The 43,515-nt window shown below is 47.0% G+C and carries 38 protein-coding genes (1 of these 38 only partly in view); 22 read left to right on the top strand and 16 right to left on the bottom strand.

The genetic code is table 11. The annotated features are described in order from the left end of the window. From K0504_RS04700 to K0504_RS04720, 5 genes are all read right to left on the bottom strand, one after another. Positions 1-927 carry the 5' portion of a Lon-insertion domain-containing protein gene (locus K0504_RS04700; RefSeq protein WP_220103000.1) on the bottom strand. 765 nt of this gene lie to the left of the window's left edge, so 927 of the gene's 1,692 nt are visible here — the first part of the coding sequence; its start codon is at positions 925-927; the stop codon falls past the left edge of the window. Next, the gene (locus tag K0504_RS04705) at positions 924-1,217 is read right to left on the bottom strand and encodes a hypothetical protein (protein WP_220103001.1); all 294 of its coding nucleotides are present in this window, start codon (positions 1,215-1,217) and stop codon (positions 924-926) included. The genes K0504_RS04700 and K0504_RS04705 overlap by 4 nt, the downstream gene beginning before the upstream one ends. A gap of 164 nt (positions 1,218-1,381) precedes the next feature. Further along, positions 1,382-2,824 (bottom strand): CsiV family protein, encoded by a 1,443-nt coding sequence (locus K0504_RS04710; protein WP_220103002.1) that lies wholly within the window; start codon positions 2,822-2,824, stop codon positions 1,382-1,384. A 14-nt stretch (positions 2,825-2,838) separates the two neighbouring features. After that, the gene (gene mfd / locus K0504_RS04715) at positions 2,839-6,306 is read right to left on the bottom strand and encodes a transcription-repair coupling factor (protein WP_220103003.1); all 3,468 of its coding nucleotides are present in this window, start codon (positions 6,304-6,306) and stop codon (positions 2,839-2,841) included. A gap of 124 nt (positions 6,307-6,430) precedes the next feature. After that, entirely contained in the window at positions 6,431-6,988 is a 558-nt protein-coding gene (locus K0504_RS04720) for a PilZ domain-containing protein (protein WP_220103004.1), read from the bottom strand. A gap of 102 nt (positions 6,989-7,090) precedes the next feature. Here K0504_RS04720 and K0504_RS04725 point away from each other — a divergent pair, with 102 nt between their 5' ends. Genes K0504_RS04725 through K0504_RS04735 form a run of 3 tightly spaced genes read left to right on the top strand, consistent with a single transcriptional unit; the run spans position 7,091 to position 10,252 of the window. Further along, entirely contained in the window at positions 7,091-8,335 is a 1,245-nt protein-coding gene (locus tag K0504_RS04725) for a lipoprotein-releasing ABC transporter permease subunit (RefSeq protein WP_220103005.1), read from the top strand. Beyond that, a complete protein-coding gene (gene lolD / locus K0504_RS04730; RefSeq protein WP_220103006.1) occupies positions 8,328-9,023 on the top strand; it encodes a lipoprotein-releasing ABC transporter ATP-binding protein LolD in 696 nt (231 codons plus the stop codon). The genes K0504_RS04725 and lolD overlap by 8 nt, the downstream gene beginning before the upstream one ends. Further along, positions 9,020-10,252, top strand: a complete 1,233-nt coding sequence (locus K0504_RS04735) for a lipoprotein-releasing ABC transporter permease subunit (RefSeq protein WP_220103007.1) — start codon at positions 9,020-9,022, stop codon at positions 10,250-10,252. Before lolD ends, K0504_RS04735 begins: the two co-directional genes overlap by 4 nt. Here K0504_RS04735 and K0504_RS04740 read toward each other — a convergent pair. Then, positions 10,249-10,785, bottom strand: a complete 537-nt coding sequence (locus K0504_RS04740) for a DUF2062 domain-containing protein (protein WP_220103008.1) — start codon at positions 10,783-10,785, stop codon at positions 10,249-10,251. The genes K0504_RS04735 and K0504_RS04740 overlap by 4 nt on opposite strands. Before the next feature lie 37 nt (positions 10,786-10,822). On the opposite strand from K0504_RS04740, the gene K0504_RS04745 reads away from it, so the two are divergent. From K0504_RS04745 to K0504_RS04770, 6 genes are all read left to right on the top strand, one after another. Next, entirely contained in the window at positions 10,823-13,180 is a 2,358-nt protein-coding gene (locus K0504_RS04745) for a DNA internalization-related competence protein ComEC/Rec2 (protein ID WP_225917976.1), read from the top strand. 70 nt (positions 13,181-13,250) lie between these two features. After that, the gene (gene msbA, locus K0504_RS04750) at positions 13,251-14,996 is read left to right on the top strand and encodes a lipid A export permease/ATP-binding protein MsbA (protein ID WP_220103010.1); all 1,746 of its coding nucleotides are present in this window, start codon (positions 13,251-13,253) and stop codon (positions 14,994-14,996) included. After that, a complete protein-coding gene (lpxK, locus tag K0504_RS04755) occupies positions 14,993-15,994 on the top strand; it encodes a tetraacyldisaccharide 4'-kinase (protein ID WP_220103011.1) in 1,002 nt (333 codons plus the stop codon). Before msbA ends, lpxK begins: the two co-directional genes overlap by 4 nt. Further along, on the top strand, positions 15,984-16,181 hold the full coding sequence (locus K0504_RS04760; RefSeq protein WP_220103012.1) for a Trm112 family protein: 198 nt from the start codon (positions 15,984-15,986) through the stop codon (positions 16,179-16,181). Before lpxK ends, K0504_RS04760 begins: the two co-directional genes overlap by 11 nt. Beyond that, entirely contained in the window at positions 16,178-16,939 is a 762-nt protein-coding gene (kdsB, locus tag K0504_RS04765) for a 3-deoxy-manno-octulosonate cytidylyltransferase (protein WP_220103013.1), read from the top strand. The genes K0504_RS04760 and kdsB overlap by 4 nt, the downstream gene beginning before the upstream one ends. 585 nt (positions 16,940-17,524) lie before the next feature. Then, positions 17,525-18,280, top strand: coding sequence for an SDR family NAD(P)-dependent oxidoreductase (locus K0504_RS04770; RefSeq protein ID WP_220103014.1), 756 nt, complete (start codon positions 17,525-17,527; stop codon positions 18,278-18,280). Between the two features lie 441 nt (positions 18,281-18,721). Here K0504_RS04770 and gltA read toward each other — a convergent pair whose 3' ends face one another. Further along, complete coding sequence (gene gltA, locus K0504_RS04775) at positions 18,722-19,987, bottom strand: citrate synthase (RefSeq protein WP_220103015.1); 1,266 nt, start codon at positions 19,985-19,987, stop codon at positions 18,722-18,724. A gap of 409 nt (positions 19,988-20,396) precedes the next feature. Here gltA and sdhC point away from each other — a divergent pair, with 409 nt between their 5' ends. The 8 genes from sdhC to sucD all read left to right on the top strand — a co-directional run bounded on the left by sdhC (position 20,397) and on the right by sucD (position 29,872). Continuing rightward, positions 20,397-20,771, top strand: coding sequence for a succinate dehydrogenase cytochrome b556 subunit (gene sdhC / locus K0504_RS04780; RefSeq protein WP_220103016.1), 375 nt, complete (start codon positions 20,397-20,399; stop codon positions 20,769-20,771). Beyond that, positions 20,765-21,112: a succinate dehydrogenase, hydrophobic membrane anchor protein gene (sdhD, locus tag K0504_RS04785; protein WP_220103017.1), complete on the top strand. Its 348-nt coding sequence runs from the start codon at positions 20,765-20,767 to the stop codon at positions 21,110-21,112. Before sdhC ends, sdhD begins: the two co-directional genes overlap by 7 nt. Beyond that, positions 21,113-22,876, top strand: coding sequence for a succinate dehydrogenase flavoprotein subunit (gene sdhA, locus K0504_RS04790; protein ID WP_220103018.1), 1,764 nt, complete (start codon positions 21,113-21,115; stop codon positions 22,874-22,876). 11 nt (positions 22,877-22,887) lie between these two features. Next, entirely contained in the window at positions 22,888-23,604 is a 717-nt protein-coding gene (locus tag K0504_RS04795; RefSeq protein WP_220103019.1) for a succinate dehydrogenase iron-sulfur subunit, read from the top strand. A gap of 113 nt (positions 23,605-23,717) precedes the next feature. Then, the gene (sucA, locus tag K0504_RS04800) at positions 23,718-26,537 is read left to right on the top strand and encodes a 2-oxoglutarate dehydrogenase E1 component (RefSeq protein ID WP_220103020.1); all 2,820 of its coding nucleotides are present in this window, start codon (positions 23,718-23,720) and stop codon (positions 26,535-26,537) included. Positions 26,538-26,556: 19 nt separating this feature from the next. Further along, positions 26,557-27,729: a 2-oxoglutarate dehydrogenase complex dihydrolipoyllysine-residue succinyltransferase gene (gene odhB / locus K0504_RS04805; RefSeq protein WP_220103021.1), complete on the top strand. Its 1,173-nt coding sequence runs from the start codon at positions 26,557-26,559 to the stop codon at positions 27,727-27,729. Between the two features lie 104 nt (positions 27,730-27,833). Then, positions 27,834-29,003, top strand: a complete 1,170-nt coding sequence (gene sucC / locus K0504_RS04810; RefSeq protein ID WP_220103022.1) for an ADP-forming succinate--CoA ligase subunit beta — start codon at positions 27,834-27,836, stop codon at positions 29,001-29,003. Continuing rightward, positions 29,000-29,872, top strand: coding sequence for a succinate--CoA ligase subunit alpha (gene sucD, locus K0504_RS04815; protein ID WP_220103023.1), 873 nt, complete (start codon positions 29,000-29,002; stop codon positions 29,870-29,872). The genes sucC and sucD overlap by 4 nt, the downstream gene beginning before the upstream one ends. A gap of 45 nt (positions 29,873-29,917) precedes the next feature. On the opposite strand, the gene K0504_RS04820 is transcribed toward sucD, so the two are convergent. The 5 genes from K0504_RS04820 to K0504_RS04840 form a co-directional block, all read right to left on the bottom strand. Beyond that, positions 29,918-31,171: a fumarylacetoacetate hydrolase family protein gene (locus K0504_RS04820; RefSeq protein WP_220103024.1), complete on the bottom strand. Its 1,254-nt coding sequence runs from the start codon at positions 31,169-31,171 to the stop codon at positions 29,918-29,920. A 700-nt stretch (positions 31,172-31,871) separates the two neighbouring features. Next, positions 31,872-32,198: a heavy metal-binding domain-containing protein gene (locus K0504_RS04825; protein ID WP_220103025.1), complete on the bottom strand. Its 327-nt coding sequence runs from the start codon at positions 32,196-32,198 to the stop codon at positions 31,872-31,874. A 59-nt stretch (positions 32,199-32,257) separates the two neighbouring features. After that, on the bottom strand, positions 32,258-32,461 hold the full coding sequence (locus K0504_RS04830) for a hypothetical protein (protein ID WP_220103026.1): 204 nt from the start codon (positions 32,459-32,461) through the stop codon (positions 32,258-32,260). 151 nt (positions 32,462-32,612) lie between these two features. Then, on the bottom strand, positions 32,613-32,813 hold the full coding sequence (locus tag K0504_RS04835) for a hypothetical protein (RefSeq protein WP_220103027.1): 201 nt from the start codon (positions 32,811-32,813) through the stop codon (positions 32,613-32,615). 99 nt (positions 32,814-32,912) lie between these two features. Further along, positions 32,913-33,104 carry a hypothetical protein gene (locus tag K0504_RS04840; protein ID WP_220103028.1) on the bottom strand — a complete coding sequence of 64 codons (192 nt, stop codon included), beginning with the start codon at positions 33,102-33,104 and terminating at the stop codon, positions 32,913-32,915. A 354-nt stretch (positions 33,105-33,458) separates the two neighbouring features. Between K0504_RS04840 and K0504_RS04845 the strand changes: the two genes are divergently transcribed. Beyond that, a complete protein-coding gene (locus K0504_RS04845) occupies positions 33,459-34,133 on the top strand; it encodes a DUF3313 family protein (RefSeq protein WP_220103029.1) in 675 nt (224 codons plus the stop codon). Between the two features lie 65 nt (positions 34,134-34,198). Here the strand turns inward: K0504_RS04845 and K0504_RS04850 are convergent, their stop codons facing one another. After that, positions 34,199-37,414, bottom strand: coding sequence for a S41 family peptidase (locus tag K0504_RS04850; protein WP_220103030.1), 3,216 nt, complete (start codon positions 37,412-37,414; stop codon positions 34,199-34,201). Between the two features lie 322 nt (positions 37,415-37,736). Between K0504_RS04850 and K0504_RS04855 the strand changes: the two genes are divergently transcribed. Both K0504_RS04855 and K0504_RS04860 read left to right on the top strand, forming a co-directional pair. Then, positions 37,737-38,186 (top strand): hypothetical protein, encoded by a 450-nt coding sequence (locus K0504_RS04855; protein ID WP_220103031.1) that lies wholly within the window; start codon positions 37,737-37,739, stop codon positions 38,184-38,186. Between the two features lie 47 nt (positions 38,187-38,233). Further along, positions 38,234-38,764 (top strand): phosphoribosyltransferase, encoded by a 531-nt coding sequence (locus K0504_RS04860; RefSeq protein WP_220103032.1) that lies wholly within the window; start codon positions 38,234-38,236, stop codon positions 38,762-38,764. A 4-nt stretch (positions 38,765-38,768) separates the two neighbouring features. On the opposite strand, the gene dbpA is transcribed toward K0504_RS04860, so the two are convergent. The 3 genes from dbpA to K0504_RS04875 form a co-directional block, all read right to left on the bottom strand. Then, positions 38,769-40,154, bottom strand: a complete 1,386-nt coding sequence (gene dbpA / locus K0504_RS04865) for an ATP-dependent RNA helicase DbpA (protein ID WP_220103033.1) — start codon at positions 40,152-40,154, stop codon at positions 38,769-38,771. 83 nt (positions 40,155-40,237) lie between these two features. Then, positions 40,238-40,744, bottom strand: a complete 507-nt coding sequence (locus K0504_RS04870; RefSeq protein ID WP_220103034.1) for a hypothetical protein — start codon at positions 40,742-40,744, stop codon at positions 40,238-40,240. Between the two features lies 1 nt (position 40,745). Then, entirely contained in the window at positions 40,746-41,279 is a 534-nt protein-coding gene (locus tag K0504_RS04875; RefSeq protein ID WP_220103035.1) for a glycoside hydrolase family 108 protein, read from the bottom strand. A 369-nt stretch (positions 41,280-41,648) separates the two neighbouring features. Here K0504_RS04875 and K0504_RS04880 point away from each other — a divergent pair, with 369 nt between their 5' ends. Next, positions 41,649-41,930, top strand: a complete 282-nt coding sequence (locus K0504_RS04880) for a hypothetical protein (protein WP_220103036.1) — start codon at positions 41,649-41,651, stop codon at positions 41,928-41,930. A 167-nt stretch (positions 41,931-42,097) separates the two neighbouring features. Beyond that, the gene (locus tag K0504_RS04885) at positions 42,098-43,426 is read left to right on the top strand and encodes an MFS transporter (RefSeq protein WP_220103037.1); all 1,329 of its coding nucleotides are present in this window, start codon (positions 42,098-42,100) and stop codon (positions 43,424-43,426) included. Positions 43,427-43,515 lie beyond the last annotated feature (89 nt).

Below are 43,515 nucleotides of genomic sequence, written 5' to 3' on the forward strand. Positions count from 1 at the left end.
ACTGCCATCAACAAAGTCTTGATAGCTCGACTGTGCTAAATCACTGACTCTGTTTCGGCGATTGGCTAAGGTGGCCTCAACGGTGGTTGCGGTTATGACAGACTGGCCCGCGTTGTGTTTTGCTTCACGAATCAAACCACGTAAATGGCCACTGTTAAGGGAAACGTATTCGTTATGCTCAGCCCAGCGAGAAGCTGTTTTTGCCAACCGCTGGAGCCCATCCATATCAAATTGCGCGTGTTCCAATTCAGCTAATGATTTGAGGTAGCCTAGGTATTCTGGGCCTAGTTTTCGATGGATTCGATCCGCAAGCTCGACGTGCAATGGCGCGACCGTCGCTAATCGTGGATAGCATTCGCCAAGCGCGAACATATCTTGCGCATTACCTTGAATGACGATGGTACTGCGCAGCGGCGCATTCGGTAGTGATGGCAGTGGATGCTTTTGAGTTGGCACAAAAGGCATTGCAATGACGCCGCTGGCCATGGTCGTGATCAGCGCATCATTAAGTGTTTGGTTAGCCAACAACTGAGCGGCATCAATAACAATAAGCTGGCGTTCAGAGCGCCACAGCAAACCTGCTGAGAAATGCCACTGCTCGTCGCTGTAGCTTAGGTGCCCAAACAACGCCGCTGACGACAACGAATCACAGTAATGATCAATTTCGGCTTCCGGAGCTGCTTGCTCTGTCAACGTACCTTGGTTGCCATCAAAAGCAATACTTAGGGCGGTCGGCTGTGGGTTAGCAGAAATCTCAAGGTGATTGACTAGGCACGTTAAATCGACGCCAACCGGGACGACTGCCCGTAGATGCATGGCGGATTCAAAGGCGGTTGTCGCACTGGCAACAAATTGATCTTGACCGTAAGTAAGTGGCTGGGCAACTGCGTCATCAAATGGAGAAGGGCCGTAACAAAGATCGGTCATTCAGGGGTTCCTACAGGCGTCACTGCATGTTCTTCAAGCCACTGCAATACAGAGGCTTTGTGGAGCCCGTAGTGGGGCTTTGTGATGGTGGTAATCAACAAGGTGTCGCGCTCGTTTACATAAGGTTTAAATTTCAAAAATACCTGCGTCGGGCTCTCGTCCGTTGCAATCGCAACAGCACCTTCACCAATCATGCAGAACGGATACAACTTAATGACCTTAATCACTGCTACATAGTCTGGATCGCTGGTTGTTTTATCCAAGCGAAATGTCACAAGTAAGGCTGCCATATGTTTGTTCCAATTAAAGCGAGTGACCTAACGGCCAATTTCAAAATGGCAATAATGCCTAATTATGAAAGAGATAAAAAGAGAGGCTGTCACGAAGTAGATGTTTGTTGCTGTTAGCGTGTAACAACGCGCTAACAGCAACCGTTGGGCATACCAATTCTAAATCAATTTATTGCAGGGGCTGATGTGTCTATATCCGTTTCTGGTTCGGGATCAGGACGTACTTCATATGGCCGAATTTGCACCAGCATGCCCATCATCGGGTGATCGAAGTAATGAAGCTCTTGGCTACGTACCCGCCGAAACTGAGCCATTTGATATGAAAACAAAAACGGCACCGTGGCAGCATCTGAAATTAAAGTGCTCGTTGGTTCCATCGCCAATGCTAATTGCTCTGGTGGTTGAGCAACATCCTGCGGTGATTTTCGACCCGAGCGGCGCAGCACCATGTCTGTTTCAACATGAAGCCAGTTCGCAAGCCAAATGTGTAAGTTAGCCTCTAGCTCCCATACCGCTGGTTTGAGCACAACCGGAGTCGGCGTGAGGTCAACTTCTTGCCACGGCTGCGTTAACGTCGAGGTCGATTGAATAGCGGTAACGGGTTGGCTTGTTGGTAATGATGGATCGCCTGTTGTTTCCGTATTTTCAATACCGGCAGACAGTTGCGTGTCATTGGTTGAATGTTGCGATAACTCATCTGAAGAATCTAGCGACAATACCTCAGTATCATCGAGCAGCATTGGCTCCTCAATGGGGTGCTCCCAACCATCGGAGGAATAACGAGCGCCGAAATTTTGCCCAGCGATTAGTTTCAGTGCCGGCATGCGTCGTTTGCTGTCAATGTTGATACGCCAGCCAGCATGTAGCATAGGTTTGTAAGCTCCGCCGTTGGCGAGTTTGCGGCGGGCATCGGTTAACTGTAATAGCTCAGGCGTTAACAAGTAAGCCTGACTATCCGTTTCTGGAATTTGATGTGGCGTCATCGCGACCGGCAACTGAGTTAGTTCGTCGTAGCTGCGTGGTTTCTGGCAGTCGTTAAGCCATTGCTCAAACGCTAATTGCTCTTCTGGTGTGCGAGCTGGCTCAAGTTCTTCAGGCATCAGCAGATCTTGCGCTTCTTCGGCGGTGGCTGAGTCAGCTTCTGGTTCAAGCTCAGGCTCTGCAATAGGGAAACCAAATTCATCATATTGCACACCTTGTTCAATCGCATCTTCGCTTGGCTCTAGCACATCAGTGGTAGAACCCAGTGTTGTACCAAGGATCCCAATTTCTTGCTCAGTGAGCGGCAGGGCAACTTGTGACAGGCCTTCATCGGCTAATGCGGCTAACGGCACCGGCTCTGGTTGAGGGCAATCGTCTGGAGCGAGTAAAAAGGCGGCAAACAAATCGAGTTGTTTTGCGGCGACTTTACTTTGGCGCGAGGCTTCAAAATCTTCATCGAGCTGAGTTGGATCCTCGGTGCGAGAAAATAGAATCACTTCTACTTCAAACCAGCGGGCAAGGGCAGACGGTGTTGCTAACGCACTGCCTAACAAGGCAGCGGTTAATAATGCTGGTTTTAGAACGGCGGGTTTAAAAGGGGCCGCACGGTATGTCAATTTGTTCACCGAACTAATTCTCCTTATGCTGCAGATGCCAGTGTTTTCAATAGATCTTGGATGATTTGCAGGCGTTTGGCTGATTCGGGTTCACCGGCCATTAACCGCAGCTTATTAGGTCCTTCCATGCGATAGTATGCCGGTTGGCTCTGAATAAGGCCAATGATCTGCGCAGGTGAAACTTTGGTGTCCTGTTTAAACACTAACTGGCCACTTTGATGGCCTAATTCAACTTTGCTGATGCCAAGTTTTGCGGCCAATAACTTGAGTTCAGCAATGTGGAACAAGTTTTTACTGGCATCGGGTAACAAACCAAAACGATCAATCAACTCAACCTGCAATTCATTTAATGCATCAGCGGTTTCTGCTGAGGCTATGCGCTTGTACAAAGACAACCGTTGATTCACATCATGAATGTAATCATCTGGCAATAATGCGGGCAGGCGAAGTTCAATTTCGGTTTGCTCGCCAAGCAGGCTGTCCAAACTCGGTTGCTTACCATGTTTCAGTGCTTCAACGGCTTGCTCTAACATTTCCATGTATAAACCAAAACCGATACTTTCAATTTGTCCGCTTTGATCATCACCCAATAATTCGCCCGCGCCACGGATCTCCAAATCATGGGTTGCCAATGCGAAACCTGCGCCTAAGTCTTCAAGTTGCTCTATCGCTTCGAGACGTTTCTGAGCATCTTTACTCAACGCTTTTTGATGCGGGGTAAATAAATAAGCATAAGCTTGGTGGTGGCTTCGGCCTACGCGACCGCGAAGTTGGTGCAACTGGGCGAGGCCATATTTGTCGGCCCGATTAATGATAATGGTGTTCGCACTTGGAACATCAATGCCGGTTTCGATAATCGTCGTGCACACCAGGACATTAAATCGTTGGTGGTAAAAGTCAGACATGACTTCTTCAAGCTCGCGTTCGCGCATTTGGCCGTGGGCAATAGCAACCCGCGCTTCTGGCACTAATTCGGCTAACTTATCGGCGATGTGATCAATGGTTTCGACTTCATTGTGAAGGTAATAAACCTGACCACCACGAAGCACTTCGCGCACGATTGCTTCGCGAACTTGGGTGTCATCGAACTCGCGCACAAAGGTTTTTACGGCTAAACGTTTGGCCGGCGGGGTTGCGATAATCGATAAGTCGCGCATACCACTCATGGCCATGTTTAGGGTCCGCGGAATCGGCGTAGCGGTTAGCGTTAAAATGTCGACATCGGCACGCAAGGCCTTAATTTTATCTTTCTGTCGAACGCCAAAGCGGTGCTCTTCGTCGACAACCAGCAGGCCCAAATCGGAAAACTTAACATCAGGTGAGAGCAGTTTATGGGTGCCAACCACGATATCAACTTTGCCGGCTTGTAAATCGCTCAAAATAGCCGTGGTTTGTTTGGTTGAATTAAAGCGTGACAAGACCTCTACTCGAATTGGCCAATTTGCAAAGCGATCGCGAAGGTTCTCGTAGTGTTGCTGCGCTAGCAAGGTAGTTGGAACTAGCAATGCCACTTGCTTGCCGTCGTTGACGGCAACAAAAGCGGCTCGCATTGCTACTTCGGTTTTGCCAAAGCCAACATCGCCACAAACTAATCTATCCATGGCGCTCGGTTTGCTCATGTCTAACAAAACTTGCTGAATGGCATTTTGCTGATCAAAGGTTTCTTCAAATGGGAAGCCAGCACAAAATTGCTGATAAGCGCTTTGTTCAATGTTAAAGCCATAACCCGATTTAGCGGCTCGCTGGGCGTATATATCTAATAGCTCGGCGGCTACGTCATGAACTTTTTCAGCCGCTTTTCGTTTGGCTTTTTCCCAGTGCTCAGTGCCTAATTTGTTCAGTGGCGCGCTATCGGCATCGCCGCCAGTGTAGCGAGCAATCAAGTGCAGCGAGGACACCGGCACGTAAAGTTTGTCGCCACCCGCATATTCTAGCGTGACGAACTCATTGGTCATGCCGCCAGCATCAAGGGTTTGCAAACCTGTGTAGCGACCAACACCATGATCTAAATGCACCACAGGTTGACCCAACTGCAACTCGGCCAGATTTCGAATGACACCTTCGGTACTGAGATTTTTCTGTTTATCACGGCGGCGCTTTTGCATGACGCGCTTGCCGAGCAATTCTGATTCTGTGACCACCAACAAATCGGCTAGCGGATAATGAAATGAGTGCTCCGCTGGTGACACAATCAAGCCAAAGCGTTCGCTTGAATCGATAAATTGATACAAATTGTCGAAGGCTTTAATGGTCAGTTTAAGCGGCTTCAATAATTCTAATAAGGCTTCTCGTCGACCTTCAGATTCAACGCTAAATAACAGCCGGTGTTTGCTCCGTGCAACACACTGCTGTAGCGCCGCTAATGGCTCGGCACTTTGACCATCAACACGCAGCTCAGGAATGGCTTTAGTATCCAGCTTGATGTTGCCTGCGCGGCGCGTTGGTTTGTCACAAAGTTGGATTCGGTGCTGGCCTTTAAGCACTGTCATTAATTCAATGACGCTCAGAAATACATCTTGTGGCGGTAAGATTGGGCGCGTTACGTCATGGCGGCGGTCTTCATAACGTTTGGTTACGTCGTCTACAAATTGTTCTGCCGCTTGCTCTATGCCTTCCCATAACGCGAATATGCTGTTGCTTGGCAAGTAATCAAACAAACTGCCGCATTGTTCAAAAAACAGTGGTAAGTAATATTCAATACCTGCCGCGGCTATCCCGCGACTGACTTGTTGATAGAGCGAGTCTTTGTCATTGCTAATGGTGAAGCGTTCACGAAACTGACGACGAAATCGCTCAATACCTTGTTCATCGAGTGGGAACTCATGGGCAGGTAAGAGGTTTAAACCGTCAAGCTTGTCGCTACTGCGTTGGGTTTCTGGATCGAACAAACGCAAGCTATCGACTTCATCATCAAAGAAATCAATTCGTACTGGCGCATCCATACCCATTGGAAACAAATCCAACAAACTCCCGCGGGCAGCAAATTCGCCATGCTCCAACACTTGTTGGACCGGGTTGTACCCCGATTTTTCCAATCGCTGCCGTAATTCGTGCATGTCGAGCTTGTCGCCAGCGTTGAGGATCATTGCCGATTGGTCAATGTAGCTAGAAGGCGCGATTCGGAGCATCAAGGTATTAATTGGAACGATGATAATGCCCTGAGTCATTTGCCGCATTTGGTACAAGGTGGCGATACGCTGGCTGACAATATCCTGATGTGGTGAGAACTGATCGTATGGCAGCGTTTCCCAATCGGGGAACACTTGCACATCAACGTCGAGCTGCTTGGCAAAATAGCTCAGTTCAGTTTCCAAGCGCAGCGCGGTGCTGGTATCCGGTGCAACTAAAACGACCGGTGCGCTGGCATGAGCAGCTGTTTCGGCAAGCGCTAGCGAAAGCGCGCTACCTTGGTAACTATGCCAGAAACGTTGGTTCTGCGGGGCATCAGGTAAGTCGTGTACTACATGGTTAAATAAACTAGGCAATGTCATTGAGCTTTTTTGTTGAATCCTGTTACTCGTGCTGCGGCATGTTTGTTAATCCATTCATGCGGCTGCACCCTTGGTGGCGTTGAGCCTAGCTTATTTAAGCGAGGCTGCCGATATTTGGTGATCGTTATTGGTTTTGCCGACGTTGCTGCAATTGTTTGGTTTGAATGTGCAATGTTGCTCTGATCAAATGCTCCTGGTCGTCATCCCTGAGCTTGCAGTATTCAAGTGTCACCAAACGACGATCGTCAGCAGTTTCGATCTTCACAACTTTGGCGTAGGCATAAATGGCCACAGCTTGTTCGGGCAGGAATACTTTTACGCGGGCTACTTGCTCAAGCTCAATTGCATCATCGGTCATAAAGGTTAAACCGCCTGCGCTAATACTTTCACTCAGGTGACGTTCGTCAGGATTATCCTGTAATTGCAGGACGTAACTTAAAATAACGTCGATTTTTCGCGATTGGTTCGCTAGGTAATCGGCTAATTCGTCGCTGGCGTCAGCAATCTTTCTCAAGCTACGTAGCGAGGCCGAATCAATGTGGCTTACCTCTGCGCTAATCAAAAAGGGCTGTGGGATCTCGTGCTGAAACTCAATGTCGTCCGGCGCTGCTTGGCCGATGGGTAATAACTTGACGTTGATACTTGCTTGATAATTAACGCTGAAATAATCAGTGTGATCCATGAATTAGGAGCCTTTTCGTTGTGCTTCTGTTTGTTTTCGGCGTTATTATCCAGTAACTTGCTGTCTCGGTAAAATTTTTACGACAAGACTGATAAAGTTTTTATGTTTCGACCTGCTGCCGTATTCATCGGACTCCGCTATGCACGCGCACAAAAAGGCAGCGGATTCGTTTCTTTCATCAACTTTTTCTCCACGGCAGGTATTCTTCTAGGCGTTATGGCGCTGGTTGTCGTGGTGTCCGTCATGAATGGCTTTGAGCGTGAACTCAAACAACGGATTTTGGGGTTGGTGCCGCAAGTTGTTCTAACCCAAGATCGTTTTGTAGCCCCAGATGACCAACCTAAATTAATCGAATCGCTTGCTGCTCAAGCACATATTAAAGGCGCAGTGCCTTATGTGCAGTCGCAAGCCATTATTCAATCGCGCCAACAAATGACCGGTGTCCAATTACTCGGTATTTCGCCTGCGTTTGAACAAAATCTAACGCCGTTGGCTTCCGCCATGATTCAAGGCAATCTTAATGCGCTAACCAGCCATAAATATGGTGTGGTGATCAGCCGGGCGATGGCTCGAAAATTAGGTGTTGGCGTTGGTGCGTCGGTACGTTTATCGGTTATGGAAGGGGCACGTCATACGCCGTTTGGCCAGCTTCCGAACCAGCGGAAATTTGAAGTTGTTGGTTTATATCAACTCGGCTCAGAAGCTGATTTGCAATTTATCTACACCAGCCTTGATGATGCCGCGCGCATGGTAAGACAACCACGCGGCTCAGCCGAGGGGATTCGGCTTTATTTAGATGATGCGTTTAATGCGCCTGCGGTGGTCGAATCGTTGTCACAACAGTCAGCTTGGCAAGGTTGGCAATTCGATAGTTGGCGCCGTAGTCACGGCGATTTGTTTGCTGCTGTGACCATGGAAAAGAACATGATGTGGTTTATGTTGCTGCTAATTATTGGTGTTGCGGCATTTAATATCATTTCTGCGCTGTTTTTAATTGTTGCTAACAAGCAAGGTGAAGTTGCGATTTTGCAAACTTTAGGCTTAAGCCCAAATCAAATCACTCAGGTCTTTATGATTCAAGGCTGTGCGCAGGGTGTTATTGGCGCACTACTGGGGACGGTGTTAGGCGTGTTATTGGTTAATCATTTGGATACGGTTATGGCCTTCACTGGCATTCAAGTTGTGGCCACCCCCGGCTACGATGCTTTCAGCCTACCGGTTGATCTTCGCTACCCTCAAATTATTGTCATTGCGTTGTTAGCGGTTGTGTTGAGCTTTATGGCGACGCTTTATCCAGCTCGGCAAGCCGCTGCTGTTAAGCCTGCGGAGGCATTACGTTATGACTGAAGTTTTGATGCAAGGGCGTCAGATTAGCAAAAGCTATCAGGATGGTAAAAACACCACTCAGGTGTTGCAGGATATTAGCTTCGATCTTCACATCGGTGAAATGTTAGCCATTGTCGGAAGCTCTGGCTCGGGCAAAAGTACCTTAATGCATATTCTTGGGTTACTTGATTCGCCCGATTGCGGAGAGCTCCATTGTCGCGGTGACAATTTGTTGCAGCTGAGCCAAGCAAAAGCTGCAGCCTTTAGAAATGAACACCTTGGTTTTGTTTATCAATTTCATCATTTGCTTAATGAATTTAGCGCGACTGAAAATGTAGCAATGCCGCTATTGATTGGTGGGTGCCAACCGCAACGAGCCAAACAAAAAGCTAATGAGATGTTAGAGCGCGTTGGGCTTGGCCATCGTTTAAAGCATCGGCCCGCTGAGCTCTCGGGCGGTGAACGGCAACGTGTTGCTATAGCCCGCGCGGTCGTTAATGAGCCAGCATTAGTGCTGGCTGATGAACCAACCGGAAACCTTGATCAGACCACTGGCGATAGTGTGTTCGGCTTGTTAAAAGAACTCAATCAGAGCTTGCAAACGAGCTTTGTGATTGTCACCCATGATCTCCAATTAGCGAGCCAACTCGATCGAACCGTGACGTTGAACAATGGCTTGCTCGTTGCTAACGAGTCGATGACACCATGATCAAGCCGTTGTCGCTACAACTTGCTGTGCGTTTTATGGCGGCACGCCAGCGCAGTAAAATGGTTTCGTTCATTAGTGCATCAAGCACTCTTGGCATTGCCGTTGGCATTATTGCCATTTTACTTGTTTTAAGTGCAATGAACGGATTTGAGCGAGCCTTGCAAGAAAAATTGCTTGGCGTGATCCCCGATGCTGAAATCGTCTCGTTAGAGCGGCCCATGAGCAATTGGCAGGGTTTTCAGCAACAGCTGGTCGCATTACCTGAAGTGGAAGCGGCTGCGCCTTTCATTCAACTCAGTGCGATGGTTGTTCGCGGTGCTGAGCTTCGCGCGGTTCAACTGCGCGGCATAGACGAACAACTTCAGCCAACAGTTTCGGATTATCAGCAATACCTCGAGCCAAGTTTAAAGGAACCATTAGGGCTAGGGCAGATGGTGCTGGGCGCAGGATTAGCCGATGAACTAGGCGTTGAAGTTGGCGATACCGTACGGTTAATGATTGCCCCTGAAAATGGCGATTTCAAAACCCCAAAAACATATTCTTTTGAAGTCGTCTCGCTATTTCGGTTCGGCGGCCAAATCGACAGCATCAGCGGCTTTGTGAGCTTGCAACAGGGGCAATTACTGGCCAAGCAAACCGATACCGTTGATGGCTTGGAATTGAAAGTTAATGATATTTTTGCGGCCAGCCGAATTGCCTACACGGCTGCCGCGAAATTACCAATTTATGTGTATGTAACTGATTGGACAAGGGTTCATGGCCATGTCTATAAAGATATTCAAATGGTGCGCGGCGTTGTTTATATGGTGATGGCATTAATCATTGCGGTTGCCTGTTTCAACATCGTGTCCACCTTAGTGATGACGGTGCAAGACAAGCGGGGCGAAATTGCGATTTTGCTGACCATGGGAACCAAGTCATCAACAATTATTCGCACCTTTATTTGGCAAGGTGCGCTATCTGGCTTCATTGGTGTTGCTAGTGGTGTGGCACTCGGCTGTTTAGCGGTGATTTATTTAAACCCGATCATCGGATTGATTGAACAGTTGTTGGGTACCAGTCTCTTGTCTGCAGATGTGTATTTTATTGACCACATTCCAACGGTGCTACAACGCCAAGACGTGCTGCTTGTTGCAACTATCGCTTGGGGCATGGCCATCGTCAGCACGATTTATCCCGCATGGCGAGCCAGTAAGATTAAGCCAGCCCGCGAACTAGGCGGACATTAGTCATTTGCAGCGGGGGTGTTAAGCTCCCGCTTTTGCCGTTTTTGCCATTCTTTGACCACACTCCAGCGCCACAGCAGGCGGATCCCACAATATCCCAATGCGCCAAACACGACCCCACAAATCACACAGCCTGCTAAAAATGCCGGGCCGAGGTGAACCGCACTTGATTTTAGCCACTCCCAACTGAGTTCAAACGCAAAGGCATATTCGGTAGCGCCAGTGGTCCACACGCCGACTTTATACGCAAAGTAGAACATTGGCGCCATGGTAATCGGGTTGCTGACCCATACGAGCGCGACAGACAAGGGTAAATTAACGCGAACGACGCCTGCGATAATTGCCGCTACAATCATTTGAGAGGGAATTGGCAAAAAAGCAGTAAAAAGGCCAACAGCGAAGGCGCCAGCAGCACTGCGCCGGTTGATGTGGAATAAGTTTGGGTCATGTAGGAGGCTACCCAAAATTCCTAATTTTTTGTTTGCTCGCAATGCCTCTGGTGCGGGCATGATGCGCTTAATCGTCTTTCTAGGCATAGCGTACAACTAACTCACTGAATAAACGTCACGGATGATGTTAATAACCTACGTTTTGACCACTTTGTCTGCGAACTGGTGGCCCGACTTGTTGCCAAGACCCGCGATAATACTCTGTGTTGTGGGATCATGCATCTGTTTGTTCACCGCCCGTCGACTTTGGCTTGCCAGATTGCTACTCGCGGTATTTAGTGCCGTCGTGTTAATGGCGTTTCACGGCCACCAATACATCAGCAACATCGTTAAGGTAGACCAAGCCGACGAGGACCACAGCTTGACTATACAAGCTGTAAAGGAGCTGCCTTGGGGTGACGGCTTAGAGGTTGTTGCGAGTACAAACCATGCGCAAGGGAACCTAAAGCTGCGCTGGTATAAAGCGCTTATCCCTCTTAAGCCGGGCGACGTTATCGATGCTGTGATTAAAACCAAACCACCGCATGGTTTACGCAATATAGGTGGTTTTAGTTATCAGCGATATTTGTTGGCTCACAACATCGTCGCGACGGGCACGATTAAATCGGCAGCTCTCAAAAAGCATCAATCCACCTCTTGGTATTGGCCAAAATTACGCAAATCAATTCGCGATCAAGTCAAAACATTAGTTGCTGGAAATAGCCAGGCGGGCGTATTAACGGCGCTGATCCTTGGCGAACGGAAGACGATTTCACCGACGACGCGCGACGCGTTCCAAGTAACGGGAACTGCTCATTTAATGGCGATTTCAGGTCTCCATGTCGGCATGGTGTTTTTTGCGGTAGCAACAGTAGTCAAAGCGATGTTGGTGCAACTGGTACCTATCATGACATCGGCCAAAAGATTAATGCCTAACATCTGGCTACCCTTAAAAATTACAACGCTTAAAAGGTTGCATCCCCAAACGATTGCGCATTTAGTTGGGTTTTTGGCGGCGTTTGGTTACGGCGCGCTAAGTGACTTTGCACTGCCGACCATCAGGGCTTTAATCTTTTTGGCAGGCTGGATAATCGCTGGTCAATGGCGATGGCGACTTTCTGCTTGGCGGATTTTAATGTTAGCTGCAACCTTGTTTGTAACCGTCAGCCCTAACGTGGTGTATAGCGCAAGTTTTTGGCTCAGCTTCTTTGCGGTGTTTGCAGTGCTGACGGGCGTGGCAATAAGCCGCGGCTTCGGTGTGGTTGGATTACGGCGGTTATTAATAATTCAGCTTTGTATATTTGTCGTGATGTTACCACTGCAATCGGCGTTGTTCGGGCAGCAAAGTATGTTGGCGCCTGTGGTCAATTTAATTGCTATCCCATGGGTTGGGTTAAGCATTTTACCGGCAGCGCTGTTAGCTGTTGTTGCGTTGCCAGTTGATGAGTCACTGGCAAACGGCTTGCTATGGGTTGCCAATATTCAACTCGATTGGTTGGTTCGCTTACTACAAGAAATTAGCCGGCTAAATTGGCAGTTACTGCCCATCGACGGTTATTCGGTCGTTGTTGTTTTGATTAGTACCGCGTTGCTTTTGATATGGGTATGGATTGCCCGTTGGCTAATTCATTCGCGTACGTTAGTGGTTTACACCTATTCAGTGGCATTGATCTCGGTGGCAGTTTGTTGGAGTGCTGTTTACTGGCGCCAATACCGGCCTGACTTCACATTGGATGTACTCGATGTTGGCCAAGGTCTGTCTGTTGTTGCGAGAAAACACACCTCAACCATGATTTACGATGTGGGTCCGGCATACCCGAGTGGCTTTAATATGGCCGATGCCGTGATCACGCCTTATTTCCGCCAGCAGGGTATACCCCATATCGAATTACTGGTGCTCAGCCACGATGACAATGACCACATAGGAAGTTCCAAGCAGCTCGCATCAGCTGTTTCGATCGGGAACTACCTAGCACCTAAAGAAGTGATTAATAAACTTGCGGTGCCGCCCAAGCAATTACATGACTGTCACCACGGCGATGCGCCCGTTGCTAGTGGTTTAACGATTCGCTTGTTACCAACTAAGCCTCAAGACAATGCCAACGATAACGATCGTTCGTGTGTAGTTTATGTTGCAGAAGGGCTTTCTGGCGTGTTGTTGCCCGGTGATATTAGTAAAACGGTCGAACGAGGTATTTCAACGGGCGACATCGCTGCTGATATCTTAGTTGCACCGCATCATGGTAGCGATACATCATCGTCTTCAACCTTCATACAAGCGGTTAACCCTGACTATGTGATCTACAGTGCGGGTTATCGAAATCGCTGGCGGTTGCCCGCGAAAAAAGTACAGCAACGGTACCAAACGGCTGGCGTTACTGAGTTGAATACGAGCACTGACGGGTTAATACGCTTCGTATTTGTCCACGATCATTGGCGGGTTCAAACTTATTGCGATTTAGTGTGGCCTGTATGGTATGAATGCGATCGAAAGGAGCTGTGAATTAGGTTTAAGTTGCGATCTGAGTCAGCAAGATTAAAATGTGCCGAATCATTCCAATGAAAGACCTATCATGGCCTCGCAAAAGCCTAGCGATTTTCAACGATTATTTGCTTATATAAAACCATTCCGAATTGGTTTTTTCATCGCCATTGTTGGCATGCTCGGCTATGCCGGAGTAGACTCCTTGTTCGTCTATTCAATCAAGCCATTGATTGATGAAGGGCTGTCTAAACCCGGCAGTGACGTGCTCAAATATGCGCCTATTTTTGTCATCTTAGTGTTGATGGTTCGCGGGATTTGTAGCTTTATCTCAACCTATGGATTGGCTTGGGTTGGTTCCAATGTCGTGATGGTCATGCGCCAACAGATGTTTGCGAAACTCGTTCACTTACCGGTGTCGTTTTACGATCAGAACAGTACCGGTGACCTGATCTCAAAAGTCACCTTTAATACTGAACAAGTGTCTAATGCCGTCAGCAAAGCACTGATTACATTGGTGCAAGAAGGCGCTTTTGTGGTTGGTTTACTGGCGGTCATGTTTTGGTATAGCTGGCAGTTATCGTTGATCTTTTTGGTCGTCGGGCCAATTGTCGCCATCGTTGTCCGTTTGGTGTCTAAGCGCTTTCGGAAAGTGTCCAAGCAAATTCAAAATGCCATGGGTGATGTGACATCGGCAACAGAACAAATGCTCAATGGCCATAAAGTGATGCTGTCCTATGGTGGCCAAGATATTGAAAAGAAGCGTTTCAAAAAGGTAAGTAACCGAACACGCCAGCAATTGATGAAACTTCGTACCACAGAAGCGATGTCATCACCTATCGTCCAGTTTGTTGCGTCCTTTGCATTGGCCGGGGTGCTTTACGTTGCTGCCATGCCGGGTATGGTTGAAACCATGACGCCGGGTACGTTTACGTCAATGGTTTCGGCCATGCTGTTCTTATTGCGCCCATTGAAAAAGCTAACCAATGTTCAGTCTGATTTTCAACGCGGGTTGACTGCTGCTCGTTCAATTTTTGAAATTATCGATCAACTTGAAGAAGACGACCGTGGTAGCAAAACACCAGCGCGGGTGAATGGTGAAATTAGTTTCACTGATATTACGTTTACCTACCCAAGCAAAGAAACGCCGGCGCTTAAAGATGTATCGTTGGACGTTAAAGCCGGTCAGTCGTTGGCATTGGTTGGACGCTCAGGCAGTGGTAAGTCAACCATTACGCAATTGCTAACGCGCTTTTACGAGGCGCAGCAAGGCAGCATTAAAATAGATGGTGTTTCGATTGATGAACTGACGTTGAAATCGCTACGCCGGCAGATTGCCGTGGTATCGCAACACGTCATTCTATTCGATGACACTGTGGCGAATAACATTGCTTATGGTCTTGATGGCGACATCGATCGCCAACGCATTATTGATGCAGCAAAAAGTGCCCATGCAATGGAGTTTATCGACCGTTTACCAAATGGTCTTGATACCGAGATTGGGCAGAACGGCGTGACCTTATCTGGCGGTCAGCGTCAGCGCTTAGCGATTGCCAGAGCAATTTTGCGAGATGCGCCAATTTTGATTTTGGATGAAGCAACGTCAGCATTAGATACTGAATCTGAGCGTTACATCCAGCAAGCCATTGAATCGCTGCAGGCCAATAGGACGTCCATCGTCGTGGCGCATCGTTTATCAACCATTGAGAAGTCTGATCAAATCGCAGTGATTGATGAGGGCAGGGTTGTTGAGCTTGGTAGTCATCAGGATTTGCTGTCCCAAAATGGCCCGTATGCGCAATTGCATCAATTACAATTTGATTCGCCAAGCCAATGAAAATAGAGCAAGCCTGGCAATCGAACTGGTCATGGACGGTGCTGCTGTTACCGTTTAGCTTGCTGTATTACCTGATTGTTCAGTTACGACGTCTGTGCTTTAAAAATGGCTTACTTAAAATTGTCGACTCGGCCGTGCCGGTTGTGGTGGTCGGCAACATCAGCGCTGGGGGTAACGGCAAAACGCCTGTCGTTCTCTGGCTTGCTCAATTGTTGCTCGACAACGGTTATAAGCCTGCCGTGGTATCACGCGGTTATGGTGGCCAAGGCGCCAAATATCCATTAGTCGTGTCCGACAGCGTTTCCGCAACACACTGTGGTGATGAACCAAAATTGATTGCACGGCGTCTCGCAATTCCAGTCGTCGTAGATCCAAACCGTGCCAATGCGGTTGCCCATGCGGTGTCATTAGGTGCCGATGTGGTCATTAGTGATGACGGTATGCAACATTACCGAATGGCACGCGCGATTGAGCTTGCAGTTGTTGACGGGCAACGTCGTCACGGCAATGGTTGGCTGTTACCAAGCGGTCCGTTGCGAGAGCCACAATCAAGGCTCGATTCTGTATTTGCTGTGATTTGTAATGGCAGCGGGCCACGTCACGATGAATTCTCAATGAGGTTAGAGCCGCATCAGCATTGGTGCCCTGTAGCACCGTCAAAGCAGCCGCTATGTTCAGCTGATCTTGCCAATAAAAAATTATTAGCGGTGGCTGGTATTGGCAATCCACAGCGGTTTTTCGATACTGTTGCTGGGCTTGATATACAGGCCGACACACTCCCGCTTAACGATCACGCGGCGATCACGCAAACCATGATCGATCAATGGCAGTCTCATTACGACTTGGTTTTAATGACTGAAAAAGACGTTGTTAAATGCAGTGAATTAAATGCCGACAAGTGCTATTACTTGCCGGTTGATGCGCGCATTGATAGCAGGTTAGCGCAACAAATTTTGACAAAACTGAACACTTTGAATGGAGTAGATGATGGCGTTTGATCGTAAACTTTTGGACATTTTAGCTTGCCCAGTTTGTAAGGGGGCATTGGCGTATAAAGTTTCCGAGCAGGGGCAAGAAACCCTCGTTTGTAATTTCGATCGCCTTGCCTACGCCGTTGACGAAGGTATTCCTGTACTCATAGAGGCAGAGGCAAGTTCAATCCCAGTAGATGGGGCCGATTCATGAAGTTTACGGTAATTATTCCCGCGCGCTATCAATCAAGCCGTTTACCCGGCAAGCCTTTGGCTGATATTGGTGGTAAGCCTATGGTGCTGCATGTCGTCGAGCAAGCCAAGCTGTCCGGCGCTGATCGGGTGGTTGTTGCGACCGATGATGAGCGCATCGCAGAGGTTGTTACTGCGAGCGGAACAGAGTTGTGTATGACGGCGCCGCACCACCAGTCTGGCACTGAGCGATTGGCTGAAGTGATTGCTAAACTCGACTTAGCGAGCGATGAGATTGTGGTCAACGTCCAAGGTGATGAACCTCTGATTCCACCGTCTAATATTCGTCAAGTTGCTGAAAATTTATCATCGGCGAAGTTAGCCAATATGGCGACATTAGCGACGCCAATTCACCGCACTGATGAATGGCTTGATCCTAATGTCGTTAAAGTCGTCAACGACGCGCAAGGTAATGCCTTGTATTTTTCTCGCAGCGCGATGCCCTATGATCGCGATGGCGTATTAGGCGAAGAGCCCGCGCTTAAGGCTCGATTTTGGCTGCGCCACATTGGTATCTATGCGTATCGTGCAAGCTTCATTCAAAAGTATGTGGATTGGCAGCCATCGCCACTCGAGTTAATCGAATCGTTAGAGCAATTGCGTGTACTTTGGTATGGCGAAAAAATTCATGTCGGGTTAGCGCCGGAAGCGCCTCCAGTTGGCGTTGATACGCCAGAACATTTGCAGTTGATTCGTGATTTGGTTGCCAAAATCAGCTAAATTGTTTGGATAAACTAACTTTTGTAAAAAGCGGTTGTCATACATATGGCACCGCTTTTTTGTTTTTCTATGTGTCGCATTGCGCTACCTGATCTTACCAGTTGTTGGCTTATTTCATCAGTTATTGGTTAACCGAATAGCTTTAACGCTTAGAACTTTACGAATATTGCGATGTCAGTTTAAAGTCACTATTAATAAGTGTTTGACGCGATTGTTATCGTTCTTTGGTGCTAACTATTTTTCTAGATATTAAATTGGTTATACCAAATGATGTAACTTGATTAATCTTTGAGTTGAATTCGGACAGGCCAGAATACTTTCCAATATGTGATAATTGGAGCTTTAAAATTGGCAGATTTGTATTACAATGCTGCAGTGAATTTATAAGCGCATAACGCTTAACTACACTAGAGGCTAAAGGGCGAACAATTTGGCTTGGAAAAATTAACTCTAACCCTGTGTGAATGTAGCGGCTGAAAAGCCAGCCACTTACACCTTGTTAGAGTTCGTTTTTGCGTTTGCAATACTTGAACTCCTATTTATTCCTTTAGTTGTCACTATTAACTAATTAACGAGAATCTAAACATGTCTAAAAAAATTGCACTTGTTACTGGCGCAACTGGTGGTATTGGCTTCCAGGTTGCCAAGCGTCTTGGCGAAGATGGTTACACTGTTGTCCTGAGTGACATCAACGATGAAGCTGGCGCAGCTCGTCTGGCTGAACTGAAAGAAGCTGGTATCGAAGCTGATTTCGTAAACATCGACGTAACTAACGAAGATGCAGTTAACGCTGGCGTTGGCTCTATCGGCGAAAAATACGGTCAAATCGACGTTGTTGTAAACAACGCTGGCGGTCTTGGCGGTCGTAGCCCAGTAGAAGAAATGACTACTGATTTCTACCGTAAAGTTATGGCGCTGAACATGGACAGCGTATTCTTCGTATCTCGCGCTGCGATCCCATTCTTGAAGAAAGCTGAAGGTGGTTCTGTAATCAACTTCACTTCTAACGCTGGTTGGAACGCTGGTGGCCCAGGTGCTGGTATCTACGGTACTTCTAAAGCTGCTGTTCACACGTTCACTCGTGCTTTGGCTAAAGAACTTGCTCCTGCTGGTATCCGTGTTAACGCGGTATCTCCAGGCACTATCGATACGCCGTTCCACGCACAAATCAAAGAAACTAAGCCAGAAGTATTCGCTTCTTGGGCAAACAGCATCTTGCTTGGCCGTTTGGGTCAGCCAGAAGAAGTTGCTTCTGTAATTTCTTTCTTGGTAAGCAAAGACGCTTCTTTCATCACTGCTGAAACTGTTCAGATCGGTGGTGGTCAAGCTCTGGGTATCTAATCCCTGCTTGCTTAAAGCTGCTTAGGTAGCTTTACAAAAACAAAAGCCTCGCTAACGCGGGGCTTTTTTATGCCCATGGATGGGCTGTATGCCGCGGGTGCACGGATGCACAGGAGCGGCGATGCCCAGAAGCGGGCGGTATGCCAATAATGCGAGAGCAATTATCGGTTGTGTAACGGGACGGGCGATAGCTGGAGCTGTTTTAAGAGATGGCTAGCCAAAACCCGTGCGACACAAATATGTCGAACGGTACTGTTCAGTGGTTAAGGCTGACGTAGCTGAATAGTCACCGGTTGACTGAGTTGAGAATGTAATTAGAAATGAGCACGTCTCAGATTGTGACGTGTGACGCGCGATCACCAAAATCATCGACTAAAAGCTCAAATGAACACCATAAAAAAACCGGGCCAAGCCCGGTTTTTTGTATTGCAGCATTCGCGTTTAGAAGTCGCGAACGTCGTCACCTGTATATAGCTGGCGAGGACGGCCAATCTTGTTGTCTGGATCAGCGTGCATTTCGCCCCAGTGAGCGATCCAACCAACAGTTCGTGACAAGGCAAAAATCACCGTGAACATATTTGTTGGAATGCCAATGGCTTTAAGGATGATGCCAGAGTAGAAATCGACGTTTGGATACAGTTTCTTCTCAACGAAGTATGGGTCTTCAAGCGCAATCTTTTCAAGCTTCATAGCAACATCAAGCAGTGGATCTTGAATATTCAAGTGATCCAACACTTCGTGACAGGTTTCACGCATGACGGTTGCACGAGGATCGTAATTTTTGTAAACACGGTGACCAAAGCCCATGAGGCGGAATGGATCATCTTTGTCTTTAGCTTTCGCAACGTATTCGTCAATGCGATCAACAGAACCAATTTCTTCAAGCATGTTCAAGCAGGCTTCGTTAGCGCCACCGTGAGCAGGTCCCCACAGCGATGCAATACCAGCAGCAATACATGCAAATGGATTCGCGCCTGAAGAGCCAGCTAGGCGTACAGTGGACGTAGAAGCGTTTTGTTCATGATCGGCATGCAAGATGAAAATCTTGTCCATTGCTTCGGCAATGATTGGATCTGGCTTGTAGTTATCACAAGGTGTGGCAAACATCATGTGCAGGAAGTTCTCAGCGTAGCTAAGATCGTTCTGCGGATACATGAATGGCTGACCAACACTATATTTGTAGCACATGGCTGCAACGGTTGGCATTTTCGACAACAGGCGGAAAGCCGCAACTTCACGGTGACGTGGGTTGCCAACATCTAGTGAGTCGTGGAAAAACGCAGACATTGCGCCAACAACGCCACACATAATTGCCATCGGGTGAGCATCACGGCGGAAGCCTTGGAATAAATGCACCAATTGGTCATTAAGCATGGTGTGTTTGCTAACCATGCTGACGAACTCTTTGAGTTCTTCTGGAGTAGGGCGCTCACCGTATAGAAGAAGATATGAAACTTCTAAGTAGCTTGATTTGTTGGCGAGTTGATCAATTGGATAACCCCGGTGCAGCAATACGCCTTTATCACCATCAATGTAAGTAATAGAAGACTTACAAGAAGCGGTAGAAACGAAGCCAGGGTCGAAAGTGAAGTATCCATTTTTTACTAATGCCCGGATGTCGATGACATCATGGCCTGCTGTCCCGCTTAGAACGGGAAGTTCTATTTCCTGTCCATCAACGTGAAGCACAGCTGTTTTATCAGCCATAGGGTATCTCCTTGCTATATTTATTATGTGCGCGAGGCAAGGCACGTGCTCGAATAAGCGGACTATTACTATCCTGATCCGCCTTCAAAAGTCAATTCAATTGGTTGTTTGAATCATCTTGGTGCACTACCTCAATTATAGGCATACAGACCCAAAATTGAGCCCTAGTCTAGTCTTAAAATTGTCCGTATAAATAAGACTTTGGTAGCAATTGTAATTGTCAAATACGCTCAGTATACTGCTTTCGTGCAGCCTTCGTAGGTGTTGTATCTTGATTGGTGAACGGTTATTCGAATATTTAATTCGAGGCACCATTCTCAGTCGAAGAAACTAACGTTGGTGTTAACAAGATAGATTAAAATAAAGCACACATTATATTAAAAATGCATAGAGCTTAGAGAGCCTAATCGTGAATAAACAACGACCGGTCAACCTAGACCTTTCGACCATTCGCTTTCCTGCGACAGCCGTCGCATCAATTCTTCATCGCGTTAGCGGTGTCATCCTGTTTTTCGGTGTTGGTATTTTGCTGTGTTTGTTAGGTATGTCCCTAGCATCCGAGCAAGGTTTCGCTGATGTAACCGGGTTCACATCGCACCCAATTGGGGCTTTTATCCTCTGGGGTATTTTAACGGCTTTAGCTTATCACCTGGTTGGTGGCATCCGTCACTTGATCATGGACTTGGGCTTTTGGGAAGAACTTGAATCAGGCACCCAAAGTGCCAACGTCAGCTTTGTCATTACGGCAGTGTTGTCGGTATTAGCAGGAGTGTGGTTATGGTAATGCAAGCTGCGACACTTGGACGCAATGGCGTTCAAGATTTCATCCTCTTGCGCTGTTCTGCCATCATTTTGGCATTGTACGCAATTTTTATTGTTGGATTTTTAGCGCTCACACCAGAACTAACCTATCAAAGTTGGGCTGGATTTTTTGGTCATATCGGAACCAAGGTCTTTTCCTTCGTTGCACTCATTGCTTTCTTGGCTCATGCCTGGATTGGCCTGTGGCAAGTATTGACTGATTATGTCAAGCCAGCAGGTATGCGCGGTATGTTGCAGTTCTTACTTAATGTCGTGATTCTGGCCTATGTTGGCTTCGGCATTTTTGCGTTGTGGGGTGTTTAAGTGGCAATTCCAACTTACGATTTTGATGCCGTAGTTATTGGTGCCGGCGGTGCCGGTATGCGCGCAGCATTACAGATTTCTGAATCAGGGCAAACCTGTGCCTTGTTATCCAAAGTATTTCCTACTCGTTCCCATACAGTTTCTGCGCAAGGCGGTATCACCGTAGCGCTGGGCAATGCCCACGAAGATAACTGGGAATGGCACATGTATGACACGGTAAAGGGCTCCGATTACATCGGCGATCAGGACGCCATTGAGTACATGTGTAAAACCGGCCCTGAAGCGATTACAGAGCTTGAGAACATGGGCTTGCCATTTTCTCGCTTTGAAAATGGCCGCGTTTATCAGCGTCCTTTTGGTGGTCAATCGAAAGCATTTGGTGGTGAGCAAGCCGCTCGCACAGCCGCAGCGGCAGACCGTACCGGTCATGCTTTGTTGCATTGCTTGTATCAACAGAATGTAAAAAACAAAACGAACGTCTTTTCCGAGTGGTATGCACTCGACTTAGTGAAAAACCAAGACGGTGTTGTGTGCGGCTGTACCGCTATCTGTATTGAAACCGGTGAAGTGGTTTACTTCAAATCAAAAGCGGTTGTGTTAGCAACAGGTGGTGCCGGTCGTATCTACGCATCAACAACCAACGCTCACATCAATACCGGAGATGGTGTTGGTATGGCGCTTCGTGCCGGTGTTCCGGTACAAGACATGGAAATGTGGCAATTCCACCCGACGGGCATTGCTGGCGCGGGGGTTTTGGTGACCGAAGGGTGTCGCGGTGAAGGCGGTTACTTGCTTAATAAAGACGGTGAGCGCTTTATGGAGCGTTATGCGCCAAATGCCAAAGACTTGGCCGGTCGCGACGTTGTTGCTCGCTCAATCATGACTGAAATTCGTGAAGGCCGCGGCTGCGATGGTCCATGGGGCCCGCATGCTAAGTTGAAGCTCGATCACCTTGGCAAAGACGTTCTTGAGTCGCGTTTGCCTGGTATTTGTGAACTGTCTCGTACTTTTGCGCACGTTGACCCAGTACATGAACCAATCCCTGTCATTCCAACCTGTCACTATATGATGGGTGGTGTTCCAACGAACGTGAATGGTCAGGTTCTAGGCCGTGATGCAAACGGTAATGACACCATTGTTGAAGGCCTGTTTGCTGTTGGCGAAATTGCCTGTGTATCAGTTCATGGTGCTAACCGATTAGGCGGTAATTCGTTACTTGATTTGGTGGTATTTGGTCGCGCTGCTGGTAAATACCTCGGCGAAGCATTAACTAACGTTGAGGCTCGAGATGCCTCCGATAGTGATGTAGAAGAAAGCTTGACGCGTGTTAACCGTTGGAACGCAACGAGCAAAGGCGAAGATCCTGTTCAAATCCGCAAAGATCTGCAGCAATGCATGCAACTTAATTTCTCGGTATTCCGTGAAGGCGCTGCAATGGCAGAAGGTCTAACTGAACTGAAAGAAATTCGTGAACGTCTCAAAGTTGCCCGACTTGATGATACTTCCAGCGCATTCAATACCCAGCGCATTGAGTGTCTAGAGCTTGAAAACTTGATGGAAACGGCTGTTGCAACCGCTGAAGCGGCGAACTTCCGTACTGAAAGCCGTGGTGCGCATTCGCGTGAAGACTTTACCGAACGTGATGACGACAACTGGTTATGCCACAGTTTGTACAACCCAGAAACAAAATTAATGGAACGCCGCGAAGTAAATATGGCACCTAAGTTCCGTGAAGCGTTTCCACCGAAAGTTCGTTCTTACTAAGGGGCCAGACGATGAAACTGACATTCTCAATTTATCGATACAACCCTGATGTAGATAACAAACCTAAGATGCAGGACTACTCACTTGAGGTTGCTGAAGGCAGCGACATCATGGTGCTTGATGCACTTATTTTGTTGAAAGAACAAGATCCTACATTAGCGTTCCGCCGTTCCTGCCGTGAAGGTGTTTGTGGCTCTGATGGCCTAAACATGAATGGCAAAAACGGTTTAGCTTGTATTACACCATTGTCAGACTTAACCAAAAAAGGCGGCAAAATCGTCATTCGTCCGCTGCCAGGTTTACCTGTGGTGCGTGATCTTGTGGTTGATATGAGCCAGTTCTACAAGCAGTACGAGCGCATTAAGCCATACTTGATTACCGATGGCGCACAGCCTCCAGCCGGTGAATTCAAGCAAAGCCCTGAAGAGCGTGCCAAACTTGACGGGTTATACGAATGTATCTTGTGTGCCTGCTGTTCAACTGCTTGCCCAAGTTTCTGGTGGAACCCAGATAAATTTGTTGGACCTTCAGGGCTGTTACAGGCCTACCGATTCTTAGCAGATAGCCGCGATACCGCGACAGAAGAACGTTTAGCTGATTTGGATGATGCCTTTAGCGTATTCCGATGCCACGGCATCATGAACTGCGTTAGTGTATGTCCGAAAGGCTTAAACCCAACAAAGGCCATTGGCCACATAAAATCAATGTTGTTACAGCGCTCAGTTTAAAGGCGCAAAACAGGCTGTTAGTAGTGGTTGGATTAGCAGCCTGATATAACTTATACGTGAAACTACTCTAATAAAAGTGTTGCGGTAACAGCCGCAAAGGGAAGCAACTAAACATGCACGAAGGTTCCTTACAAGCCTGGCTTGATTCCTCCCATTTATCCGGAGGAAACGCGGCTTATATCGAAGACCTGTATGAACTCTACTTAGAGGATCCCGGGTCTATCGATTCCAATTGGCGGGAGCTGTTCGACCAATTGCCTGTCGTTTCAGAAGGCGAACTTGAACAGCCTCATTCTCGAATCCGCACTTACTTCCAGCGATTAGCAACCGAATCTCATCGATATGCTGGAACCTCAGCGTCTGATCCTCAAACTGACGCCAAACAAGTTAAAGTTCTCCAATTAATCAACGCCCACCGTTTCCGCGGACATCAACACGCAAACCTCGATCCGTTGGAGTTGTGGAAACAACCGCGCGTTCCTGAATTAGACCCTGCATTTCATGGTCTAGAAGGCGAGGACTTTGAACACGAGTTTAATGTGGGATCGTATGCCGCTGGCGGCGATACCATGAAGCTCGCAAATTTGGTCGATGCACTTAAGAAAACGTACTGCAGCACCATTGGTGCTGAGTACATGCACCTAACCGAAACCGAAGAAAAGCGCTGGATTCAAAACCGCCTAGAGCCAATTCAGGCAAAAGGCACCTTTAGTCATGAGGACAAGGTTCGCTTTTTAGAAGGTTTAACCGCTGCTGAGGGGCTAGAAAAATACCTCGGCGCGAAGTTTCCTGGCGCCAAACGTTTCTCACTGGAAGGTGGTGATGCTGTTATCCCAATGCTGAAAGAAATTATTCGGCGTGGTGGCGAGCAGGGTGCTAAAGAAATGGTTGTTGGCATGGCGCACCGAGGCCGCTTAAATGTGTTGGTTAACGTGCTTGGTAAACGACCTGCCGAATTATTTGATGAATTTGCTGGCAAACATGGCGAAGGTTGGGGCTCTGGTGATGTGAAATATCACATGGGCTTTAGCTCTGATTTTGCAACGCCTGGCGGTAATGTTCACTTGGCATTGGCATTTAACCCGTCTCACCTTGAAATCGTAAACCCTGTCGTTATGGGTTCTGTGCGGGCTCGTCAAGAACGTTTAGGCAGCCATGACGGTAAAGAAGTTGTGCCAATTACCATTCACGGTGATTCGGCTATTGCCGGTCAGGGTGTTGTGCAAGAAACCTTCAACATGTCGCAAGCGCGCGCGTTTAAAGTTGGCGGCACAATTCGTATTGTGGTTAATAACCAAGTTGGCTTTACGACGTCGAACCCAGAAGATACGCGCTCAACACAATACTGTACCGATATTGCCAAAATGGTTCAGGCGCCAATTTTTCACGTCAATGCCGACGATGTCGAATCGGTGATTTTGGTAAGCCAGATTGCCTTAGACTTCCGCAATAAATTCAAGCGTGATGTGGTTATTGATTTGATTTGTTATCGCCGCCATGGCCATAACGAAGCGGATGAGCCGAATGCGACTCAGCCACTCATGTATCAAAAGATTAAAAAGCATCCGACGCCGCGTAAGCATTATGCAGATCACTTGATGTCGATTGGCCAACTTCAACAGGCCGATGTGTCGAGTATCAATAACGACTATCGTGATGCCCTCGATCATGGCGATTGTGTGGTTAAAGAGTGGCGCCCGATGTCGGGTCGCTCTGTCGATTGGACACCGTTCGTCGGTACCGATTGGAATACCCCATACAATTCAAGTTTTTCAAAATCGCGTTTGTTGGCATTGGGCGAATCAATTACTCGCCGACCAGAAGAATGGAAATTGCAATCTCGCGTGAAGAAGATTTGTGATGATCGCGATGAAATGACCGCTGGCAATAAGGCCGTTGATTGGGGTTATGCCGAAAACTTAGCGTACGCCACATTGTTAGATGAAGGGTATCGCATTCGACTGACTGGGCAAGACTCTGGCCGTGGTACCTTTTTCCACCGTCATGCGGTTTTGCACAATCAGTTTGATCATCGCAATTACGTGCCGTTGCAGAATATCGATCCAAACCAAGGTTCATTCCAAATTTGGGACTCTGTTCTGTCCGAAGAAGCTGTGCTCGCATTTGAGTATGGTTACACCACAGCAGAGCCAAGCGGTTTAACCATTTGGGAAGCTCAGTTTGGTGATTTTGCCAACGGTGCTCAGGTGGTGATCGATCAGTTCTTGAGTTCGGGCGAGCAGAAGTGGGGCCGTTTATGTGGTTTAACGATGCTGTTGCCGCACGGTTATGAAGGGCAGGGGCCAGAGCACTCATCGGCTCGCTTAGAACGCTACCTGCAGCTTTGTGCCGACCACAACATGCAAGTCGTGATCCCATCTACGCCAGCTCAGATCTTCCACATGATGCGCCGTCAGGTGTTACGTCCAATGCGACGTCCGCTGGTTGTTATGTCGCCTAAATCGTTGTTGCGTCACCCGCTGTGTACGTCAACTCTCGATGACTTGGCTGACGGCACATTCCAAAACGTGATCGGCGAAATTGATAGCCTCGAGGCTTCAGCCGTTGAGCGCGTTGTGTTCTGTTCGGGTAAAGTTTATTACGACTTACTTGAGCAGCGCCGTAAGCAAGAAATTACCAATGTCGCCATCGTGCGGATTGAGCAACTGTACCCATTCCCAACCGAAGAAATGTTGGAACTGCTCAAACCGTATCAACATGTGCGTGATTGGGTCTGGTGCCAGGAAGAGCCGCAAAACCAAGGTGCCTGGTATTGTAGCCAGCATCATTTCTGGAGTGTTATTCCAGAAGGTTCGAAGCTGGTATATGCCGGACGTGAAGCATCAGCAGCACCAGCTGTTGGCTACATGTCAGTTCACTTGAAACAACAAAAAGCATTGATTGAAGCCGCATTGAACGTGGCGAGCAACTAATTGGTCGAAGGAAAGAAGAATGACAATCGAGATCAAAGTCCCTGTATTACCGGAATCAGTTGCGGACGCGACCATTGCTACTTGGCATAAACAGCCAGGTGACCAGGTTGCTCGTGATGAAGTTTTGGTAGATATCGAAACAGATAAAGTTGTACTAGAAGTACCTGCGCCAGATGATGGCGTGTTACAAGAAATTCTAGAAGCTGATGGTGCAACTGTATTGGCAGAACAAGCCATTGGTAAATTCGTTGCTGGTGCAGCTGCTGCGCCAAAAGAAGCGCCAGTTACCGCGCCAGAGCCTGCGGCAACTGAATCGTCATCAACGGATAAATCTGATGTGGTGACACCTTCAGGTCGTCGCGCTGCTGGCGAAACAGGCGTTGATGCCAGTGCCGTACCGGGCAGTGGTAAAGATGGCCGTATTCAAGGCGCGGATGTAAAAGCTGCTGCTTCTGCTCCAACAGCAAGCGCAGAGCCTCTGGTTAACCCTGGCCGCAGTGAAAAACGCGTGCCTATGACACGGTTACGTAAACGCATTGCTGAACGTTTGCTTGATGCGACCAATACGACCGCAATGCTAACAACGTTTAACGAAGTGAACATGAAACCTATCATGGACATTCGTAAACAATACAAAGATAGCTTTGAGAAGAAGCACGATATTCGCCTTGGCTTTATGGGTTTTTACGTGAAAGCGGTATGTGAAGCGCTGAAACGATTCCCTGCAGTTAACGCGTCTCTCGATGGCGACGACATTGTTTATCACAACTACTTCGATGTGAGTATTGCGGTTTCTACACCACGCGGTTTGGTTACTCCAGTATTGCGTGACTGTAACTTGATGACCGTTGCCGAAATCGAAAAAGGCATTCGCGAATTAGCGATTAAAGGCCGCGATGGTAAATTGACCGTTGATGAAATGACCGGTGGTAACTTCACGATCACTAACGGTGGTGTGTTTGGCTCACTGATGTCGACACCAATTATCAACCCTCCTCAAAGCGCCATTTTAGGCATGCACAAGATTCAAGATCGCCCTATGGCGGTTGATGGCAAAGTTGAAATCTTGCCAATGATGTACCTAGCTTTATCGTACGACCACCGCACTATTGACGGCAAAGAATCCGTCAGCTTCCTAGTTACTATTAAGGAAATGCTGGAAGATCCAACGCGTCTGCTACTGGAAGTATGATTTTGTTGCTGTTGCGCCATTAACTCTAATGGCGCAATTGCTCTTACCTCAAATAACGCCAACAAAGATGTTGAGCGTATTACCAACAAAGACGGAAAGTCATAATGAACCTACACGAGTATCAGGCTAAACAATTGTTTGCCGAATACGGTCTTCCTGTGTCTGAAGGATACGCGGTGGACACGCCGCAAGCGGCTGTGGAAGCAGCAGATCGCATTGGCGATAATAAATGGGTTGTTAAATGTCAGGTTCACGCTGGCGGCCGCGGTAAAGCGGGCGGTGTGAAATTGGCATCAAGCAAAGATGAAATTCGCGAATTTGCGCAAAATTGGCTTGGTAAAAATCTGGTTACTTATCAGACAGATGCCAACGGTCAGCCAGTTACAAAGATTTTAGTTGAATCCTGTACTGACATTGCCGAAGAGCTTTATCTTGGTGCTGTAGTTGACCGTGGTACACGTCGCATCGTGTTCATGGCTTCTACTGAAGGTGGCGTCGAGATTGAAAAAGTTGCGGAAGAAACGCCAGAGAAAATTCTTAAAGCTGAAATCGATCCTATGGTCGGTGCCAATGCGTATCAAGCACGAGACTTAGCGTTTCAGTTGGGTTTAAGCGGTAATCAAATCAAGCAGTTCACTAAGATCTTCCTTGGCTTAGCAAAAATGTTTGAAGACTATGATTTTGCGCTACTAGAAATTAACCCGTTGGTGATCACCGATAAAGGCGATTTACATTGTCTAGACGGCAAGATCAACATCGACTCAAATGCCATGTATCGCCAGAAGCGTTTGCAAGAATTCCACGATCCTTCGCAAGAAGACGAGCGCGAAGCACATGCCGCTCAGTGGGAGCTTAACTACGTAGCGTTAGAAGGCAACATCGGTTGTATGGTTAATGGTGCTGGTTTAGCAATGGGGACCATGGATATCGTTAAATTGCATGGCGGTTCTCCGGCAAACTTCTTGGACGTTGGTGGCGGCGCTACCAAAGAACGTGTTGCAGAAGCATTCAAAATCATTTTGTCTGACGATGCAGTTTCAGCAGTATTCGTTAACATCTTCGGTGGTATCGTTCGTTGCGATATGATCGCAGAAGGTATTATCGGTGCCGTTAACGAAGTTGGCGTTAAAGTACCCGTGGTTGTTCGCCTTGAGGGTAACAACGCAGAGCTTGGCGCGAAAACATTGGCCGACAGCGGCCTGAATATTATTGCAGCAACGAGTCTGACCGACGCAGCGAAGAAAGTTGTTGAAGCCGCTGGAGGTGCAGCATGAGCGTATTAATCGGCAAAGATACCAAAGTTATTTGTCAGGGTTTCACGGGCGGTCAGGGTACTTTCCACTCTGAACAAGCCATTGAGTACGGTACGCAAATGGTTGGCGGTGTGTCACCTGGTAAAGGTGGTCAAACTCACCTGGGTCTGCCTGTTTTCAACACAGTTAAAGATGCTGTAGCAGCTACAGGCGCAACCGCAACGGTAATCTACGTACCTGCTCCATTCTGTAAAGATGCCATTTTGGAAGCTGCAGATGCGGGTATCGAACTGATTGTAACGATCACTGAAGGCATTCCAACATTGGATATGCTCGTTGTTAAAGAATACCTGACTCAAAAAGGTGTTCGTATGATCGGTCCAAACTGCCCAGGTGTCATTACTCCTGGTGAATGTAAAATCGGTATTATGCCGGGCCACATTCACAAAGCGGGTAAAGTTGGTATTGTTTCTCGCTCAGGTACATTGACCTATGAAGCTGTGAAACAAACTACTGACGAAGGTTTTGGCCAATCAACTTGTGTTGGTATTGGTGGCGACCCGATCCCAGGCTCAAACTTCATTGATATTCTGAAGTTATTCCAAGACGATCCACAAACTGAAGCCATTGTAATGATTGGTGAAATTGGTGGTTCTGCTGAGGAAGAAGCTGCTGAATACATTAAAGAAAATGTAACTAAGCCAGTTGTTTCTTACATTGCTGGTGTTACAGCGCCTCCTGGTAAACGTATGGGCCACGCCGGTGCAATCATTGCAGGCGGTAAAGGTACGGCGGCAGAGAAATTTGCTGCACTTGAAGCTGCTGGTGTAACCACCGTTGATAGCCTTGCCGATATTGGTAAAGCATTGCGTGAAAAAACCGGTTGGTAATTCACGGTTGATGATTAAAAAAGCCGGCCTTTTGGGCCGGCTTTTTTATTGGCAAATGGGTGACGGCAAAGTCCGATTTTGGATGTTATCTTGAGCTAATACTTGCACTTCAAATACTTGCTGGCCGAGCCCCTGAATGTTTGCTGACACCATGTCTTGGTGTTGTAAATAGCCCAGTCGATTTCTATCAACAATTTGTTCATTCAGAAATACGTTGCGCGCATTATCGATTGAAAAGCCCGCTTTGAAGAACAAACCGATTTTCTTCCATAAACTAGGTGCCTGAATTGCTGTGCCGCCGGCAGTACCAGTCAATAAGATAGAGCCAGCTGGAATGATGCCGTTTTGAGGGAGCACCCAGTGTGGTTGTCCGTCAGCATCGCGCATACATATATTGTCTTGTGCATCATGGCGCTTTGCCATGATTTGAATGATTTGGTAAGGATCAAAGCGCATTTGAGTTAGCGATGCATCTTGTTCCAAAATAAATTCACCGGATTCAGCCTTGGTGACACCAAGCGAAATAGAAGAATCGATTTGCCAGTTACCTTGTTCGTCAGCAAAGCCCTCGCGACCAAGTCGTAGCCAAGGTCCTAATGGTAGGTAGCCAGGTTCACTTTTTCCTTGGGTATAGCCAAATTCTGGGTTGGTAATTATTGGTACCCGATCAGATAAATCATTCGCCAGTGCAAATGCAACGTTTGGATAAAGCTCGTTAGGCGTTGGTGGGTTCGATAAATCGATATCGGTCAAAGTGATCATGGCCAATTCAACTTCATAATCGAGTAATAACTGATCGCTTGATCCTACTTTAACCGGTGTATAGGGGCCTGTAGGGAAGACAGGTTTGGAAAAAAGGAGTAGGGGGCTTGTACCGCTGTAATCGCCAGTTTCTTCAAGGTGTTCAACATAGTTGAAGCCGACACCAATGATTAAACGTTCACCATTAACAAGTTGTTCCTTTGAGTATTGAATTGGCGGCAATATCCGTTCAGCTTGTTCAGATTCACTGATTATTTCTCTTGAAAGTGACGGTAGATCGTCGCCTCGTTGAAGTGCCTCATTAATAAGCTCTGGTGCCACAGAAACACCCAAAGGCTGGCAAAACTTGCCATCAATCGAACCTAAATTTGCAATTTCTCGAGGAATTCCCTGCGAGTGCTGTGTTACATAGCCCAAACACGCTTGTTGTTCGAAAGGCGCGTCATGGCTGATAAACCGCGCTAATTTAACTGCGGCAACAGCGTCAGTTATGAAAAAAAAACTGATGACGGGTAACACATACGAATAACGGGCCATGGCGAATCCTAATTGAAATCGATGTGTAGACTATAGTGGCGTTTGTTAAACGAAAGCTGAATAACGTTCAATATTTCGTTTACAAGCTCATATCAAAAATCAACAGTGGCTTTGGAGACCAACATCGCTTACAAATCTTCTATGGTGTGGTCTGCCTTAGCGCAAGCCAATGATTCAAATGAATCTAAACGCCATGTTTTTTTTACTGACGTTTTTAGAGAGTAAGCGCGGTATAACAAGCTGACTGCGTTGCAGCATCGTGCAGAGTTAACCGTAGAAGATCTATTGCGCGTTATGAGAGTAACGCACCGGTGAATTGTCATTTAAATATAACCAGGTCATATGAGTTGGGTTAACCTTTATGTTCGCGCACCATGTAAGCACACGAAGGGCTTACGGCAGTCAGCAAATAGTCTTAAAATACTGAATTAATCCTTAGGAGCGTCGTTAGCACAAACGAAGCGCCTGATAGCCATCCTGCCATTCTTGCATGTGAATGCGCACAATGTATATTATGTTAAATGACGTTTGTGTGTCGATTGTTAGTCAAGCACTCTATTCAGCTATCAGCTATCAGCTATCTGGAATCTACAAGTGCTCTCAACATTGTGCACTGTAGGCACCTGTTCGAGGATGAGTTTCGCCACGTTTCTTTTTACGTTTATTAATTTGTTGGTAAAACATACCAACGAAAGCTGACTTACGCTCCGTGAGCCTTTAATTTAACAGCTGTACCGAACACCATTATTTCAGAAGAGCCATCCATAATTGTGCTTGTGGTAAATCGAACGCCGACAATCGCGTCGGCTCCTTTTGCTTGCGCGCTTTCAATTAAACGCGTGACTGCGATATCTCGAGCATCCGTTAGCATTTCTGTGTAGCCCCGAATCTCTCCCCCAACGATGTTTTTTAAACTCGCCATAATGTCACGGCCAATATGCTTTGCTTGAACAACATTGCCGGTCACAATGCCAACAATCGCTCCAATTTCTTTACCAGGAATTGATTCGGTGGTTGAGTAAATCATAAATATTCTCCAAAACGTAATGGCTTATAGAGCGCTATATTGACGCGTTTATGGTTTTTCTAAAGTACGGTGTTTGGCGCCAATAATCGAGATTCAAGCCTACGGCGCATTTGTTGGTGCACTTGCTGTGCTAAAAATTGGTCGGCTTGGTCTACAGAGCCAAAAAGTTCTGTCAATTTTGCTACTGCGCGGAAGTCGTTTCGTTTTGCATCGAAGAGGTAGCTACGGAGTAACTCTAGTGGGATCGTATAGATGTCATTCATGACTTATTCCTTTTTGTAGTCGATACCCAATCCTTGGGCTGCTGACGATTATAGCACTAACGTTGTTGTTAATTCTGATTATGTTTGGCGACTTCCCTTCCGGTAAAGTTCTAGTGGCAACGTACCGCAAATGAATAGGCTGTAATGTGCGTTATCGTTCAAGTGCTTCTTGCCGCTCGCGTTCATATTCTTGATAGGTTTTATTTGTTTCATTTAGGCATTGGTCGGCTTCCGATTGAGGCAGCTTCATGCAGTCATTGCGTTTGCTTGTTTGGATCCCGTCGTACCACGACTGGTGACTACACCCAGCAAGAGCAATGCTCAGCGTCAGTATTGAAACGATAGCCCTCATTACAAACTCCTCTTGTGGCATTAGATATGGCCTAAATTAGCGCAATGCGCGTATTTGATCGAGTGTCGTGAGGGCTATTTTCAACCGTTCGTTGGCGTACTAATAGTAACAATAACTATCTGTATGGAGTTGGGGATCTTCTACTAACAAATGGACTTCTGCTTGCGTATGTTCGTAGCTACTACATTTACGTACCGTCGCAATGCCAGTGGTGTTATTGATTGATAACACTTCAACTGCTTGATTATTGAAATCGACGATCATGCCATGATGTAGGTCTGATGCATTCATGAGTTCCTCCTCAGGTTCACTTTACTTGTATGGCATTCAGGGCTTTGCAGATCATTATTTCTCAACGATTCATGGTTAAATGGCTCAATTGCTTTAAAAAATTTGAGTTCTGGATGGGTATTTTGTCTTCCGATGTAACTTTCCGCCCTCACCTTCGGTCTTATAACTATGTGTGTGATGGCTATGTCGTGCTGATTGTGCCACTTAGGTAAACAGTGCGTTTCGTTTAGCCTTATTTTTCACATTGGGATTTAAATTTAAGATGATAAACATTTAGTTGCCCTGCAGGGCTGTGGCGATACTTTGACTTGCTAACGAGCTATATACACAAAATTTTAAGTGAGGACTAATGTGATGAAACGTCTATCCAAAGTGGCCGTTATTATTAGCACCGTTTGTTTAACGATGTTGAGTGCCAATTTAGTAAAGGCCGACGAGTCAGCAACCAACACCAGTTATGATCATCTAGTGGCTACCGCTTCGGACAAAGTTGATGAGCTTTATTTGAAGCAAGGCGCAGATTTTTCACACTACGATAGTCTGGCATTAACGGTTGCCGATGTCGGGTTCCGAAAAAATGCTTATCGCAGCTCGTTTAACACACGTGGTCAAATGAAGCGTGCGATGGAAACTGTCACGCCGAAGATCCAGTTGTTATTCGATGAAACGTTTCGTGAAGTGATTGAAGAGCACGGTCACTACACCATGAGCGATAAGCGTGGTGATAACACCTTGCTTGTGGTGCCAAAGCTAATCAATGTTTACCTAGCGAACTTAGGTGAAATGACTCACACCAGCTCTGCTCGCGTTTACGCTGAAAGCGCAGGTGAAATGACTCTAGTACTAGAGTTGTATGATTCAGTTAGCGGCGAGATTCTGGCTCGTGTTGTCGACAATAAAGAAGCAACTGATTGGGGGCACATGGTTCGTCAAACTTCAATTGATAACAATCAGCAGATCCGACGAATGGTTAAAGGTTGGGCAACAGATCTAAACAACGGTTTGATGGAATCAGCTAAGCCAGACTAATAGCTAAATAAAAACCAAGACATAAAAAAGGCCGAGTTATCGGCCTTTTTTATATGGATGGATTATCAAAATTTAGAAGGTGCTGGCGGCACTGTTAGTTGACGCTTTGGATTTGCCTTTAGCTCGGCAAGTAGCTCCTTAACGGCGCGTTCAACTGAAGGATCTTGCCCTTTGAATACTAATTCAGGCCGATCAATAACTTCGATATCTGGGCTTACGCCCTCGTTCTCGATGATCCAGTTACCGTCATTGTCGAGAATACGGAACGTTGCCGCAATGACCTGCCCGCCATCCACTAATTTGGGATTACCAGAAATGCCAATTAAGCCGCCCCAAGTACGCGTTCCAATCAATTTACCGAGGTTCGCTTGGCGGAAATAATATGGCAGTGCATCGCCTCCAGAGCTTGAGTATCCGTTGATCAGCATTGCCTTAGGGCCATCGTGGGCAAGCTGTGGAGTTTTAGTGGGCTCTACACCACGACGCTTCCAATAGTTTAATGGCTTACGAGCCAACCACGTAATCATGTGCTCAGGAATAAAGCCGCCGCCGTTATAGCGATCGTCAATAATCAGAGCTTCTTTGGTCGTTTGTGGCATAAAGGTCTTAAACAACTCGCGATTGCCATCAATATTGGTGTTAGGTAAATGCACGTAGCCAATACGGCCATCCGACAATTTATCAACGTATGCCATACGAGATTTAACCCAATCCAAATAGCGTAAACCTTGTTCGCTAGCGATTGGCTTAACGGGGACCTTCCAGGTGTTTTTGCTATTTGGCGAGTCACTTAGTAGCAGTTCTATCTGTTGGCCTTGGGTATTTTCAAGCAATTCGTAAAAATTGCTAACACCTTTGGTTGATAGCCCCTGTACGGCAATGATGTAATCACCAATATTGGCTTTAACGCCCGGCTCGGTTAATGGCGAGCGGAAGTTCTCATGCCAGTTTTCACCACCGAAGATGTCGCTAATTTGGGCAAAACCAGAGCTGTGCTGGCTAATTTTGGCACCCAATAAGCCGTGGGGTTTGCGCGGTGCTTTAGGTTGATCGCCCGATTGAACATAGATGTGGCCAGCGTTAATTTCGCCAGCAATTTCGCTGAGTACGTAATCGAGATCTGCTCGGTGAGCAACTGCATCGGCCATGGGTTGATAGCGCTTGCGAATTTCATCCCAATCTTGCCCGTGATGATTTTCATCGTAGAACCAGTCACGCAATGTACGCCAACCTTCAACATACATGTGCTGCCATTCGACGGTTGGGTCAATTTTAAGGTTCATCTGCGCTAAGTCGATTTGAGACTTTTTAAGATCTTGCTTTTCTTTCGGTTCAACAATGCTGTAGTGATCGCCCGATTGAATTAATAGGTGTTCAGCGTTGTTTGAAATTGCGTAGTCATCGACCTTTTCAGCAACTGTTTTCACGTCACCGTTGCGCCCTACACCGATTAATTTCAGCTCGTTGCCGGAGATGGCCAAAACGCCATCACCAATGGCGTTCAGCGCACGATAATTACCGGCCTTAGCATTCAGTACCTCAACGCGCTGGGCAAAATTTTTGCTATTAAGTTGGGTAGATACGTTGTTGCTATCGCCCTGCTCTTCTTGATCGTCATTGATGGCCACTTCATCACTGGCAAAGCGGTTCATGGCGTCAATTTTGTCGTTGACTGCAACACCGTAAATCCGTGTTGCGTTGTTATATAAGTAGTCAAACTCATAACTAGAGAACGCTAAGTTGAAATCGCGCTCTGACGTAAAGTAAAGATATTGACCGTCTGGCGAGAACGTTGGATTCCGCTCGGAGGTCATTTCATCGGTTAAACGTGTGACTTTTTTGTTTTTAAGGTTGTAGTGCCACAAGGAGCTATAACGATTCTCATTGTTTTTGACATAAACAATGTCTTGGCTATTTGGCGACCACGTGTAATTCGTCAGGCCATTTTCATTAAACCGCGCAACATCAATCTTAGTTTGCTTTCCGGAGCGAACATCAAGCACCCACAAGGTGTGGTTCTGATCGGAAAATAAAAGCTTTTTATTATCAGCCGACCATACGGGATCAAAACGCCATATTGTGCCGTTTGTTGTTAGTTGCTTCGTCTTGTTATTGGCTGATCTGTCCTTGATATAGATTTCGTATTCACCCGTCGCGTCACTCATATAGGCAATATAACGACCGTTAGGTGACCAGCTGGCTGCAATTTCACGGCCCTCAGGGGTGTGCGATAAATTGCGTGTTACGCCGTCTTTCTTAGGTACGGAAAATAGCTCACCACGTGCAGTAAATAAGGCTCGCTTACCGCTATTGTCGATACTCATGGAGTCAATAAATGGCGCAACATTTTTGCTGTATGGTTCTGCAAACTGGCGCACGCCAGCGATATTAATAGTGAGTTTGGTTGCTTTATTTGTTTTCGGATCGAAACGATGAAGGTAGCCGCCGTTTTCATAAACAATTGCGTCTGGTCCTGCCGAAGGCCACAACACATCAAACTCAGAGTAATGGGTTAGTTTTTTAGGCGCCTTGCCAGCTTGATATTGGTATAGGTTGAGGGTGAATTCGCGGTCAGACACAAAGTAAATATTATCGTTAACCACGGTTGGTTGGTGGTCGGTTGCGCGATGCGTTGTGAGCTGCTCTGAGGTATTAGTTTCTAAATCGTAGACCCAAACATCTTGTGCTCTACCACCGCGAGTGCGCTTCCATGTACGGAATTCACGATCGATTGGGGTGTACACATAACGGTTACCATCCGGCGTTAGCATACCGCCGCCAGTTTCCGGAACAGCTAATGGGCTTTCCATGCCGCCGTCAACAGAGACCATATAAGGGCGCCCCATGCGCTTACCCCACGGCGTACGGTTGGCGCGAAAAATGACATGTTTGCCATCGGGCGTCCAATCCAGCACGCGATAATCAAACCCGCCGCGAGGCGGCATTGGGCCGACATCGTTGTAGTACGTCAACTGCTTCAGGCCCGAACCATCAGCATTCATCACATAGATTTGGCGACTACCGTTATATTCAGCTGAAAAGGCAATTTGTTGGCCGTCAGGTGAAAACTTAGGGAAGGCTTCAAAGCCAATATGATCGGTTAAGCGAAGGCTTTCACCTGTGGTGTGATCGGCAATGTAGATATCGCCAGCATACACGAAGGTCACTTGTTCCTTGTGAATGTCAGCAAAGCGAAGTAGACGCGTATCTTCTGTTTGGTAAGCGTTTGAGAAACCCGAAGTTAGCAGGGTAATCGCGGCAATTATATTTGCGTATTTCATGATGGTCCTTGCGTTAGTCGACCGGCGTATTGTAGCGATTTTGATAGCGGATGGAGAGCGCATTTTAGCAATATCTGTTAGTTCGAACTGGAATTGTAGCGATACAGGAAGTTTCGCTAATTTGCGTCGGCGTGCTCAGCGATGGGCATCACTTCACGGGTTTGGGTCAACCTTTTCTTTGCTACCGGTGACGTTGCGGCTAAATCGGTGAACCAATTTTATTTGGGCGGGTCATATTGGAGCAGTGCCTTGTGTTCGATTTATCAAGTTCGGTAACGCATTGGTATGCCAATACGATTCTTTTAATGGGAAGTGTTTAGAAATGAATAAAGCTGTTAATTTCGGTAAGCATTCGATGGCCATTGCGGTTATTTCAGCCATCATACTGAGTGTGGTTGCCGCGCCTTCGTACGCTATTTCTTATACATTCAGTCATGAAAGCCAAGAGCGCTTTATGAAGAACAACCCGCGAGCAGCACACACCATAACCAACCCGCACCTCGCCAGTCGATGCATCGCGGGTGTCACCGTTTTTAGTAAAATATCGCCCGCCCATGATCGTTTTGCAGATGATATGAAAGAGGTGATGTGGGCGTTTGTTGAAGATTACAATCCGCGACCAAATCAGACTGATAAGTTGAGCAAAAAATACGCTGCGCCAATGGCAAAATCAGATGACAATTTTTATAAAGATTGGAATGCTGCAGATTGCACAAACCTGTTTGATTCATTGATGCTGGTGTACTTGAAAGACGACGAGCCAAAAGAGTAGTCAGCTCACCGAATAGTCAATCATGTTGGGCAACAAGAGTCTTGATATTGAAAAGTACGAAATTAGGTGATCGCGTGTTATCAGCGCTCGATATCGAAAAAGGAGTTCACTTGATTGCCGCGCAATTGAATCGGCAGTTTGAAGGTGATGAGGTTATTGTCATTACCATGGTGCCGGGCGGAATTCTATTTTGCGCGGATTTAGTCCGTCAATTTAGTTTTGATATCAAAATGGACTATGTCTCTTGTCCGCACACGCCCGGTGAGCGCAATAATCAATCCGAGATCATTTATCATCAAAATGTGTCCATCACCGATCAGCACGTGTTATTAATCGACGATGCCATCGAATCCGGCGGCACCATGAAGCGCGTGGTTAACTACTTCACACGCCTACACGCACCGCACTCAATTTCTATTGCAACATTGTTCGTCAAACCAGGACGCGTCCACATCCCTGTTACTCAATACTACGCCTACGAAATGGCGACCGATGAGAACTTGGTAGGCTACGGTTTACCCTGGCAGGACAAACATCGGAATTTGCCTTTTGTTGCTAAATTGGGCAACACCACTTAACGGATTAGCCGCGTTCGCGCCACACTTTGAATTGGCGACCTTTAATTTTTCCTTCGGTCAATTTATTAAACGCAAGCTTGGCCACATCACGCTGAACGGCAACGTAAGCCACAAATGTTTGCACGTCGATTTTACCGATTTGATCACCGTTAATGCCCTGCCCGCCGGTTAATGCGCCAACAATGTCGCCAGGACGAACTTTTTGCTTTTTACCGCCGTCAATACACAGCATCGCCATGCTCGGTTTGCGCGGTGATGGTTGACCTTCAAGTGCTGGCAGTGCGAGCGGATCGGTTGAAGAGCCAATGTACTCTTCTAGCATTGCCAGCTTGTAACCCTCTTTATCGTTTGACAGTGTAAGCGCTAAGCCTTTACTACCGGCTCTGCCTGTTCGCCCGATTCGATGAACATGCACTTCAGGATCATGGGCGACATGATAATTAACCACCGCGTCCAATGAATCGATGTCTAAGCCACGCGCTGCTACGTCGGTTGCAACAAGGATAGAAGCACTCTTGTTGCTGAATCGGATAAGGGTTTTGTCGCGTGCTTTTTGCTCCATGTCGCCGTGCAATGCAACGGCGCTGAAGCCATCTTCGACAAGGTAGTCTGCAACTTCTTGAGTTTCTTGTTTGGTATTACAAAAGACGACAGCCGACTCAGGTTGGAAGTGAAGCAGCAATAGTTGTAATGCATCATATCGATTGGCAGCATCGGTTACTTTATAAAAGCGTTGATCGATGCTGCTTGAGTCGTGTGTTGCTTCAACTTTAATGGTTTCAGGCTCAGACAGAACGCGCGCTGCAATTTTACTAATTTGTGGTGGAAACGTTGCGCTGAACAACAGAGTCTGACGATCGTTGGGTGCGTATTCCATGATTGCATCAATTGCCGTCTGAAAACCCATTTCAAGCATCCGGTCGGCTTCATCAAAGACTAAGGTGTTCAGCTCGTCGAGTACCAACCGGCCTTTTGATAAATGGTCTTCGATGCGACCTGGCGTACCAACAATAATGTGGGCGCCATGCTCTAACGAGCCGATTTGTGGCCCCATGGGAACGCCGCCACACAAGGTCAGTACCTTAATGTTGTGAATTTGGCGGGCCAGTTTGCGAACTTCTTTGGCGACTTGATCAGCCAGCTCTCGTGTCGGACAAAGGATCAAGGATTGTACGCGAAAGCGAGACACGTTGAGGTTTTGCAACACGCCGAGGGCAAACGCAGCCGTTTTCCCTGAGCCGGTTTTTGCCTGCGCAATGACGTCCTTGCCAGTCAAAATAATGGGTAAACTTTGCGCCTGAATCGCGGTTTGCTGTTGATAGCCAAGCGAACTTAAGTTCGCTAAAAGGGCCGGTTTAAGATTCAAACTTTCAAAATCACTACTAGTCAAGGTGAGGTGCTCGCCAATATAAAATGAAGAATACGCCGCTAGCGGCGTATTCAGATGGGCGCGATTGTAGCAGAAAGCGCGGGTTAAGTTTTGTTTCTACCGTTGGCCATATTATCGAGCGATTTTTGCTTGTCTTTGCTGCCTTGGCTTGAGCCAAAGTAGTAGGCGGCTACTTGTGTCGCAATGGTCGTCAACGCGCCGAGAATATATATCACAATGTCTTTAACGCCGTTTTTGTCGATTTCGGATAGGTCGCCTTGAATGATCCAAAAATACATAAAAAAGGTGAGCCCGATAATGCCAACCGCCAATAGCGGGTGCACGTTTTTGGCAAGCCAGCTGGCGTGTTCACTTTCTTGTACCCTACTTTGATGATCGCGTGCGCTTGCGGTATCAGCCAAGTGTACTTTCTTTTCTTCGAGGCCAAGCGTCGCCATTTCAAGCTCATATTGCATTGATGCTTTCGCCATCTCTGCTTCAAGGGCTTGACGCTCTTCGTCACTGGTAAAGTTCTTGTCAATGGCATCGCCCACCGCTTCAACCAAGCTACTGGCGCCGGCACTAAATAAGTTTGCAAAGAATCCAGCCATACTAAACTCCTTCTAATGTGCGACGAACCCAGCCAAAAAAGTACTTCCGGCTAGCCGAGCGTTTTTCACAAATACTGACGTAGCGGCCAATTTTGGCCAATGCGAATGTTGCTAAAAAGGCGCGTTTATCATCTTCGTTAATCTTTGCGATGGTATTGGGGCCAATGACGCCATCGGCCGTCGCTCCAACAGATATCTGCGCTAATTTGGCGCTGGTTCGGGGGCCTGCGTTAACGGCAAAGTCAAAAATGGACTCGGCGATGTCTTGATCGTCAATGTCATCGCCACAGACTTTGTCCCAATATAATGTTTCATATAAGGCGTGTACCTTCGTTTGCAGGGCGTCGTCTGAGTCGAGGCTAGCTGGAAAGTTAGCTTTATTTTTGTGTAAGTCGATATCTACCCAGCCCGGCCATTTGGAATTCCTGTTTCGTGCTATGCCCTTGTAAGTTTCACCACCGGGATCATCAGGATCGTTAACGTAACCGCCTTCGGCTTTAAGGGTGTGTTCTACCGCTAATTTGAAATTGGCCATCATGCATCCTTTTGATTGCTACTCATCATTGGGTTTGCCGTGCTTCAAAGACTAGCTCAGGTTAATTGTTGAGCAATTATTAACCGGGTGTGTTTTAACAGAAGTTATTACTGGTCGACAGTTTGTTATAACCAATCGCCTGTAAATGGAATGCTTGTTGATGTTGTTTGTCTATAAAATACAATTACATAATTAAGTTTGGTAACTAGATTTATTCTTGCTCTTAAAAACTAAAGGTGATTTTGATCACATTTTTGGTTGACATAAAGTGTGATGTTGATCAACAATTGCGGCCACTGATGAGGAGGGACTCCATCAGCTAATTAAACAAGTTTGTATTTTTACTTTTTTCTAATGCTGAGGTTTACTATGAAATCCATCTTCGCTGTTGCTGCTACAACTGTTGCTTTACTTTCTACTCCTGCTCTTGCCAACACTTCTTTGAAGTTTGTTGCTGCAAACGAAGCGGTTGAGTCTCAAGTTTGTGTTGCTGCTGCAACTCAAGGTCTGCAAGCTGCTGACACTCTGGGTAAAGAATTAGGCTTGAACAAGTTCCAAACCCGCAACGTGGTTTGTAACGGCCGTCAGATCAGCGATTTCGCTCGCAAGTACAAGAACGTTGACGCTAAAGACGCATCTGTTCAGTCTTAATGACTAAATAATTACAGAATTTATAAAGAGCAGGCTTCGGCCTGCTTTTTTCTTTTTTACGCCCTCGTAAACTGATCTTTCTCACACTCCTCACTAAATGGCTTGTTTGCTCGCCTTGCTTTAGATAACAATGAAAACGTTATCATTGGCTATAAGGTAGTATTCTGGTGCCTCCAAACAAACTCAAACTTAGTGAAAAAATAGGCTACGGCCTCGGTGACGCGGCATTCAATTTTGTTTGGATGACCTTTATTTACTTTCAAATTTACTTCTATACCGACGTGTTCGGAATTTCCGCTGCCGCGATTGGCACCATGCTTCTTCTGACGCGTGTGTGGGACACCGTAAATGATCCAATTATGGGAATTATTGCGGACCGAACAGAAACGCGTTGGGGCAAATTTAGGCCGTATTTAATTTTTGGCGCAATACCGCTCGCCATTGTCGCAACATTGGCGTTTACAGCGCCCGATCTATCTGCCAATGGTAAATTGGTTTATGCGTATGTGACCTATTTCTTGGTTGGCATGATCTACACCGCGATAAACATCCCTTACTCCTCCATGCTAAGCGTGCTAACAAACGATCCGAAAGAACGTGCTGCCTTGTCATCATGGCGATTTATGGGCGCGTACGGAGCGGGTATTTTGGTGCTCTACTTTACGCTCGATTTAGTGGAGCGTTTTGGCGGCGGCAATGAAGCACTTGGTTTCCAGCGCACGATGGCGCTTTACGGTGTGGTGTTGTGTTGCTTGTTGGTGCTGTGTTTTGCGCTGACTAAAGAACGAGTACAGCCTGTTCAGAAAAAGCACGCGTTAAAGAAAGAGATGTTTGAGCTGTTAAAAAGCCCGCCATTTTTGCTGCTTTTTGTGGTTGGTATTTTCGCGCTTAGTTTTGTCGCGATTCGCAACGGCATAACAATTCATTACTTCAAATATTACTTACAGGACGAAAGTGCCGCTAAATGGTTTTTAGTGGGCGGCTCGCTTTGTAACTTGCTCGGTGCAGGCGCTACCAATTGGTTGATCCGGTGGGCTGATAAAAAACGCATTTACATCGTACTTAATTTTCTTAATGCGGTGATGATGGCGGCTATTTATCTTTGTGGACAATCGAACTTAGTCGCGATTTACGCGCTGCACTTTGTTAGTTCATTTTTGTCGGGGCCAACCGTTCCTATCGTATTTGCAATGTATGCCGACATTGTTGACTACCAAGAAGCTCGCAGCGGCTCGCGTTCGTCAGGACTAATCTTTGCGGGCGCTTCATTCGGTCAGAAAATGGGTTGGACCGTTGGCGGCGCGGCAACTGGCTTTTTATTGGCCTGGTTTGGTTATCAAGCAAACGTTGAGCAATCAGCCGAAACCGTGCATGGTATTTTGTTGATGTTTACCGTGATCCCTGGAGTGCTAGCGTTGCTTGGTGGCGTAGCGATGGGCTGGTACCAGCTGACCGAAAAAAAGATGGGCGAGTTACAAGCACAGCTTGGGTGCTGATCACTGCTAATCTGTGCCGTCCTAAAATAAGTTGACGGTTTTTATTAAGCCAGCGTTCCTTCAACGCTGGCTTTTTTGTGCACTTGTTC

The sequence above is a fragment of the Neiella holothuriorum genome, assembly GCF_019457915.1.
Taxonomy (GTDB): Bacteria; Pseudomonadota; Gammaproteobacteria; order Enterobacterales; family Neiellaceae; genus Neiella; species Neiella holothuriorum.

Bases quoted from the DNA above. Each gene is read 5' to 3' on its own strand.
- K0504_RS04705 (WP_220103001.1), bottom strand. From the start codon at position 1,217: ATGGCAGCCTTACTTGTGACATTTCGCTTGGATAAAACAACCAGCGAT.
- mfd (WP_220103003.1), bottom strand. From the start codon at position 6,306: ATGACATTGCCTAGTTTATTTAACCATGTAGTACACGACTTACCTGAT.
- K0504_RS04720 (WP_220103004.1), bottom strand. From the start codon at position 6,988: ATGGATCACACTGATTATTTCAGCGTTAATTATCAAGCAAGTATCAAC.
- K0504_RS04725 (WP_220103005.1), top strand. From the start codon at position 7,091: ATGTTTCGACCTGCTGCCGTATTCATCGGACTCCGCTATGCACGCGCA.
- lolD (WP_220103006.1), top strand. From the start codon at position 8,328: ATGACTGAAGTTTTGATGCAAGGGCGTCAGATTAGCAAAAGCTATCAG.
- K0504_RS04735 (WP_220103007.1), top strand. From the start codon at position 9,020: ATGATCAAGCCGTTGTCGCTACAACTTGCTGTGCGTTTTATGGCGGCA.
- K0504_RS04740 (WP_220103008.1), bottom strand. From the start codon at position 10,785: ATGCCTAGAAAGACGATTAAGCGCATCATGCCCGCACCAGAGGCATTG.
- K0504_RS04745 (WP_225917976.1), top strand. From the start codon at position 10,823: ATGTTAATAACCTACGTTTTGACCACTTTGTCTGCGAACTGGTGGCCC.
- msbA (WP_220103010.1), top strand. From the start codon at position 13,251: ATGGCCTCGCAAAAGCCTAGCGATTTTCAACGATTATTTGCTTATATA.
- lpxK (WP_220103011.1), top strand. From the start codon at position 14,993: ATGAAAATAGAGCAAGCCTGGCAATCGAACTGGTCATGGACGGTGCTG.
- K0504_RS04760 (WP_220103012.1), top strand. From the start codon at position 15,984: ATGGCGTTTGATCGTAAACTTTTGGACATTTTAGCTTGCCCAGTTTGT.
- kdsB (WP_220103013.1), top strand. From the start codon at position 16,178: ATGAAGTTTACGGTAATTATTCCCGCGCGCTATCAATCAAGCCGTTTA.
- K0504_RS04770 (WP_220103014.1), top strand. From the start codon at position 17,525: ATGTCTAAAAAAATTGCACTTGTTACTGGCGCAACTGGTGGTATTGGC.
- gltA (WP_220103015.1), bottom strand. From the start codon at position 19,987: ATGGCTGATAAAACAGCTGTGCTTCACGTTGATGGACAGGAAATAGAA.
- sdhD (WP_220103017.1), top strand. From the start codon at position 20,765: ATGGTAATGCAAGCTGCGACACTTGGACGCAATGGCGTTCAAGATTTC.
- K0504_RS04795 (WP_220103019.1), top strand. From the start codon at position 22,888: ATGAAACTGACATTCTCAATTTATCGATACAACCCTGATGTAGATAAC.
- sucA (WP_220103020.1), top strand. From the start codon at position 23,718: ATGCACGAAGGTTCCTTACAAGCCTGGCTTGATTCCTCCCATTTATCC.
- odhB (WP_220103021.1), top strand. From the start codon at position 26,557: ATGACAATCGAGATCAAAGTCCCTGTATTACCGGAATCAGTTGCGGAC.
- sucC (WP_220103022.1), top strand. From the start codon at position 27,834: ATGAACCTACACGAGTATCAGGCTAAACAATTGTTTGCCGAATACGGT.
- sucD (WP_220103023.1), top strand. From the start codon at position 29,000: ATGAGCGTATTAATCGGCAAAGATACCAAAGTTATTTGTCAGGGTTTC.
- K0504_RS04820 (WP_220103024.1), bottom strand. From the start codon at position 31,171: ATGGCCCGTTATTCGTATGTGTTACCCGTCATCAGTTTTTTTTTCATA.
- K0504_RS04825 (WP_220103025.1), bottom strand. From the start codon at position 32,198: ATGATTTACTCAACCACCGAATCAATTCCTGGTAAAGAAATTGGAGCG.
- K0504_RS04830 (WP_220103026.1), bottom strand. From the start codon at position 32,461: ATGAATGACATCTATACGATCCCACTAGAGTTACTCCGTAGCTACCTC.
- K0504_RS04835 (WP_220103027.1), bottom strand. From the start codon at position 32,813: ATGAGGGCTATCGTTTCAATACTGACGCTGAGCATTGCTCTTGCTGGG.
- K0504_RS04840 (WP_220103028.1), bottom strand. From the start codon at position 33,104: ATGAATGCATCAGACCTACATCATGGCATGATCGTCGATTTCAATAAT.
- K0504_RS04845 (WP_220103029.1), top strand. From the start codon at position 33,459: ATGAAACGTCTATCCAAAGTGGCCGTTATTATTAGCACCGTTTGTTTA.
- K0504_RS04850 (WP_220103030.1), bottom strand. From the start codon at position 37,414: ATGAAATACGCAAATATAATTGCCGCGATTACCCTGCTAACTTCGGGT.
- K0504_RS04855 (WP_220103031.1), top strand. From the start codon at position 37,737: ATGAATAAAGCTGTTAATTTCGGTAAGCATTCGATGGCCATTGCGGTT.
- K0504_RS04870 (WP_220103034.1), bottom strand. From the start codon at position 40,744: ATGGCTGGATTCTTTGCAAACTTATTTAGTGCCGGCGCCAGTAGCTTG.
- K0504_RS04875 (WP_220103035.1), bottom strand. From the start codon at position 41,279: ATGGCCAATTTCAAATTAGCGGTAGAACACACCCTTAAAGCCGAAGGC.
- K0504_RS04880 (WP_220103036.1), top strand. From the start codon at position 41,649: ATGAAATCCATCTTCGCTGTTGCTGCTACAACTGTTGCTTTACTTTCT.